This is a genomic window from Aporhodopirellula aestuarii (genome assembly GCF_023701485.1).
Classification (GTDB): Bacteria; Planctomycetota; Planctomycetia; order Pirellulales; family Pirellulaceae; genus Rhodopirellula; species Rhodopirellula aestuarii.
Genome location: NZ_JAMQBK010000049.1, coordinates 1 through 57,671, shown reverse-complemented (window position 1 = coordinate 57,671; position 57,671 = coordinate 1). Strand labels below are relative to the sequence as shown.

Below are 57,671 nucleotides of genomic sequence, written 5' to 3'. Positions count from 1 at the left end.
TCCATCTTTTAGAATGCGTGCCGGCTGCGATCGGGACACCCAAGCGACGGCGACCGCTCGATCATATAACCACTTTCGCGTGTTTCGTGGACGACCGTTTGACTCTCGAGTCGTCCCCCCAAAGTTAGTAAAGCGACCGAACATCTGATGAACGTTGATCTGGACGCAATCGCCCAACGCGGGCGTTGCGAGGTTTCGAGTTTACGTTTGGCCCTGCCGTTGATCGAGCAAGGCTACACGCCTCCGTTTCTCGCCCGATACCGGCGCGACGAACTCGGTGGGCTCGACGAATCGAGTCTGTGGGCTCTCTCGCACGCGGTGCGGACGCAGCAACGGCTCGATGAATACCGCGAGCAATTGCATGCCGCGTGGGAGTCGACCCAGCTCGCCGATCCCGCGATCGGTAGAGCCATTTCCGGAGCGAAATCGCGTCGCTTGCTCGATCGCCTCAGTCGCCGGGTGAAAACAGAGTCGGGTGAATCAGGCAATTTGACGCAGCGGCTCGCCGTCCGAATCATGAGCCCTGTGAAGGGCGACGGTTCCGATCTCGAAGCTCTCGCCGGTACGTTGATGCAGTCCGCCGCGGTCGCCACCCCCGCGGAACCGGCGCCCGTAGAACCGGCGCCCGTAGAACCGGCGCCCGTAGAACCGGCCACGCCCGAGAATGCGGAAGCCACCGGGGAAACACCAGACACAGAAACCCCTGCCCCCGAAACCCCCACGCCGGCCACCTCGTCGGTCGAGTCCGCGCTCGCCAAACTGGACGACGCGTTGGCCAAGCGGATGAGTGGTGACCCGCGGATCATGGGTGCCGCGGTGCGATGGTTGTCCCGCCACGCCAAAATTCACATCCTCGAAGTCACCGATCCCCACGGCGGCAGCGACGAGGATGAAGAAGCGTCGGTGAAACCGAGTAAGAAAAAGAAAAAGAAGGGCAAGAAGGCGGCTCCCGCGGTGAGCGAAGACGCGGCCGCAACCGCCGGCGAAGCTGCTCCCGAAGCCGCTGGGGATGTTGTTGCCGCTGCGGCAACCGAAAACGTCCCTGCGACTGAAGGTGCCCCGGTCGCTGAAGGTGCCCCGTCGGCTGATGGGACTCCCGCGACCGAGAACGCGGAAGCCGCGTCAGAATCGGCGGTGGCGAAGACGCTGGCCGCTGAAACGCCCGCCCCCGAAACCGCTCCGTCGGATACCCCTGCCGCTGAATCCCCCGTTGCTGAATCCCCCGTTGCTGAAGCCCCTGCGGCAGAAGCTCCCGCAGACGAAGCTGCACCCGCGGTGGAGACTGTTGCGTCAGAACAATCGACTGAAACTCCTGTCGCCGTGGATGCTGCGGCCGAACCTTCCGCAACCGCCGAAACCAAAGACCCGTCTGCCGCTGACGTGACCGCGCCTGCGGAAGCCACCGCGGAGTCCACTCCCGCTGCTGCCGAAGCCAAGCCTGAGATCGCGTTCGAGCCCGTCGCTGCCGAGTCGGTCGAGAAGAAAGCGGCCCCGGCCAAGCCGGCGAAGAAGAAAAAGGTTTCGCCACGTCAACGCCGCCGTCGCTGGTTGGTCAGCACGCTCAAGCCGCTTGCGGGGAAACGCATGCCGGCGAACAAGCTGAGTGCTTTCCAAGTCGTGATGTTGAGCCGCGCTCTGCGGAGTCAAGTCGCCACGTGTGCTTTCGATTACGACGCGGCACAGCTCGTCGCCGAAGTCCAGAAAGCAGCCGCGAACCTCAACCGACATTTCAGCGACCGCCTCGCCGCCATCGTTTTGGCCAACGAAGCGGCTCTTCGCGATGCCGCCGAGAGTGCTTGGTGGGACGAGATTCAAGAGCAAGCGTCTGCACGTTTGGTCGCGATCGCCGCTGATAACCTGCATCGCCAAATCAACCGTGGTGGCGTGGAAGCCAAAGTCGTGATGTCGATCGACGCCATCGGCCCACGCACCGCAGCGACTTCGATCGTCGCCGCCGACGGTCGCGTGTTGCACAACGAAGACATCCCTTGCCAATTGTCAGCCGCGATGCGAACCCTCGCGGTGACCAAGATGGGCGAGCTGATTCATCAGTATCACGTCGACCTGATCGTGATCAGTAACGGACCGGCACGTCGTGCTTGCATGATCGCGGTCGGTGAATTGATCAAACAGTCGGCTGACCAATCGGTTCGCTGGACGTTGGCTGATCGCAGTGGTGCCGACGCGTACGCGGGCAGTTCGGCGGGCGACCAAGAAATGCGATCAACGCCGCGACGTTTTCGTTCGGCGGCATGGATCGCGTTCTCAACCCTGCAACCTTCCCAAGCGATGGTGAAGGTTGATCCGCTGAAGCTTCGCTTGGGATCGTTCCAACGTGAGCTTTCCGACCAAGCCGTCTTGGACGCTCTCGAAGACGTGCTCGTCAGTGGTGCCGCTCGCGGTGGCGTCGATGTCAACTCAACGACCGCATCGTGGTTGGAGCGTTTGCCCGGCATGACCGCCCAAACGGCCGCTAAGATCGATACCGAACGACGCGAAAAACTGATCAGCTCCCGCAACGATTTGCTCGAGCGGGCTGAGTGGGCATCGCCGATTCACACCCGTCAAGCGTTGCCATTCTTGCGAGTCTTCGGCAGCGAAGAGACCCTCGATGGAACGTTGATCCACCCCGACGATTACGCGTTAGCGAAACGGTTGGCGAAAGCACTCGAGATCGAACTGCCGCCTGCGTCGCCTCCTGGCTACGAGTTCCCGGACTACAGCGAACCGAAACCGACCGTCACCGATCCGATCGAAGAAGCCAAAGCGACCGCGGATCCGAGCGACACCGAAAGCTCCGGTGAGGATGGTTCCGCGTTCGGACCCGCGGACGCGGCCGCAACCGGCGAATCCGATGCGACCGAACAATCGGCAGCACTCGCAGCGACGCCCGCACCCACGGACGAGGCTGCGACCGAAGAGGTCACCGCGGAAGCCGCCACCGAAGAACCCGTTGCCACGGAAGAGCCAGTCGCCAGCGAAGAAGCTGCTGAAGCCGCAGCCGAGTCTCCGACGGCATCTGACGAAACCGAAACGCCTGCAGGCGAGGCGACTGATGCCCCCGGCGAAGAAGCAGCCGCGGCACAACCCGCCGCCCAGGGACCAACGGTACCGGAGCCATTCCGCCAGCCGAAACCAGAGCGTGCCAAGGTCGATAAACTGATCAAAGAATGGCAAGTCGGTGTGCGTCGCTCGCAGCAGATCGTCAATTGGTTGTGCGAACCGTTTGGTGAAGGCACCGTCGACGGACCCGCTCCAGCGGTGATGACGACCATGCCGGCGTTGAGCGAACTGAAAGAAGGCGATCAAGTGATCGGCGTCGTGGTCGGCGTGATGCCGTTCGGCGTCTTCGTCGAACTGACTCCCGAGTGCAGCGGCCTGATTCACGTCAGCCGAATTTCGGACGGCTTCATCGAAGACCTTCACGAAGCCGTTCAGGTCGGCGACGTCGTGACCGCTTGGGTGACCGGCATCGACAGCAAGCGTCGACGCGTCGGGCTCAGTGCGATTTCACCGCAACGCGAAGCCGAGTTGCAAGCTCATCGCAATGAATCACGCGGCCCACGCGGTGCAAACCGCGGCGGCGCTCCTCGCGGACGCGGCGGTGCTGCGGCGCCTGCTGGCCGTGAGGCCGGTGGAGCTCCCAGAGGTCGTGGCGGAAATGCCGGCGGCGCACCTGCGGCGGCCGGAAAAGGCCAGGGCGATCGATCGCGATCCGGTGGTGGCGGGCAACGTCGCGACAACCGAGGCGGTGGCGGTCGTGACGGCGGACGCGGCCGATCCGGCGGTGGTCGCGATCAACAACGCGGACGCGGCCCACGACGTCCCGAAGTCTACGAAGTCGTCGGTAAGGAACCCGATTCGGCACCGCTTTCCGATGCGATGCAAGAAGGCAAAGAACCGCTGCGATCGTTCGGCGATCTGATGCAGTTGTTCAACAAGGACAAAGCCAAGCCTGCCGAGAAGAAGCCCGCGGAAAAGAAGCCAGAGGCACCCAAAGCCGAAGCCGCACCCGTGGCGGAATCGCAACCCGAATCGAAGCCAGAGCCGGTTCAGTCGCCTTCGGATGACAAGCCAGCCCAACCGGTCGCCGAGTCCGCGGTTGTTTCAGGAGACGCCGGACCATCGACCGAGGAGAATGCGTGATGAGTGACGATTTCGACTCGCGGTTGGAATCAGCGATCGAACGCGGTCGTCGCCGGGCGGAGTATCAAGCATCCGAAGAGCGTCGTAAGGAACTCAGCGAAGAGGATCTCAAGCGACTGCACGCTTCGTATCGTTTGTCGTTGTCAGAGAAGATCGAAAAGGCCGTGCATCGCGTGGCCGATCACTTCCCCGGCTTCCGCACTGAGTCGTTGTTCGGCGAAGACGGCTGGGGCGAAGCTTGCTATCGAGACGACTTGCGGCTCGATGCCGGTAGGCGCAGCAACCTGTACAGCCGACTCGAAATCGCGATCCGCCCCTACAGCGATCTACGTGTCCTGGATCTCAAAGGCAAAGGCACGGTGCTCAACCGAGAGATCTTTAATCGATCGTTCTACGCCAAAATCGCCGACGTCGACCCAGACGAATTCGCGCAACTGATCGATACCTGGGCGATCGAGTACGCCGAGCTCTACGCGGCGAAAAGCAGCATCTAATCAAGCTGCTTCGCCGCACCAAGAGGCCCAGCCCACTTCGGGCCCAAGATGCTCGCCGCCGGCATCACGCTCGTGCCGTATGACGTTTCGCCAGACCCGCGTACAGCAAGTCCGTATCATCGCCAGAGGGTGGGTTTTTACGTTGCGGTAGCCGCCGTCGCCAGACGGTGGACTCGGTCTCGGGGACATGAATTGTTTTTGTGCTGTTATTAGCGGAACGGCGCAAGCCGTCCGGTCCCGCGGTACCAGATGCCCTGCGCCGTTCCGCGGCATTTGAAATCCCGCAGTATTTCAATCAATGTCCCGAGAGACCGAGCTACGTGAAAGGTGGTGCTATTCGTCTAGCCATTCGCGACGCGGTCGGGTTCGGTGTTCGCCTGCGGTCCTCCGGTGCAAGAACTGGTTGTCGTACGGTTGTGTGCCTCGCCCGGCCAGCGAGGTGCATCCTCCATCAGTGACGAACATCGGATGTTGATCAGTTGCCATCGCGGACGGTGGCACCGTTTTTTGGTAAGCTTTGGCGTGCTTCTTTTCTCCCGGCATCTCGCAATCGATTGCAATATAATTGTGACTGCGACGCTCTTCCCTCAACTCCGTTTCCCGAAGCATCTGTCCGGGTGCCTGGCTTTGCTGTAACCAATGCTTGAAACAGTCGTTCCGATCTTGCTCGCGGTGTCCGCCATTGTCACGTACTTTTTGCAGCTCTGGACCGGCTTTGCAGTTGCTGGGATTTCCGGTGAAAATGCGTTAGTCGATCGCCGCAAACAACCTGGACCTTACTGGTTTCTCATGGCGTTTCAGACGCTGTGTCTCATCGGGATTCCAATCTTGATCGCGTTATCAAACTGAAAACCATTCATCGGCTAGCTTGGAGCAGCGAGGTCGTTGCGTTCTTCCGCGGGTAGTCAAAGGCAAAAAACGGGGACAGCAGTGGTTGTAGTGCGGTTTTCGCCGCACGGCTTGCGCCGTTTCGCCATATTTGAAATCCCGCAGTAATTGAATCGACCACCCAAGTGACGGCATGCCATCGCCACGGCCGTGAGTCCGTGGTTGGGAAAAGAAAGCGCAGCAAGTCGCAACACGACGACCGGAAATACGTGCGCGCGAATGCAGCCACCGGCAACAGCAGCTGTCGTCGTAATCGCGACTAAGAAGCGGAGCAGATCTTGCGAGGCCTTCAATTACACGACTTAACAAAGCATCAGCAGTCGAGGCTGACGGCTAATCGGATGCTGCCCAGTGACTCCTGCCTACCTGCTTGAATCTGGAGTCGATTCTCCTGGATCACGCCTCCAATGGTTATTTTTTTTACCTGCCAGCACTGTTCGGGGGTTCACTGCCACCGCGTTTTCCGCATGGAATGTTGTTGTACGCCACATTCCCTGACGCCTGCGGCAGCGTGGCGCACCGTAAAAATGTGGTTGTGCGCATATTTGTACATCGGCAACCTATATGACCAATCGTCTTTCTGTCAGAACTTTTAGACTTGTCCGGTGTTGTTGAAAGCCGGCTCATGTCCCCCCCACGCCAGACGCCGGGTAACCCTTTCGCAACGCTCTCGTTTTGATCATCAACAGCCATCGGCTTTGGTGACTCGTCTATCTTTACTTATCGAAAGGGAATGCAATGAAGAAATTGCAGAAGCGTGTTGGGTTCACACTGGTAGAACTACTAGTTGTGATTGCCATTATTGGAGTACTTGTGGGACTCCTATTGCCGGCCGTGCAAGCGGCCCGTGAAGCGGCTCGTCGGATGAGCTGCAGCAATAATTTCAAGCAGATTGGACTGTCGATTCACAATTACCATTCCACCTACAGACAACTTCCCACTCATGGTGGCGGCACGAAGGGCACCCACGCTGGTCGCCACGAGAGCGGCAGGAGGGGGAACAACCGTCTTGAGCGGTCAGCTCTTGTTGCACTCACCCCGTTCTTTGAACAACAGGCGTTATGGGAACAGATCAGCAATCCGTACCAAACGACCGATGATTCCGGTGGCGTTCGAACTTACAACGCGATGGGGCCGTGGCCCGGCATGCCGCTTTCAGCGCACCTGAACTGGGGTTATTACGATCCCTGGTTGACGAACATCCCCACACTGCGATGCCCCAGTGATCCTGGTGTTGGTCTCCCGGCACCTGGTCGTACGAACTATGCGATGTGCACCGGCGACTCGTGTGACACCGGATTTGGTGGCGCGCTGAATCGTCTGACGGGTATCCCACAGAGCGGTGGTTCGCCACCGATGACCGAGCGAGTGCGAGCCTCTCAGCGCGGGGCCTTCGCAGTCCAATTGGACTCGAAATTTCGCGATGTTCTCGATGGCCTGTCGAACACCATCTTCGCAGGTGAAATTGCGACGGATCTGGGTGATCATGATAAACGGACGCACCTGGCCGACAATAAAGTCAACAACATCCTCAACAAGGGTGGCAATTTGGCGTGCCGGGTCAGCTTGGATCCAGAGCGTCCTCTGTTTTGGTCCGACACCCCTGCCCCCAACGCCCTGAGGGGCAGCGGCGATCAACAACGCGGGATGAAGTGGGCTTCATTGCTTCCCATTTTCACCCAGATGCTAACGATCCTCCCACCCAACGCTGAGCTCTGCGGTAACAATTTCTATTACTCGATCGTGGTTGCCCCACCGAGCAGTCGCCACCAAGGCGGAGTGCATGTGCTGATGGGTGATGGTGCAGTCAAGTTTGTCACCGATTCGATCGAAGCCGGCGATGGAGGACGCGGTCAGGTAGGTGTTCACGCTGCTCACGACGATCCTTTGTCGGTACCGGGTTCCCAGAGCCCGTACGGCCTCTGGGGGGCTCTCGGAACTCGTGCCTCAAGCGAAGTCATTTCGGACTTTTAGTGATATCGCTTGTGTGTTTGACGTACTGCCAATTGACTTTCTTTTCTCTCATCCGGTTCAATCTTATGCGAAGTTCTATTTCTCTCATCGTGGTTTTTGTCGTTCTCTCGGTCACCGGTTGCGGGTCGGAGGAGCCGACCGTCCCGGTCGAACGCGACGAAATGAAAGCCTATCTTGAAGAGCATCCTGAGATGGTTATCTCGGATGAAGAACTGAATGCACAGGCAGTGGGCCGTGCCGACGAGATGGATGAGTAGTCGATCGCGTCTCTCTATCGAACGCATTGGTATCATCCGTGACGTGAATTTTCAGCCTGCCCACGGTCGTGGGTGGGCGAGATCCTAGCGTTGCGTCTTTTCTTCAAGGGACGATCGCGTGAGTTGATTCGCGCGTGATCGCCCTCTGGGTTAGGGCGGCATGGGGTGGGATTGCTTGTTTTGCGACAAATGAAGTTCCTTTCCGATCGCCAGTCCTACGTGGCCCACACTGTGGGCTTTCTAGCGTTTCCTCTTGACCAGAATGGGGAGACAGCCCGCAGCCGACGTCGTGCACTCGTTGTCGGCGATTCATCGCGCAGAGCGAAACACGCCGCGGCTTCTTGGATATTCGCCGGGCCCGAATAAGTGTTCACCAATCGTCCTGCCAAAGTACGGTTGCGGTGCGGTCTGTCATTGGGACGCCCTGACGTTTATTAGCGGGTGGCGTCGTGCGGTCGTCAGGTGCGGTTCAAACGGATGCCACAGGATCCGCTCGTTCGGGAGGTCGAACGGGATGTCGAAAAGGTGGGCGGACTCAATTCTTGTGCGGCGAACCGGTTGGGCCAAGGCAGCAACGCAGCAGGCGAGAGGAAGCGGGAGTTGCCACTGGAGCGAGCGGCCCCGCCAGCCAAGAACAGGGTTCCCTGCCAGGATGCGAAGTGTTTCCCGCCAGGATGCGTAGTCTCTTCGTTTTCACCCTTTGTGGGGCGTGCCCGATTCTGCAGATCGGCGAAGTGATTATCCTGTCCTCCCAGTCTCAATCTGATCTAATACAGCGAGGTCGATGTGTCGCATCCCCCACTGGGTATATGGCACGTTAGAATGGATACGCATTACTGTGTATCGGTACCAGTTTAACGCTCGTTGAATCCCACCCTGCTTCCCTGCTTTCCCCTTACCGTTTTGAGGTTTCCCGTGACTGTGTTCCAACGTCCTTCTCGTCGAAGATTTCTTCAGGCCACTGCCAGCATCGGTGCCGCCGGTTTTGCTTTTCCGCTCTCGCAGGCTTCGTTCGGCGATACCTCCCCCAACGAACGTCCGGTCTTTGCCACGATCGGCCTTAGAAACCAAGGTTGGACGATCACGAGTAAGTCCTTTCAGTTCGCCGACTTCGCCGCGTTTGCTGACGTGGACGCCAAGGTGCTGGGACAAAACATCGAACGAGCGACCAAAACTCAAGGGAAAGCACCTGAGGGGTATTCCGACTACCGCAAAATCCTTGATCGCAAAGACATTGATGCGGTCATGATCGCCACTCCCGATCACTGGCATACCAAGATCGCGGTGGAAGCGATGCTGGCGGGTAAGGACGTCTACTGTGAAAAACCACTGACGTTGACGATCGGCGAAGGAAAGCTGATCGAAAAAATCGTCAAACAAACGGGACGCGTGTTCCAAGTCGGTACGATGCAGCGATCCGAGTACAAGGGTAGGTTCCTGCAAGCAGTCGCAATGGTTCGAGAAGGACGTATCGGCGACATTCAAAAAGTCACCTGTGGGATCGGCGGTTCCGATAGTTCAGATGTAATCCCGGCGGTTGACGTCCCCGAAGGTCTGGATTGGGATTTCTGGCTCGGGCCGGCTCCCAAAGCACCTTATCGTGCACTTCCGGAGATCAGAAAGGGCTACGGGGGAGGCGTGCCGCGTTATACCAACTGTCACTATGCGTGGCGAAACTGGTTTGAGTATTCCGGCGGACAGATGAACGACTGGGGAGCCCACCATGTGGACATTGCGACATGGGCGTTGGGTGCGGACAAAACCGGACCAAATAAGATCACACCTGTCAGTTATTCTCTGCCCGTCGAATACAAGGATGGCTATCCGACTGTCGATGATCGGTACAACGTGCCAACCAAGTTCGAAATCCTGTGCAACATGCCTGGCGACATTCCGTTGGTGATCACGAGCGAGGGTGACAACGGAATCATGTTCGAAGGCACGAAAGGCCGCTTCTTCGTCAATCGCGGCAAAATCGTCGGCAAGCCGGTCGAAGACCTCGCGTCGAATCCGCTTCCCGAGGGAGCGATCGAAGAGGTTTACGGTGGTCCGGTTGCCAAAAACCACACGGACAACTTCATCCAAGCGATGCGGGATCGCACGCAGCCGATTTCCGATGTCTGGTCTCACAACCGCATGCTGGAAACCTGTCACCTAGCAAACATTTCGATTCGCCTGGGCCGCGAACTGAACTGGGATCCAGACAAACGCGAAATCATTGGAGACGAAGAAGCCAGCTCGTTCATCTCACGCGAAAGCCGCGAGGGGTACGAGATCGAAGGCGTCTAAGCAAAGACGTCGTTGCAAAGTCCAAGCGAGGTTGCGAGATTCTCGTTCCTCGCTGAACAGCGTCGTTTTCCAAGTCGCTCGGTCTCTCGGGACGTCGATTGTTTTAGTGCTCTGTTTAGCGGAACGGCGGGAGCCGTCCGGTCCCGCGTTACCGGACGGCTCCTGCCGTTCTGCTACTTTTGAAGTCGTTTAGTAATACAATCGACGTCCCCCGAGACCGAGAATTGCGGACGCTGCCCGCTTTAGGAGTCTCGGAAAGACTCTGCTACGTGAGAGTCGCAACCCGTCCGTTCCCACACCGAGTTGGAATGCTGGCATACGCAGATAGGCTGGAGTTTCTCGGTATATCTGTCATTTGATGCTAACCACGGTTCCTACGTTCAACCAAAGCTATCGCCAGACTGCCAGAAATTCGTTATGGGCAAGACGTTCGGCTATATCTTTTCCGTTTAGCTGGATCCAGGGTTTCGCGAATGGTTAGTCACGATAGTGACGACATGTAAAAGCCACGGACGTGAGTCCGTGGTTTGGGAAAAAAAGCGCAGCAAGTCGCAACGCGACGACACGAAACACGAGTGCGCACGAATGAACCACCGGGAGCGGCATCTGTCATCGCTTCGCGACTTGGCGTATGCGGGTGGTGACGTCGACCCCGGACTCGCGTCCGGGGCTTTTACCTGCCGTCGCTATCGCGACTAGGAATGGAGCCAATACTGGCGCCTTGTATATCCACGTTTTCGCAATGATGTCGCAGTCCAGGCGAACGCCCAAATGGCTCTTTAACTTTTGCCCAATTATTTCTGCCTACCGGCTTGGCACCAATGCTTTCTCTAACCTCAACTTTGGGATTGGCGGAACCGTAGGACGCGCGCATAAAGACATAGCGGAACGGCGCAAGCCGTCCGGTGTCGCCAACCCGTCCGGTGTCGTACTGACTTGGAATGCTGGCAAATCGCTAGTGGACCGGAGCGTTGTGAGATTCGATGGTGACTGCCATCACGATGGGGGCGGAGCTGTCGTCGCCTTTTACCAGTTCGATCGTTTCGAGTTCGTTGGTGGAGTTCGGGATGATCGAGAGGTAGCGAATTTGCTGCTCGCCCAACGCGAACGCGAATTCACTTTGGGGAACATCAACGCGGCGGATGTAGTCCGCGAAATGGACTCCGTTCATCAACTCGTGATCTTCCACCATGCCATCGTGATAGCGGAGGCGGACGATCATCGAAACGGTTTGACGGCGGTTCGCGGGATAGCTCCAGCCGCCGACACCGCTCAAGAGGTGGATTGCTTTGATGGGTGAGTTGCACGGCAACGACACCGACTTTGGCATCTTGGGAGGCAGCGGTCCGTGGGGGCCATGCAGCAAGATAATGTTGGGTTTGGTTTTGCCTTGAGGATCGACCAATTGGAATGGGATGCCGCGATGCATCTTGATCTTCCAGTCGGCGAACACCAGACGATCGGGGCCGTTGTCGGGACCACCGAATAACGGTTGGGTGCTGATCGCGGTGGCGAAGGGACCGAGCGGGATCGGTACGTATTGACCTTTGGCGGTTAGAAATTCCAACAGGTCGGTCATGCCTTGTAGTGGAATGGTATTTTCAAAACCTTCGGGCATGATGGATTGCCGTGACATTACGAGTTCTTCAATGTCCTCGCGTAACACGCCCTGTCGCTTGCCAGCAGTGTCGAATAGTTCGATCGACGTTTTGGATTCCGAGGCCAGCATGCCGTTGATGACGAGTCCGTCGACGGTGAGCACGGTGTAGGCTCGGAAGTTGCCTTCCACACTGCGACTGGGGTCCAAGATATGCGTCAGTAATTCTTTTTTCGGGTGAACGGCCATTCCCGTTAGGTTGGGCCCCACTTCGGTACCGACGCTGCCGTGAACGTGGCACTTCGAGCAGTGTTCGAGGAAGATCGCTTTACCGCGAACGGCGTCGCCAGTCATTTCGGTGCTCACCATGTAGCTGTCGAGGACTCGTTGACGATCAGCGTTGGGGAGTGAGCCACCTTTGGCGAGCAATTCCGCGGCGAGCTCTTTCACCTTCGGGTCGGGGTGGTTGGACAACGCCTGGCGTTGGTCGAGAGCCAGTTCGTTTAGCGAAATCTCGCCTTCCTGTGCGGCTTCGAGCAACGCCATCGTCGATGCGGGGCGTTTCAACAATTGAGACAACGCGGCTTGCTTGAGCGACGGAGTCAATGTTCCCAGACGCGACACGATTTCGCTTCCCACACCGTTCCAGCGGCTTGCCTCGAGTGCACCTAGCAAACCACTGGCGAGCTGCGTCGAAATGCGTGGACTGACTTCGTCGAGCAAGTCCACGGCAGCGTCTTCGTCTTCGGGACGAAACGCAATCAGCTGCTCCGCCGCCTTCACGCGGTCCACATCCGTCGCGTCTTCATCTCGAACCGTCGACAGTAGCTCCGCGCAGAGTTGCTTGGCGTGGCCGTCGAATGTTTCGCTGCCCCAAGCGATCGCGAGTTTGGTTAAGGTTGCGCGGGTGCCTGTATCCGCATGATCGAAAACCTTCTTGAGGTCGGCTTCGATCGCGGACGTCAGCGTGACGGCAGACTTGCCTTTCCAACCGGCCTGCAAACCTTGGATCACCGCTGCAACGACCTTTGGATCGACATTGCCCAGCCCAGCGACGATTTGCGCGAGGTTGTCGTTGTCTTGCCCGCGGGCGTGGTGCTCGGCGACACGTGTGATGATCGGGATGCTGGCGGTGGGCAAGGCTTTGACCGAAGCCAGTGACTCGAGGAAGTAACTGCTGTTGTGGGCCGCCGCACTCGTGATCGCATCGGGAATCCAACGGTCTTGCATGTTGGCGTGATTTGCGAGCATTTCAAGCAATGCTTCGCCGCTCGGCGAACAGGCGGGTAGGTCCGCCAACGCCAAAGTCGCGGCAAGGCGAACGTGTGCGTTTGGGTCGCGATGTAATTTGGCGGACAAAAGTGATTGCACCGAAGCGGTCGTTGGCGGCAGTACCTGTGCCGCGTTGCGGCGGACACCGGCCGACGGGTGCTTCAGTGCGAAGATTGCGGCTTGTGTCGCCCGTTCGTTGCTGCCGTCGAGCAACCCGAGTCCATGTAGCGTCCACAGAGCGTGGATGGCACCCACGTTGAGGCCGATCGCGTCGACGGAATCGTCTTCGATTAAAGAGATCAGTGACGAGAGAACATCCTGGTTGCCGCTCTCGACGAGGAGACGTTGCGCGTGTTTGCGGACCAACATGGTTGGGTCGGTGAGTGCGGCAACGAGTTCGGCAGGGGAGGCCTCTCCAAGATCAGGATACGAGGAGTTTTTGGTATCATCGGCGACCACTCGGTAGATGCGGCCGTGCTTTTTGTCGCGTAGCTTTGATTCGTAGGCTTTGCCTTTGCCGGTTTGAAAGCCTTCCGGTGTTGGGTTGTGTTGGACGATGTAGTTGTACCAATCGATCACCCAAACTTGTCCATCGGGGCCGACTTCCGCCATGATCGGAGCTGACCATTCGTCGTCGCTAGCCAGGAGATTGAACGGGCTGGTCGAATGGAAATCGCTGCCCTTGTCGCTGAGAATGAAGGATCCGACGAGGTGCCCGGTCGGCCCGTTCACGAAAGCAACCCGGTTCCAATATTCTTGAGGATACGCGCGGCCGGTGTAGAGGGCATGACCCGCGGCGGCAGTGTATCCACCATGATGATCGACTTGCCGAACCTTGTCCGTGATCGGATCGAAGTCATTGGTGTCGGCGATGGAGGACAGCGTTAGCGACGTGGCCCAGCCGCGGACGTGTTCGTAGTATCGGTTTGCGATCGGCATGAAGATGCTGGGGTTCCCGTTGGCGGTGGAGCCAAAAATCAAGCCTTCTTCGCTGATTCCCAGTCCCCAGGTGTTGTTGTTGGTCGAACGAATGAATTCGATCTTGCTGCCGTCGGGTTGCATGCGGAAGAAACCCATTCGGAAGCGTTGTTGGCTTTCGCCGTTGGCGACAGGTTGTGAGTCGTTGTAGCCCTGCATCGCCCAAATCCAGTTATCGAGTCCGTACTGGAAATTGCTGACGCCGCCGTGCGTGTCGCCCAGTTGCCAGTTGGAGAAGAGGACGGTTCGCTGGTCGGCCCGGTCATCGCCATCGTTGTCTTTGAGGTAGAGAGTTTCGACCGCGTTTTGGATGATCGCTCCGCCACGGTAAAACGTGATGCTGGTCGGAATGCTTAAATCTTCTGCAAAGACGGTGAACTTGTCAGCCTTGCCGTCTTTGTCGGTGTCTTCACAAATCCGAATGCGGTCACGACCTTTGCCAGGTGGTTGCAGTTCGTTGGGATAGTCAATCGTTTCGGCAACCCAGAGTCGACCGCGTTCGTCCCAGGCCATACAAATCGGTTTTCCACCGAGATCCGGTTCCGACGCGAAAAGTTCGACATGAAATCCTCGGGGAACGACAAAGTGCTTCATCGATTCTTCGGGTTCCAGTGGCTCTTGCATCAAGTTCATTGGCTCGCCCTGCACACCCCAGCGGTCCGATGGGGTGTAGTTTGGAATTTCTCTCCCCACGTCGACGTACTCAAACGGTTTGAGATCCGCAGGAAGGTTGGTCATCTCTGGAACGGGGAACTCGGCGCGTTCTCGGTACGGGCCCGCATTTTGAGGATCGTCACCTGCAGCCCAGCGAATGCCACGTTCGACGAGGTTTTGAAAACCCGGGTTGGCCCACGTTTTGGAGTCATGGCCCCACGCGGTGTAGAAAACGCGGCCTTGGCCTTGCGTTCGGATCCAGGTGTATGGTTCGCGACCTTCTTCGTCGACGCGGTACTCCAGTACGATTCGGTCGGCATCGTTGTGCCGGTGATGCACGTAGGTTTCATCCCAGCTTGAGAAGCCGCTGAAGCCTCTCATGAGCTCATGATTCGGTTCGGCAACTTGACCTCGAAACACACCGGTTCCATGTCGTTGAAACTGGCCGCCCATGAGAGCGATTAGTTTGGGAGAGTTTCGAAAGCAATAGCTGGCACTGTGCAGCGGAACAAAACCACCGCCTGATGAAACGTACTCGAGCAATGCGGCTTCGTTGGACGCCGCTATCTCATCGATATTGGCGAAGAGAAGCAGAGCATCGTACCTTTTGAGGTTTTCCAGCGTGATGTCGGACATCGTGTCCGTATAGGTCAACTCGATGCCGCGATCTTGCAGGATCGGTTGCAATTCATTGAACCGAGCCTTGGGCTGATGATGCCCATTGTCACCGAGGAAGAGAGCGTGGATCTCAGTAGCGTGAGCCAAAGGAATGCAAACGCACAAAATCGCGAGTGCCGCGGTATGAGCGATTAAACGACGTAGTCGATTCATGATGGATAGGGTCAGAGTATCGAACGAGTTTGGGTGTGGGCTGGATGTGGTGGGACGCGACACAAATCTCAATTTTGCCGGTAAGACCTTTCGCAAACCGACGCGTTCGCGAGGGATTCGTGGGCAACGGATGGGGTTGAGAACATTGAGACTTCTGTTGTCGCCACCGTCGCCAGACGATGGACCACGTTCTGGCGAACGTAGCTACGTATTGAGAGTATTGGAGTTTTCGCCGCTCACGTAGCTGAGTTTCTCACAGAATCTGCAAACGGGTGACACCCGCCATTCTCGGTCTCGGAGAGCGTCGAATTGACTACTGAAACGTTACAGATGGAAACGTACGATGGACGTATTATCCGTGGGTTTTGGACGAATTCACTATAGACGGACAAGGATATCCATCGTACGGACCGGACTGATTGTGCCGTTGGCTATGTGATCGCGCGATTGCTTTCTTGTCACACCGATGCGTATGCGTTTTGATGTGTGAAGTCGGGAAGCCGAACGAGTTCGCCGCCTCGCAGCGCAGACTCATGAGCACAGATGCCCACGCAGGTCCAGTTGGCACTGGTGACGGCATTGGGGGCTGGGTCGCGATCTTCGCAGATGGCCGAGATGAACTCGTGTACTAAGTGTGGATGGGATCCACCGTGACCACCGCCTTGCAGGAATGACAGGTGGTTGGAGTCGTGAATTTCGGCCGGCAACGTGAATCGCTGAATCGGTTCGGGAAGAAGGTGTGCAAAATCCGGGATTTCGATTTTCTCGGCGATTTCGTGTTCCGGTTTCTTCGCGGTGTGGATGACGTGGGGTTCGTTTTCGACCAACGTCCACTCGAAACTTTTTTTGGTGCCGTAGACGTCGAAGCTTTCACGGTATTGCCGTGCAACATCATGCAAGAATCGCCAAATGTGAGCAGTGACATCGCTGTTGTGCAGTTTGATGTGGCAGCTTTCGACAGCGAAGCTGCAGCCTGACTTTCTCGCGATTTCGTCGCTGACGGTACCGGAGCCGAAACAACTGACGGATTCGGCGAGCGCGTCGGTAAGTGCCAGGCAAGGGCTCACGACGTGCGTGGCATAGTGCATTGGGATCATCGACTCCCAATAGCTGGGCCAGCCGTCCATGTCTTGCGGGTGCGAAGCGGCAAGGTACTGAATCTTGCCGAGTTCACCTCGCTCGTACAGATCTTTGATGAACAAGTACTCGCGGCTGTAGACCACTGTTTCCGCCATCATGTATTTCAGACCGGTGTCCTGCACCTTCTCGACGATTTGGCGACATTCATCGATTGTGGTCGCCATCGGGACGGTGCACATGACGTGTTTGCCGGCGTCCAATGCCCGCAGCGACATCCAGGCATGGTCACCGATGGGACTGTTGATGTGGACGCAGTCCACGTTGGGGGCTTCGAGCACTTGTTCGAACTCGGTGTATCGACCGGAGATCCCGAACTGGTCCGCCGTCTTGTTCATCTCGACTTCGTTGCGGCGGCATACCGCGACGACTTCGGCATTCGGGTGTGCTTGGTAGATCGGAATGAATTCGGCGCCGAACCCGAGTCCAATCATCGCCATTCGTACCGGTTGAACGCTCATGTGTATTCTGCCTGCTTGGTAAATTGCTATCAGTTAGGTTGTCGAACGGACATCAACGCTCAGCCCGACGTGTCAGTAAAAAGCTGTCCGTTAGGACGAGCATCGAGGTTGGTAAAACGCTCTCCATTGTGAGGGCGAGCAGTTTGAATGTTGTGAAAGCATCGTGGTGTGCCTTCACGTTTTCGGTTGAGCAGCGGTTCGGGTTGGATTCGACCACTGTTTTTCTTCTCGTTTTGCTCGGCCCTCCGGGTGAGAGGACCGAGTGAAATGCGTTACTTCGGGCGAGCGAGGTCTTGTTTAGCCTTGCGACAAATCCATGTTGCGATGGAACGCTAGGATTTGGGAATCGCTTTGGATCCGCTCGCACGGTCTTTGTACTCCTCTTGCGAAGATTGGCCGTAATTCTCCCAACGATCGATTCGTTCAGGCGTTGCCAAGATCACCGCGTTCTTTTTCTCACTGCATCCGATGAGTGGTGCGACGAGTCCGCAGGCCACCAGCAACAGTGCTAGTCGATTGGTCATGAAATTGTCTCTGGTTTGATTGTAGAAGTGAATTTGGCGTTGTGAGGAGCGAGCCCGTTAGAAGTCAAAGTCGATGACTTCGCGGCTGGCACGTGTTCCGAGAGCACCCCAAATTCCAAACGGGCTGACGGATCCGGGGACTGTCGGGCGATTACCAGTGTGGTCCCAGAAAACCATTCCGTTGTGGGAACCGGTGTCGATCGAATCGGTGATGAACTTCACCGCACCGTCTCCCATCAGGACGTGGGCACCGCCTTGGTGTCGACTGCTCGTGCTACCTGACATCTCGGCACCCGAACCTCCTAGCGAGCAGAGTTCCGTGTTGGGGGCGTTGATCGTCATGACGCTCGTCCAAAGCGGCTCGCCATTGGCCCACATGTAGCCGCGTGCTCGTTCAGGATTATCGAGTTGATTCTTGCCTGGATCGCCACTTGCCACTTGAACGATGCTCTCGCCCCAGAATCGCGGGCGGAGTTGGCTGATCGCCCCTGCACACTCCTTGCGGTTGTCGACGAAGTTCCACCAGTTGCGAGGTGCTCGGAGGGCGATGGTGGTGATGTCATGGTCACCGAGGTCGGTGTTGATCTCGCCAGCAGCGACCGTGTTCGCCAATCCATCCAAGATGTCACGGAATCGCGAGTCCATCATTGGCTTGAAGAAGCCACGGTAGTGTGCACGTGCATCGTTTTGAAGAACCGTGCTCCAACGCAGGTTATTGGTCCAAGGGTCCCAGGGGCCGAAGCTGGTCATCGCATCGTCCCCGATGCAGGCCGCGTAGTTGGTCCGGCCCATGGCAGGAAGACCAAAGCCCGGGTCGCTGGGACAACGGAAGGTAGGAATATCGGTCGCCCATGGGCCGTAAGATGGAATCCAGGGGGCCGGTCCCATCGCGGACCATGGTGGAGTCCGAGCGGTTCCGTCCGCGTTCTTGTTGTTGGGGTTGGAGATTTGTTCCCACAACGCTTGCTGCTCAACGAAGGGAAGGACTCCGACGAGATAGCTCAATAAACGGTTGTTGGTCACGAGGTGAGTGCCACCGCCGGAGGAGAACGTGCCGCCCATGTGCGTCGGCAAACGGTCGTAGGCGGAGTGGTAGTTATGGATTCCCAATCCGATTTGCTTGAAGTTGTTGCTGCAGCTCATTCGTCGAGCCGCCTCGCGAGCAGCTTGCACTGCGGGCAAGAGTAACCCCACAAGCACACCGATAATCGCAATCACGACGAGTAGTTCGACAAGTGTGAATGCGGGTCGAGGTTTCGGGTTTGGCACCCGTGTTTGAGTTTTCGCTGGAACGAATGTTCCCGCTAAAGTCATGGTTCTGTCTTTCATTTCGATCACTCGGCTAGAATTGGAATGGATAAATGAGGCTTTACGGTCCAGGCGGGTGGGCTTGGGAATGCGTATGCGGTTTTGTTTCCCGCACGATTGAATTGTAGGGTTGCGAATTTGCCAGTCTATGCGATATTGCGCATAAGTTGTGTGCGATTTTACCGGGCGGTTGGTGGCAGGTTGCAAGCGGCGCGAGGTGTCAGTGAAGAAACGGAAGTCGGTTGCATTGTTGGTTGAGACGTCTAATGCCTATGCACGGAACCTGCTTAGGGGAGTGCTCGCGTACACCCGCACGCATGAATCTTGGTCGATCTATCTGCCGGAGCAACAACGCGGTGCACTGCCACCGGATTGGTTGAAGGGTTGGAAGGGGGACGGTCTGATCGCGAGAATCGAGACCGAAGAAATTGCGCGCTTTGTCCGCAAACTTGATGTGCCGGTCGTCGATGTGAGTGCCGCTCGGTTTGTTCCCGAGATTCCATTTGTCGAAACGAATGACCGCAGCATCGCACGGATCGCGTTCGAGCATTTTCATGAACGCGGTTTTGAGAACTATGCGTATTGTGGTGAGTCACACTACAAGTGGTCACGGCTGCGCGAAGAAGGTTATTTCCAAGCGGTTCGTGACGCGGGGCATGAGTGTCGCGTGTTCTCTTCACATTCGGACACGGAGGCCGGTTTTTCGTTGAGTCGCGAGCGGACCCGTTTGGCTCGTTGGCTTCGGTCGCTGCCCAAACCGATTGCATTGTTTGCATGTTATGACATCAAGGCGCAACAGATTCTCGATATCTGTTTGCAACATGAGATACGCGTTCCGGAAGAGGTCGCATTGCTTGGCGTCGACAACGATGAGTTATTGTGTGAACTCTGCACTCCACCGTTGTCAAGCGTGATCCCAGCGGCGAGTGGTGCCGGACAAGAGGCGGCGAGGTTATTGGAGTTGATGATGTCCGGTAAAGAGATTGATCGTTTGGAGTACTTGATCGAACCGCTCGGTGTGACGACGAGGCAGTCCACGGACGTGCTCGCTATCGAGGATCCCGACATCGCGGCAGCGGTCCGCTTTATCCGCGACTCGGCTTGCGACGGGATTGACGTTCACGATGTTTTAGAGCGAGTCGCTCTCTCTCGTCGCGCCCTAGAAAAACGGTTTAAGGAAATCGTCGGGCGCACGCCTCATCAAGAGATTGTCCGTCGCCGCGTGGAGGCGATCCGTCGATACTTGATTGATACCGATTTGACGCTTGCCCAAATCGCGCGACGGACAGGGTTTCAAAACGAAGAGTACATGAGCGTGACGTTTCGCCGGGCCACCAACGTTCCGCCGGGACGATACCGAAAAGAACGCGGGTGATTCTAATCGCGAACGTTTTTCTAAATGCTTTCGGTTGATCACGTGTCGGTAACTTGTTTGCGGTTGACGAATAACGGGCTGTGATTGAAGCAAAATCGTAGATGGCATCGGGGATTTTGGTTGCTTCGCAATTTCGCTTGTTCATCACCGCTCAGACCATCAACATGCCATCATGAAGACGTTTGTTTATCTTCTCGTATCGTTGTCCGTTTTCGTGTCGGATGCACCGGCGCAGGACGTGGCGATGGATGGCCCATTCGGAACGCTCAAACAGGAGATGCAGGTGCGATGACCGAAGAAACGTTTGATCCGATTCGTTTTCCAAGGACATCCGGTTCCGTCGGGCGACGCACGCGAGGGGGACTGGTACGTCGATCAAAGTCGTACCCGATGCCGATTCATCGCGAGCTTTGCCACAAGTACACCTGTCGACGATCGATATCGCGATCACGCCGATAGGCGGTGAGACCGCGGTGCGTGGCGAAGGGAGATTTGACAAGGACGTTTGGGCTTAAAAACCCGATGTCGTTTTCATCGATTACTCGCTAAACGATCGTGCGATTGGTCTTGAAAAATCGGCGGCGTGGCGTTCGATGATTGAGAAGTGCCGAGCGGCAGACGCCCCGTCGTGCTTTTCACGCCCATGCCTGATTCGCACGAAGACATCCTCGATGAAACGACTAACCTGGCTCGTCACGCCAAACAGGTTCGCGAATTGGCCGAGGAATATGGCGTGCCGCTTATCCATTTTTAATGCCGCAATCGGAGAACGGGTTCGCAATGGGGACAAGATCGAGACGTATCTTTCGCAGCCCAACCATCCCAAGAAAACAGGCAATCGGATCGTCGCTAAGGGAATGTTCGGAAACAACTTTGGCCCTTCCAATTCTAGTGCAAGGACGCGATCGGTCTGTTGCTTTCGTTGTTTCGCAAATCCTAGTGAGCCGACAGCGCTAGCTGCGGGCCTCCAATGATTGTGTCCTCACCGTTAGGCCCGCGGCTAGCGCCGTTGGCTCGTTCAATCAACAGCCCGCGAGCCCTCCGGCGACACACTGGGCGGCTCGCGTCACACTGCTAACAACGAACCTATTTCCGAATGCGTCCCAAATTGATCGGACGCCTGTTTTTCTAACGGCGAATGTAAGTTCAATCTCAATGCGTCAAGGAATTGGCTGCGATCTCTGTTGCGGTGTTAGCCCTTTGTCCTGCGTCGTTTGGATCCAACCGACAAGCAACGCACGCAATTCGATTAGCGTTTTCTGGTGATCAGGTGACTCGGCAAGGTTATGGATCTCGTGTGGGTCAGCCTCGATGTCGTACAATTCTTCGGTAGGCTTGCGGGTTTTTAGGATCAGTTGTTGCGTTTGCGTCAGACGTCCTTCTGCATCCAAACGTTCAATCACGGGCAGCATGGGGCGATGAGCCCGGACGTAATCGCATTCGCGATATCCGTTTTCTGGTTCGTAGTTGCGGATGTACTTGTATTGCTGCGTGCGCACGCAGCGGATGGGGTCCAACACTTCATCGATCAGATCTCGAGCCGCGAAAATATGGCTACGTGTGTGTGGGTTTGCGGACCACAGCGTTTTGCCATCGAGATAATCAGGCATCTCGGCGCCGGCTAGATCCAAAACGGTCGCGGAAATATCCAGCGTGCTGACGAGGTCATCGATGACGGTGCCAGCCTTGCCGGGTTTTTCACTGTCCGGACGCGGGTCGCGAATGATCAACGGTACAAGCAGCCCGGGATCATAACACCAGCACTTGCCGCGCAAGTGACAGCGGCCGTTATCACCCATGAAGATCACGATCGTGTTGTCTTCGATTCCTTCATTGCGAAGTCGGTCGAGAATTTGACCGAGCTGGAGGTCATTGCGTTGAATCGAATCGAGGTACAGTGCCCAGTCTTTCCGGCAATCGGGGTGGTCAGGAAAATAGGGCGGCAGTTCGACCGCGTCGGGATCGACCGGGTGTTTCGACAGAGTGCGAATTTTTTCCCAGACGCCTTTGGGCTGGCGATGAGAGTGATAAAGCGTGATTTGTGCAAAGAACGGTTGTCCCTTTTCTCGTTTACTCCAATCGTTCCCGTCGAACAGTTTTGGGGCGGGGAACATCACGTCGGTCTTGCCCGAATACCCACACGCCAGGGCCGTGTAATAACCCGCCTCGCGCAGCAGGTGCGTAATCGGCTGGATGCCGTCGGGCAAACGGTCGATCTTCGTGCGTTGATTTTGAGTGCTCGTGCGGGTTTGGTACACGCCGGTGATCATCGCATTGCGTGAAGGCGTGCAGGACGGGGCGGTGCAAAACGCATGCGTGTAACGGACTCCTTGGGCGGCGAGACGATCCGCGTTGGGTGTTTGGACCGCGGGATGCCCGTAGCACGATAACTCCGTACTGATGTCCTCAGCCATGATCCAAATGATGTTAGGACGCTGATCGGACGACACCTTCGAGGTCAAGCTTTGAATGGCCTTGATGCGTTCGGCACCGAGGGCATTTCGCTCGTTCCAGAAACTGTAGGAGTCATGGTTGTCCCAACCGTGCCAGTGGTAGGTTTCGGTGATGCGTTGGTCCCGAGCGATCGCCTTGGCGAGCGCGTCTTCGATGCCCGCCAACGCGGCGATATCTTTGTCAGGCTGCTCCTCGGGGCGGCGCTGGCGCCGGCGCATTTGTCGCCCAGGATCAAAGCTGGACAGGTCGGCCCCAAATTCGGTGATCACGATTTCGTTCTCGATTCCCTCGAGAGCGTCCAAGAGCAATTTCGAATAGTTCTCAGCGGTTCGCTGCCCGTCTGGCAACCAGTTCGGATAGAAGTGATACGCGACGGCGCCCTCCCATCCTGCATCGACGACCGAGCGGATGTCTTCGGCGTAGCCGATTCCGTCAATGATACAACGGTCCATCGGGATGCCGGCATCGTGAATCACCGAGCGCATCGTCGCGATGTACGTTTCCGCCGATTCGTATCCGAACGGTTCATTGAAAATTTCGAATCGTAGTCCATCGCGATCTTTGAATCGCTGATAGAGGCTTTTCCACGCCTCGGTAAACTTATCGATGTCGTTGATGCGACCATTACCGTGATCCACCTCGCCCGCTTCATTGGTATCCCACATGCAGACAATGCCACGGTTGCCAAGCCTGTCGGTCAGTGCTGCCAACCGGTCGAGTGCGGCAGAGTCGAAGCAGGTTTCGACGTTGACGGGGTAGCGGAAGCGGGTGAAATGAGCCCCCCGGATCCGCTCGATCTCCTGATCCGAGTAGTGATAACCGAAGACGCCCGGCAGAAAGGCGCCCTGGTTCGATGTGCCACGTTTGGGGGCCAAGTTCAGCCCGGCCGCGGAGCAAACTGCGGCGAAGTGAATGGCTGCAAAACCGATGATGCAGACACGCAGCAGCGAAAGGGGTGGGTTCATGGTGTCGAATTCTCAAAGTGCCGATAGGAAGTTTTTAGGCGACGGTTCCGTGCCGTTGGATGTGGCGAAATTGGGTTGCGCCGCTCCTCTGCGAACTCTGGCGAGTCCGGCTACGCCAATTGTTTCTCCTACCAGAACCAAGGGCCGATCAATTCAGCGACGACGCGGTTGCCCGCTTTGTTGGGATGATTGGGTTGGGAGAGGTAGTCGTCAATGTTCTCGCCGTCGTCGACCAGTTTCCGAAATGCCGCGTAGGAGTCGACCAGCGTGAGGTCGTATTCACGTGCGAGTTTTCGAACTTGCTCCGCGTGTTGGGCAAGGATTGTGGTCTCGTCGAGGATGTTTTCGTGCGAATCGGGGGTCGGTGTCAGCAAAACGACGGGAACGCCTGCGGCTTGGCACTTTTCGATCATCGATCGCCACGCGGTTTCCGTCGCCTTCAGTCCCACGGCGCGGTCGTTCAAACTGTAGTCAATGAAGACCACGTCGGGACGCAATGACAATACGTCGGATTCAAATCTTGCGTTACCTCGAACGGCGTTCTCGCCGCCGATTGCGGTGATCGCGAGATCGATCGTCGCGTAGTTGTAGGTTTCGCAAAGTTTGCGATGGAACTGCATCGGGTACGAGTCGTACCGCGAAACTTCCCCGGCGCGGCCGTAACCGGCGGGTACCGAATGCCCGTGAAAGACGAATCGAATCAAACGATTCTTCGGCCAATGGATTTGCATTTCCTTCTTGAGTGAAGCAAACGGATCGCTCGGTTGGGTTTCTTCGTCCGCGTCTTGATTGAAGCTCGGGATCAAACCCAATTCGTCGACGCCGACGGTGCCGTCCGCAAAGACCGGGGCGAGTTCCGCGATCGCACTGTTTTGAGCTTGGCTCACTTCCGAGAGTGCCTCAAAACGGATCGACTTGATCGGTTTCGTTTCGTCAAAGCGAATTTTCGACGGAGGTTGTTTGCCTTCGATCACGTTGGACCATCGTTTGCCGTCCTCGCTGACCGAAACTCGGTAGCCGTCAATCTTGCCACGCGTGCTATCTTGGCGAGCGACATAGTTCATGCCCATGACAGACATCGGTTGCGAAAAATCGAACACGATCGAGTAGGGATATTTGTTTGCGGCGCTCCTCCAATCATTATGCCAAATGGTTTTTGAGTCGTTGTCGGAGAGGTTGCTCAGAGGGTAATCCGGATGGCTCGTGCCATGCTCCAGGCGAATTTGATAAGGCCGCGACTGGAACAATTTGGCGACCTGCCCCGGCGTCATTTCCGAACGTGGAGCAAACCGGTCGCTTTGCAGATAGCCGAGTATCGAATGTTTGAGTTGAGCAGCCGCGATGCGGTTTTGCGGGTCACTTTCCAGATCGAGTGTGCACACCATCAGCGAACCATCGCCGACCTGGGTTTCCCACAGGATGGCAGGCAGGCTGTTCCGATTGTATTTGTCGATGAACTGCATGATCGGTTGGAAACCCGGTCCGAGTTCGTCGGCGTTGACCGAGGTCGAGGTCGCCAGTAATTCCCACCACTGCCAATCGGTGTGGGATGCTGTTGGAAACTGATCGAAAACCGGATGGGCGTCATCGATTACCGTTCCGAGCGAACCGGGTTGATTCGGAAAGTGGAGTGGACTCCAGAAAACCGGGATGAACCGACCATCGAGCGGTTCGCGGATCTCTTCGCGGTCGGGCAGGAAGAGAACCTTCTTGCCATCCGCGAGTGCGTCAAACAATCGTTTGCCGTATTGGCGAATCACCACGACGTCGTCGGTAGGAACGGCTTTGCCACTGGGGTAGACCCAAAAATTCCAGTCGTTGAGATAGACCTGAGACGCCGCGTCGTTTGCGGCGGTGTGATCGGGACGGACACGGACGGCGAGATGAAGTTCGGACGGTTTGGACACCGAACCGAGATCGAATTCGACGTTGCCGATTTGGTGTCCGTTGCCCAGCGGAATGTTGACTTTGTCGATCGAGCCTTGGGCTAGCGTTTTCCCCGCCGCGTTATGGATGGTCCAGTCAACAGTTGCGTTGGCTAGCGGTTCATCGCCAAAGTTTGCGACTTCGATCGTCGCTGAAAAACGCTCCTGTCCCCGCCAAGTGCGTTTCGGCATTCGTGTCAACGGCACGATGGGCGAGCAGAAGCGTCGAAACTCGGCCGGAGTCAAAAGTTCCTTGGAGTCCCAGAACGCGTCGAGCAAACCAACCGTCGCGGTGCTTTGACCGGGGAAATCGTGCAGATCGAGAAGTTGGATGCCAGACAGGCCTTCGGTTCGCAATGCACGCTCGATGTCTTCCTTGTAGAGTATCGCTGCGAGTTTGCCGGACCCACGCGTGTACTTCGGCGCATCGTCTAGGCGACCTTTCTTCGTCAAGTCCGCCCGAATCGCCTCAAAGTTGAGTGCTCTGAGATTGCCATCGTATTTTGGAAGCTCTTTCAGGTTGGGGTACACGTTGTACTGACCAACTTCATGCGTAATCAACGGAACGTCGAGACATTCGAGACCCGGTGAATAGTCGCTGTCGGTGGTCGGTTTGGTTTGATTGAGGAAGCCTTGGCCACGAACCCATCCAGTCGCTGTCTTTTGAGAAATGAAATAGTCGTCTTGGGGCCCGGGCACCTCACCACGCTTCGAAAAGGAATACGACGTGCTGGTGTAAAGCACGTGCGGTGCGAACGATCGCAGTTGCGCGATCATCTTATCAAGGTGGGCGTAGTCTCCCGTCAACTCGTTCCCGAGGCTGAAGAAGACGAACGACGGGTGGTGGGCATATTCGCGTAGGATCCGTTCGCCTTCGTCGAGAAGGTACTCGTCGACTTTCGGAAGTTGCCCCATCTTGAACGTCCAGTTTGGCAGTTCAACTTGGAGATAGACACCGTGTCGATCGGCCGACTCAAAGGCTGCCTCGGGAGGACACCACGAATGGAATCGCAGGTGGTTCAAGCCATACTGTTTGAGCGTGCTGAATACCTTGTCCCAACCGTAGGTCGTCGACTCACCGGTTTGCATCGGTGGGTACCCGGTTTTTGGAAAGATGCAGCATTCCAGCGTGCCACGCATGAACGCGGGGTTGCCGTTGACGAGCAATCGACGACCCTTGGTTTGGACGGATCGAAAGCCGGTCGTGAGAGTCGATGTGGTTCGTGTGCCATCCGTGGCGTTTGCGAAGGATGCGGTAACTTCGTAGAGCGCCGGATCGAACTCCGACCACTTCATCAACTTGTCATCCGAAATGCCGACGAGCACATCGCCGGAGTTGCTCACTGATTTCGACCACGTGATTTTTTGCGGACGGTCGTTTGACAAGGACTCTACGGTGACCTCCAAACGTCCCTTTGCGGGAGAAACCACTCGCAGGGGATTGGTTTTGATCGATAGTTGTGTTTTTGGAACGCGATTCAATTCGATCTTGCCGAGGATGCCGTTCCATATGGTTTGCGTCTCGTTGGTGTAGGCGTGCCCGATCGTACCGATGTCGACTTGCAGACGATTGTCGACGCGGACGACCAAGAGGTTGTTTCCTGGTTGAAGGTATGGACCGACCGAATATCGATGAGGCGTCGAAAGCGAGTTCTTCGACCCGACTTCTTTCCCGTTGAGCCAAACGGTTGAATCCCAAAGGACACGTTCAAACAACAGGTTCGCGTCTTTTCCTGACCAACTCTCGTCGATCTCAAAGGTACGCGAGTACCACGCCGCACCGATGTAAGACGCGCGAGGATGAAGGTGGTGAAAGACTTCCTTGGTTAATTTCGGTTCCAGATCCAATGGTTTCCCGATGCCTGCGTCGGCCAACGAACCCGGCAGGCTGATCTCGCTGCCGCCGATTTGATCAAACCAATTTGCTTTCTCACCTTTGTCATCGGGGTCGACACGAACGGCCCAGGTTCCTGACAGGTCGATTGCGAGGGCTGTTTGGGAGCAGAGGCTCATCGAAAGCAGCGCGAGAGCGACGGAGATAAAGCGAGAGTAATTCATGGAAGAGATACTTCGTTGGCACATGCGTTCTAGGTGAACCAGACTGGTTTGCGACTTCGAGCGTTCGTTTCAGCGGCGGAATACGCTCGATCGGCTACTGAAAATGGCGTTAACTCGATTTGGTGAGTTCACGCTCGATCTCTTCGAGCGATTTGTTCTTTGTTTCGGGAACATTGAAGTACAAAACGACGAAACCGATTAAGCAAATGAAGCCGTAAAGCCAAAACGTACCCGAGGCTCCCAATGCGACGTTGATCGGTTTGAACGTGGCGGTTAAGGCAAAGCATGCGATCCAGAGTGCGGACACACAAAGGCTCATCGCGGCGCCACGGACCCGGTTCGGGAAGATTTCCGATAGCAATACCCAGGTGATCGGTGCGAGCGTCATCGCGTAGCAGGCGATCGCAGTTAAGACGACGATCAACACGACAACGCCTTTGACTTCGTAGTAGTAGCAGGCGCCCAGGATCGCGTAAGTCACCATCAGTCCGCCGGAGCCGAGCAGCATCAATGGACGACGCCCCCATCGATCGACGGTATTGATCGCCACGAGTGTGAATAGCAAATTCACGATTCCCGTGATGACGATATTGAACATCATGCCGCTGACGTCGTATCCCGCAGCGGAGAAGATTTCCTGAGCGTAGTTGAAGATGACGTTGATGCCGCACCACTGCTGGAACATGGCAATGAAGACACCGAGGCCGATGATCTTGAGAAGTTTGGGGTGGAGGAGCTCGCGATAGCTCGTCGACTCGGCCGCGGACTGAAGTGTTTGCGCGATGTCCGTCACTTCGAGTGCTGCGTATTCCGACCCGCCGATCTTGGTCAAAATGCCTTCGGCCTCTTCGGCTCGATCTTGCTGCAACAACCAGCGGGGGGATTCCGGGATCACCAACGCGAGCAAAAAGAACAGTCCGGCTGGGACGGTCTCGGCGGCGAACATCCAACGCCATCCGTATTGGCCGCTCCATGAGTTCAGGATCACGTCAGCGGTGGCCTCGCGATCAATCGGCGAGTAGTTGTAGATCATGAGATTCACGACTTGGGCGGCGAGCACACCGATCACGATCGTGAGCTGGTTCATCGAAACGAACTTGCCCCGCATCGAGGTCGGCGACACTTCGGCGATGTAGATCGGTGAGACGTTGGACGCCAAACCGATCCCGATCCCGCCGAGGATGCGAGCCACGATGAAGGTATTAAAGCTATGTGAAAGTGCCGTCCAGATTGCTGAGGCTGTAAAAAGCATCGCTGCAATAATCAGCATCTTTTTACGCCCGAGCGAATCGGTGAGAGCGCCTGAGATTAACGCCCCGGCGAGGCAGCCAGCCAAGGCGGAACTCATTGCCCAACCTGACAACCAAGCTTTGTCGGGGCCGACTAAATCGAAGTACGGCTCATAGAACGGTTTCGCACCACCGATGACGACCCAGTCGTAGCCAAACAACAGCCCGCCGAGCGCAGCGACCAGCGATATTCGAAAGATGTAACCGAGATTGAAGGACCTATCGTTTCCCAATGAATCGCCTTGTGTGCAGAGGTGGGGATCGCGTTGTTGTCGTTCGTCGGATGCGGCAATCAGGTGTGCGTCGCGACGGACGGTCGCACTTTGCTCGAACGTTCGCTTGCGCGCTGTCGATGCAAGGCGACTCCGATGTGGGTTGGATCCCATTCGAGTATCGCATCGAAATGCTCATTGGCTTCCTCCACCCGTTCCAAACCAAGGGCCCCGAGTGCCATCATGTAGCGACAGTGGATCTGGTTGTTCTGTTTGAGGTCGGCGTCAAATACCAAAAACAACGGTAATGATACGGCAAAGTAGTCGATCGTCACTTCATCGTTGAAGTGCCGTTTTCCGTAGTCGACAAGACGTTGGAATCGATCGACGGCTTCGTCGTGGTTGTTCAGTTTGGTTTGGGCAAGCCCCTGGTAGTAGATCGTTTCCGGCGGCTGGTCGTTGTAGTACATCGCTGACGTCGGTTCGCCGAGCCCTTCGCTGGCTGCTTCGAAATATCGCACGGCGTTGGCCGTGTCACCGAGCGATTCGTAGACGCAGCCGAGGTGATAGTGGATCTCGTTTTCTTGGGCTCCAGCCAGTTTGCCTTCACCGAGATTGAGCGGCCAGTTCAGTGCACACTCGAGGTGTTCGATCGCCTCGGACGCGTTGCCTTTCTTGAACGCGTGCAGAGCCAACTGAACACGAGCGACCACGTATTGAGCAGGCACTTTGCCTTCGCCGCCTTCCCAAGGTCGGAAGTTTCGCGCCATGAGCAGCTCAAGAGCAATCGAATATTCACCCCTCAGGTTATGAAGCGTGCAGAGTTGCAAATAGAGATCGTCGCGTGCGTCTACGAGAGGACGATTTTCCTGCAATCGCTTCAGACGCTGCTGCGGATCCAATCCAAGTCGCAGCGAGAGCTGGTCGAGCTCAAAGAGGACGCGTGGGTCATTGCGATCCAAGTCAAACGCCTTCTCCATCGATGCCAAGGCGCGTTCGCTGTCATGTCGTTGGTTGAAATACGCCAACGACAAATTGCGGTAAACAGTGGGGAAGCGGGTGTTTAACTCGCCAGAGCGTTCCCAGCACGCGATCGCTTCGTCGTATTGTCGGCGGTCGTACCACAAGTTACCCAGTTGGTAGGCGGCAACATAATCGCCCTCGGGACAATCAATCGCGGACTTTAAGACCGCGATGTCTTCGAGTTTGTTGGCGAAATAGAGATCCTTCTCACCGGAGGCCTGTGCCAGTTGTCGTTGCGACGCCGCGTCGGCGGTTCGACCGAGTTTCTGCAAGTAGTAGGCGAGGTGATAGCGAACCATCGCCGGAACTTGCTTCATTTTGTCGATCAATCGAGACAGCACCGCCGCCGCGGTCTCAAAATCACCGAATGCGGCGTAGTCGATTGCGGTTTCGATGATGGTGTTGGGTTCGTCGCGAGTGGCCACTTCATACGGGGAGTAATCATCGCGAACGATCGCTTGTTCGAAAAGTACGCCGAAATTGAACGGGTTTCTCGCCAATTCGCGATCGATCAGCTCGGATTGCGCGGCGGTTCCTCGCTGCAGGCAAACGAGCAGATGGGATGCTTGGCTGTGGTTGGCGTTGTTGTCCAGGCAGCGTTTGCAGAACTGAATCGCTTCGCTGCGTTTTCCGCGAATCGCCGCCAACCGTGCGAGTTCGAAGAACGAAGGGGACGCCCATGCCGCATTCCATGTCGCTTTGTAGAAAGCGTTGTAGGCGTCATCATGCTCGGCAAGCATCGTCTTGGCCAAGCCAAGATTGTAGAGCGGTTCGCCATCGTATGGATTCGGGTTGTGACGCGTCATTCGCTCGACAGCTCGCTCAAAATAGCGGACCGATTTTCCGAACTGACCTTGGCGATAGAGGAGTTTACCCTTCGCGTTGTTGATACGAATGTCGCCATCGTCTCGCCGCAAACCTTCGTCGTAGTACTGCATCGCGCGACGTGTGGCGTGGCGGTACTGTTCGATGTGTTGTCCGGCGAGGAGCAATGACTCGAGCGAATCGATTTCGGCGGGAGGCGCAATCGCGGTTGCCGCGTCGGGAACCTCATGCACGGTTCCGGCGGGCGGAGTCCATGAAACCAGCTCGCGACCCTTACTGTCTTGTACCGTCACGGTCAGATCGCTCGCGGTGAACTTCCCTGATAGTTCGAACGAAGTCTCAAAGTGAGCGTGTGGAGAGGCGTCAAAGCTGGTTTCGCCGAGGATTGAGTTGCCCGTCGACAGTGTCATTTTGACGCTCTCGTGACGGCTCGTTGTGTAGATCCGGATTTCAGCGTGACGTTCGGTGACGTCCATCCCAACCGCCGCATCAACGGTTGCATTTCCGATCATGCCGACGCCTTTGTACGGCATGAAATACTGTTGAAACGACTTTTCTTCGCCCGGCATCAGCCAGGTGAAGTCCGGTTGATTGTCTGTGTAGACGCCGCACATCAATTCGATGTAGGGGCCGTCTTCATCGGTGAGTTGTCGGTCCCATGCTTGGCCGAACTCTCCGTTGCCCCACGTCCATTGTTTTTTGCCGGGGCTGACGTTGTGGTCGCAAACGTGGAGCAGGCCGGCACGCCGTCCGTGATCGTACGTGCCTACAAAGTCATAGTCGCTCTTGTAGGCCATGTAGGAGGTCGGAACGGGAATGTTACGGTAGCGAGAGATGTCGGTTCCCCGTTGATCGCCGATTTGATCGTCGCCAGTCGAGTAGTCGACTTTGTAGTACGTGCCCGTCGCGATCGGAAACGTCGACACGTCGCGTTTCCCATGATCGAGAACCGCGTTGACATCAGGTGGGAATACCGATTGATGGTTCTCGTCGACCGAAACCGCTGGGTTGGCCCACCACAAGAACGTTTGTGGTAGCGACGTGCGGTTGGCCACGTGGGCTTTGATTTCAATGAACGCGCGGTCGGCGTGCAGGCAGATCCCGTATCGGCACTCCGTGCGATGCATCCGGTCGATTTCGTGACACCAGACGGTCGCGGATCCGTCGTCGTCGGATTCCAATTGAAAGTCAACGGGACCGTAGGTATTAGGCCGGTGGTGTTGTGGCCAGTTGAACTCGATGCCACCGCTGATCCAAGGTCCGGCCAAGCCGACCAAGGCTGGCTTGATGACCCGGTTATAATAGACAAAGTGATAGTCGTTCGTCTTATCGAACGCCATTTGAATGCGACCGCCCAATTCCGGCAGCACCATCACCTTCAGGTACTCGTTCTCGAGGAACACGGCTTGCCATTCTTTGTCGTGCTTCTCATTTTCGATTCGATCGATCACGGCGAACGGGTAGACGGCGCCGCTGCTACCTTGATAGACCCGCTTGTCGAGAAACATCGGATTGGGATCCGGATCCCCGACTTCGTATGTCGGGATCGTGATGGTTTCGAGCCAGATTCGGGCAGTGTTCTTCGTGTTCATCGCTTTCTACTTTGATGGGGTTGAAGCGCCGGCCGTTTTCGATCGTTCATGGACTGGGGTGGTCTCAATCGATTGGATGGGTGGCTTATGCGAGGAGGGGTTTCGAGATGAAACGTGGGTTGGTCAAAACTGCGGCCTGTCTTACTTACTTCAGTTGGTGACGTGTTTCTTCCGTTTTTGTCGTGCGCAAGTGCGACTCGGGGATTGTTGGGAAATCAAATTCGGTATTTGCTCGCGAATGGGAGGACGCAAGCCCTCCCGAGACGCACCGGGCGGCTTGTGACGCTCCGCTGTTTCCCTTCGTCAGTCGTTCGTCGCACATCGTTCAGTCGTTCGTGACCATGCTACCCCACCAAGTCGCGTTGGGCTTCCAATTTGGATCGAGCATGGCGGCGTGTGAATGTTCGAGCCATTCTTTGAATTTCGTCTGGTAGCGAACGGCTCTCGCCTCGGCTTTGGCCGGATCGAACGTGGGGTCCGCCGCTGGCAAGCCGGCGTTCACGCTTTTGAGCCAACTTTTGAGTTCGCCGGCAAGACGCTGCGTCGTGATCGGCATTTGCAAGGCGAGGTCGTTCGTCTCGCCTGGATCGGTGTCGAGGTTGTAGAGTTCATCGTGACCATCTTCGTAGTAGTGGATGAGCTTCCAATCACCCTTGCGAATGATGGAACTCGGTTCGCCACCTTGATTGCCGTAGTGAGGGTAGTGCCAAAACAAGGCACGCTCTGGGACGGGTTCGCCTTTGATTGCGGAAACCAAACTGACTCCGTCGACATGTTGTTCAGGTTGAGGCGCAAGTCCACAAAGGTCGAGAATGGTCGGATAGAAATCAGCGCCCGTAGCGGGGTAATCGCAAATCGTTTTCGGTTCGATTTGTTCGGGGTATCGGATGTAGTACGGTTCGCGAATCCCACCCTCCCATTGTCGTCCCTTGCCGCCACGCAGCGGCAGGTTGCTGGTTGAGAATCCGTCGCCGGACGATACACCACCGTTGTCGCCCGTGAAAATGACGATCGTTGACCGATCGAGATTGCATTCACGAAGTGTCTTGAGCACATTCCCGACGGCGGTGTCCATCGATTCCATCATCCCGGCGTAAACGGGGTGATCTTGTACTTGGCGAACCGGCATGGTGCGGTCGACTTTGAACCGTGAAGCGGGAGGTGATTGCTCAGAGGCGATCGCACGGTACTTTTCCCAAAGCGGTTTGCTCGTTTGAATCGGTCCGTGCACCGAATAGAAGGACAGCATCGCGAAGAAGGGTTTGGTCTGATGTTCGCGAATGAACTGAGACGTTTCACTCGCTAGACGCAGGGGGAGAGACTCGCCATCAGGGCCGTCCTCAAGAAGCGGGTTTTGATAGGGAGAAAAGTAACCGCCCGGCGGTCCGCCCCGATCGAATCCGCCGCGATTGATTTGATAGCCATGGTCGGTAGGCAGCGAACCTTCTCCGCCCAAGTGCCACTTGCCGGCAAAGAACGTCGTGTAACCGGCATCCCGCATGGCTTCGGCAATGGTTGTGTCTGCTAGGGGAAGCGAACGGGCATACTCGGGCGCGAACAGTCGCTCTCCGAGCGACTGGTTCATTCCGGCACGCGCGCCGATCCAGTCAGTGACACCATGCCGGGGTGGATATTTCCCAGTTTGAATGCTCGCCCGCGAAGGGCTGCAGACCTGACAGTTAGCGTAACCGTTGGTGAACCTCGCTCCGCCGTTAGCCAATTCATCGATGTTCGGTGTTTGGTAGAAAGTGCTGCCTTCTACCGAAAGATCATGCAGCCCAAGATCATCGGCAAGGATGAAGAGAACGTTGGGGCGATCAGAAGCCGCGGACTGTTCGTTCAGTCCCTTTGCAGCACGTCCTGTAACGACCGGGACGACGGTAAGCAACAGCAAGAGGAGATGTCGAAGTGCCACTGTAGAGCTTTGGGAAAGAGGGATTTGGAGTCCAAGGCGGAACCATTTGGCCGAAACTGGATTTAGTCGAATGCTGTGAACGGACGATGTGGCTGGAGGAAACAACCGTTTTCGCGATTGCCATTTGCTACGATCGTTCATTGGATGATCATCACCGCAAATGCCTGGGTTGGAGTCGAGACCTCCAGCGTTACAGGCACCGCGTTTTCGAATCAGTCCCTAGTCTTGAATGACGGGCTGCATATCGTCAGCGGCGTTGGCGTTGAATTCTGCGATCTCTTCTGGAGTCATCTCTCGCGCACCTTCAGGTGGGGAAATCACCGAGTTGGATTCACCGCCACATCCTACGAACGCGATGCAAACGAACACGATTGACAAACAGCTACTTCTAACAGACATCGATTTCCTCATAGCAAACATGTAAATGGAAAATGAAAACACTTCAGCGGTGCGATAGCACCACAGCAAAACTAGCTAACGGGCCCTGAAACTCACTTCGAATCACTCTCGTCCTCAGTTTGCGGCTGTCGCGAGCGAAGCCCGGAGGGAGTCGCGTCAATGTCCGCTGCAATTTGCCAACACGGTAACTGACACCACGCCGCATATCGAAATCGGAAATTCATGAGCGCTCTATTCCGACAGGTTCATCGCCGCATCTCGGCGATGAACCTGTCGATGCGATCGCATCGTTCGCGGAGACGTAATCAAAACTCTTCGCTGATTACCTCGCGAGAGGCCCGGGTCCCTAGGGCTCCCCACAATCCATAAGGACTCTTCACTCCCTGAACATTAGCGGCACGAACGTTGGGAGCCTGTTGATCACCCGCCTCAATGGAATCAGTGATGAACTTGACTGCACCATCTCCCATCAGGACATGGGCGCCTCCTTGGTGATTGCTACTTGCTCCAAAGACCCCGGCTTGCCGAGCATTCCCTGCACAGGTGAGCGAGTTTGGCGGCTTGATGGTAACGAAACCCGTTTGCATCATATTTGCGACAGCCCATTGATATCCGCGAGCTTCCGCAGACCGAGTGGTAACGACATCGACAGGTACCGATGCCTCCCAGAATTGAGGACGGGCTGGATCTGGGTCGTTGTCGCAGTTGGTGACAGCGACGTGAGAGTTTGCTCGGTTCGCTGCGCTCGTGCGGACATCGCGGTCGCCCAGGTAGGTTGCAATCTCACCCATGGCGATCGTGTTGGACAAGCCATCTAGAACATCTCGAAACCGTCCTTGACGGTGCTTTCCAAACATTCCTCGCTGAGCCGCCCTCGCGTTGGTAACCCATCCATCTGGATCCCAGCCCGCATAATGCCCACCATCGAGTTCCAATCCAGCGTTGCGTCCCCCTGACGCCTCGGTCCGCTGTGAATCACCCAGGCAAACGGCGTAGTTAGTACGGCCTTTTGCTGGAAGTCCGGTTCCCGGGTCGCTGGGGCAACGAAGCATCCCTATCTCGGTGAGCCATGGCGTGTATACGACGCCACCAGTCAATGGGTGAGGGCCCATCGCCGGATATTGCTCACCCGCGTCGATCGTTCCGTTGCTATTCGAATCGACCCAAAGTGGGTTTGATACCTGCTCCCAGAGAGCTTGTTGTTCGAAGAACGGGGTCAAGCCTACTAAGGCGCTCAACTGCATTGCGTTGTGATCGTTGAAGACCTGGTACATGTGCCCACCTGAAACAAGAGGCCCATTCAGCGTGCCTGACTTGGTGCCAACGCCATGTGTCGTCAACTGGTTGTACGCAGAATGGTAGTTGTGCATCGCAAGCCCGAGTTGCTTGAAGTTGTTACTACAACTCATTCGACGAGCGGCTTCGCGTGCGGCCTGAACCGCGGGTAACAGCAAACCGACGAGAACGCCGATGATCGCGATCACCACCAGCAACTCGACTAAGGTGAATCCGAAAGACGGACGTTTGTAAACTCTATTCGACATAATCAACTCCAAGACAAAACGGCAGGAAACTGGACAACGTGATGAGAATCATGGGGGATGAAAGTGTTACGAAACCATTGGCCGCTAAACCATTGGCCGCCAAACCATTTGCCGAACGAATGGGGCGCTGGTCGAGCGTGCTCGGTTGTTATGTGGTTTCGTTCCATTGAATGGATTTTAGTTTTGCTTTCTGATAAGGCGTAGCTAGCATTTGCGTCAAAAGGTACCGGGTTTGCTGCAGCGTTTTGCCAACCAGTGCCGAGTGAACCGGCGTGCCTCTGCAACGTGTGTTGTTCGTGGTGAGTTGTGGATTGCGATTTCGATCGTGCAATTGCGGTCGTGCGATTTGGGTTGCGTGACTTGCGCGATGGATTGAGCTGATACGGTCGTCGGGATGTCGGAGCAAGCTGATTCGGGATAAAGGAACAGGCATTCCAATCGAATCCTGAAGCGACGGGAGGATTGGTCTGCGGGTTGGGGTGAGGTGGCTCGTGCGGGGAGTCTCCTGAGAGATTGTCTTGATCGAGCGACTCGTTCTGTGACCGCATCGCGGGAGGGCATTCTCTCAGCCCGTTATCACTGTGGCCTCCATTGCGGTAAATACAATCCCGTTTTTTGTCACAGTGTTTTCGTTTTGCCGCATTCGATGTGGATTGATGGAAATGCGGTGTAAAGTTGAGCTTCCGGTGCAACAGTCACGTTATTTAACGGGTAGAATGGATGTCGACGCCCCGTCGGACGCGTTCTGAGCCGCAACCTCGCGATTGAATTAATGACGCCAGTTTCCAAAAAACCGCAAGTTTTGTTGTTCATCGAATCGTCGCGTGCTTACGGTCGAGGTTGCTTGCAGGGCGTTGCCGGGTACCTCCGAGCACACGGATCCTGGGACGTGATTCACTTGGAACGCGGGTTGAGCGAGGCGGTTCCGAGCGATCTCGTGGGGCGTCGATTTGATGGCGTGATTGCTCGCGCCGAGAACGAGTCCATCGCCACAGGGATTCAGCAACTTGCACGCTGGGTCGTGGACCTGCGTGGCAGTTTCGCACCACAGCGTGGGGCGTTGATCGATACCGATCCGGATGCATGTGCGCGCGTGGCGATCGATCATTTTGTGGAACGTGGTTTTCGCCGCATTGTTTTCTGTGGCTATCATGGGGTCGATTTTTCGGACGCCCGCGGTGACGCGTTCATGCGGTACTGCGCCGAGGAAAACTTGGAGACTGACCGATTTGAAATGACGCTGGGCGAATCGGAAAACAAGGCGATTCCCATTGAAGGGGTCTTGCGGCATGAGGCACATGCCGAAATCCTCGAGACCGTATTGGTGGATTGGTTGCAACAGCAACCGGTGCCAACCGCGGTCTTTGCGTGCAACGATGTTTGCGGTCGCCAAGTTGTGCGGGCTGCGGTCAAGGCCGGGTTGCGAGTTCCCGAGCAGATCGCGGTGTTGGGTGTCGACAACGATGAAGTGATTTGTGATCTCACCAATCCGCCGTTGTCGAGTATCGAACCCGACACGTACCGGATCGGTTTCGAAGGTGCCGCGTTATTGGCGAGCTTGTTTGCAGAAGAACACGATGCGCGTGATGCCTCGCATCCCGGTAGCGACCAAGCACAGGATGCTGTGGTGAACTCGTGTCAAAGGATCGTCATTCCGCCACGACGTGTCGTGACACGGTTTTCAACGGATGTTCTCGCCGTCAACGACCCCGATCTCTCGTCCGCGATTGAGTTCATTCGACTCGAGGCATGTCGCGGTATTGGCGTGGCGGACGTCGCAAAACATGTTGCGATTTCACGCGCGACACTGGAGCGACGTTTTCGTTACGTATTGGATCGCACCCCACGCGAGGAGATCGAACGCGTGCGATTGGAACGCGTGAAAACGCTGTTGTTGCAGACGGACTATGGTCTTGACCGCATTGCCGCCATGACCGCGTACAGCAAAGCGCCTCATTTGATCACGGCGTTCCGGCGGCAAACCGGATTGACGCCGTCGAGTTATCGTAAACGGCATCAACGCCAGTAGGCGGGCACGCGTCTGGGAATCGTGCGTTTGTCGTCCGAACGTGTTGCCGTGACCATTCTTAATTCGACTTATGCACGTTTTGCTTCGGTCGAATCGTTAGAGCATTTTACAAATCATGTCGGTCCGGTTCCCACCGGACGAATTCGAATCGGCCGGTAGGAATCGGCCCTGCATCCCACATCATTCTTCAGAATGCTCTAGGTGTAGCGAACGTTTTGGTGTTCGGGTTCGAAGAACGCAGGTAGTAACGAATCGACTCGCAATAAGCCTTCGCGGGTCAAGCGGATTTCATCGTCGTGGATTTCGACGAGTCCCTGTTCGACATAGCGATCCCAAACTTCACGCCACTGCGTGAGGATGTCAGCGTCGAACTTGTCAAGGAAGTAGGCACGTTCGACGAAGCCGCGTTTGAGCAACAGGATGAGTTCCCGAACCAGTGCTTGATGGGGTGTCGGAACGTAGCCGCGGCCGAGTGGCAGTTTGCCTGATTCGATCGTTTCGAGGTACTCCGGCATGTGCGGCACGTTTTGATAGTGCACGCCGTGAACGTGGCCAAAGCTTGCGATGCCGGTGGCGATCAAGTCGGCACCACGCCACAAATTGTCGCGGTACGAGAAGTTCACTTTGCCCGTATCTTTGACCAACGTGTATCCGCTGCTGACCTTGTAGCCGGCCGCGATCAGTTGATCAAACGCGTAGTCGACCCAATCACGTTTGGTTTGCCACGGTGCGACGGGGCTCTCGGTTTTATTGCCCAGCATGTCTTTGCTGTAGATCGTATTGAACGGCAATTCCATTTGATAGATCGTGACGCTCTCGGGCGACATCTCGATTGTGCGACGGATGTTGTCCCGCCAATTGTCCCACGTTTCACCGACCATGCCGGCGATCAGGTCGATGTTGACGTTGGGGAAGTTCGCCGCTTCGATCCACTCCCACGCCGCGAATACTTGTTTGGATAGGTGAGCACGTCCGTTTTCTTCGAGTAACGCGTCGTTGAAGTTTTCCACACCGAGGCTGAGGCGGGTGACGCCGAGTTTCTCGCGAAGCGTTTTGACTTTCGTTTCGCTAAGCGTGCCCGGTTCACATTCGAAAGTGACTTCTTCGGCGCCGTCCCAGGTGATGTGTTCGTGAAGCCGGTCGGCGAGTTTGGTGAGTTGTTTCGGTGACAAGAAACTGGGCGTGCCGCCACCGAAGTAAACGAATCGGAAGGGACGGTCACCCATCACGGGCAATTTGCTGACCATCGAGATCTCGTCGCACAACGCGTCGACGTATCGTTGGACTTCGCCCGCGTTGACATCCGTGAAGACTTTGAAATAGCAGAACTTGCAGCGTTTGCGACAGAACGGGATGTGCAGGTAAAGCCCGAGGGGATTGTCGTTGGCCGGGGGCGATTGCATCCGCGAGCGAACGTCTTCCAGAGCCTCAGCGTTCCATTGGCTGTACGGCGGGTAGTTCGAAATGAAGACGCTACCGACTTCAGTTTTGTCGTCGCTCGAGGTGCTGGTCATCGCAAGAAGTCTTTAGGAGTGAGGTAGGAGACGGATCGCGTTGGAGGCGTCCGTGAGGGCGGGGCAGGTCGCGTGTATTTCCGTACAACGGATTGATGGTTGTTTATCGAACGCCAAAACATCTGACGACACCGTCGTCGTCGGCGATGAACAGGCGGTCACCGAGGATGGCGGGAGCGGCTATGAATTTGCCGCGTGATTCATACGACCACGTCTCCTCGCCGTCGGCAAGAGACAATCGTAACAGGAGTCCGTCGGTCGATGCGATCCAGACGTCGTCGCCGGCGATCAAAGGCGACGCGTCGGCTCGGCGGCGGAGCGTTTTTCGCCACATCCGTTCACCGGTTTTTCGATTGATGGCGTCGATGTGTTTGTTGTTGCTGGCGACGATCACGCGATCCGGTCCGATCGCGACGCTGCTGCGGTATTCTTGGGCACGCTCGGGGTCTTCGAATTTCCAGCGGACTTCGCCCGTCGAGGGATTGAACGCGAATAGGACGCCATCCATGATCGGCAGGAAGACTTCGTCGCCGATCACGGCGGGGGTACTGCCCGTCGGTCCGCCCAGCGGCATCGATTCACGAGCGGCTTCACCGGTAGCGAGATCCACAACATGCAGGGCACCATCACAGCCACCCAAGAACGTCTTGCCGGATCCGATCGACGCGGCACATCGGATTTGATCGTCGGTTTCGTATTTCCAATCGAGTTGACCGGTGTGAGCGTTGAGGCAATACAGACTCCCGTCTTGGCTGGTCTGCAGTAGACGGATTTCGAAGGCTTTCGATCCATCGTCGGCGGTTTGCGGGACAGCGAAGAATGCCGGCGCCGCGTTGATTTCACCTTCGGTGGTGTATTTCCACAGCGACGCTCCGGTTTCCGGATTCATCGCTTCGACGTTGCCTTCGACATCACCAACGACCAAAAGCGGTTGTTGGAACCGTGGTGGTGAGCCTGATGGTTCGGCCGCGTTGACAGATTGGTCCGGCTGGGCAGCTTTCGCCGATTCGATGATTGGGATCGGTGCGGTATCGATGCCCTCGGTCGGGATCACTGACGAAGGCAGGTACAGACCCGCGGGGGCGACAAATCCGGTTTCAATTTCGCGTCGCCAGATCGATTTGCCGGTTTCGACATCGAGTGCTTCGACGCCACCCATGACATCGGTGACGTACAGCCGGATGCCGTCGCTGACCGGTGTGGTTTCGATCGCTTCGGGGGTTTGGGCTTCCCAGAGAACCTGTAGGCCGCTGGGCAATGTTTGCGAAACAAAGCCGCTGGCGCCGGCGTCTGCCCGCGCCATCGTCCACGTCGGTGTCGGCGGCGATTGGGAATTGGCGGTATCGGTTGCGCCGGAGACGGACGGGACGCTCGCCTGAAGCAGCAAAATCACCGCTAAAGCGACAAACGTTAATCGTGCAATCACTGCGGTCATGGAGAGGTCGTGAGGGTAACGGGTGTGCAGGAGTTGGGGACAGATCGTAGATAGGGCACGGTCCACCGTGAACCGATGTCGGTTGTCCACGGTCTATTCGGTTTCATACGAACTATTATAAACTGTCGGACACCGTTGACCGACCGTATGCGGGAACCTTTCTGTTTGCCTTTCGAGCTTATTTTCAATGATTTGTGTTAGTCTTGGGCGTGCCCGCCACCAAAAAATGATCGCGGAACATCAATTTCTGGTGGAACAGGGGGCGGAACTCGTCGAATTACGCCTCGATTTCATCACGAGGGCGGTCAATTTAAAGCGGCTCGTTCAGGATCGTCCTGGCCCTGTCGTCATTTCGGTCCGTCGTAAGGAAGACGGCGGCCGGTGGGAAGGATCCGAGCAGGATCGGTTGATGTTGTTGCGAAGTGCGATCGCAGCGGGCGTCGAATACATCGATATCGAAGCCGACGTGGCGTCACAAATTCCCCGTTATGGCGCGACCAAGCGAATCATCAGCTATCACGATTTCTCCGGCACGCCTGACGAACTCGACGAATTGCACGCTGCGATGGCGGCCGAGGACGCGGACATCGTCAAGATCGCGACGATGGCCAATACGTTTTCTGACAACGTTCGCATGATCCGATTGGTCGAGAAGGCGACGATCCCGACAATCGGAATCTGCATGGGCGAGTTGGGAATGATGACTCGGATCCTCGCCAATCGTGTCGGATCACCGTTCACCTACGCCACCTTCAGCAGCGACAAAAAGCTCGCGCCGGGGCAGCTGAATTGGAAGGAGATGAACAGCATCTACCACTACGAGTCGATCAATAAAGACACGGCGTTGTTTGGTGTGATCGCCGATCCGGTCGCGCACAGCCACAGTCCGCTGATCCACAACGCCGCGTTTGTGGATGCGGGTTTGAACGCCAGATACCTGCCGTTCCGTTTGCCCAAAGACGACTTGCAGACGTTCATGAACACGGCACAAAGTATCGGGATCGAAGGAATCAGTATCACGATTCCACACAAAGAGGCTTCGTTACCCTATTGCACGCAAGCCGAGGCGAGTGCGACGGGAATCGGGGCGATCAACACGATGATTTTCACCAATGAGGAGCGACTTGGTTACAACACCGATTACCGCGCCGCGATGGATTGCATCGAAGAGATCTTTGGGATCAAACGCGGACAAGAAAATTCGATGCAGGGCAAAGTCGCGATGATTCTTGGTGCCGGTGGTGTTTCGCGTGCGATCGCCTGGGGGCTTCGGCAACGCAAGTGCGATGTTTACATCGCGTCGCGGACGATGGAACGCACCCAAATGTTGGCTGGCGAGTTGGGATGCCATGCCATTGAGTGGGAGCAACGGCATGACACCAAAGCTCACTTGCTGGTCAACGGCACGCCTATCGGAATGCACCCCAACGTGGATAGCAGCCCCTACCCCATGTCGGCGCTCAACGAATACATGGTTGTCTTCGATACGGTTTACAACCCCGAGAATACGCTGTTGGTCAAATACGCCAAACGCAAGGGGGCCCGTGTTGTCACAGGTGTCGACATGTTTGTCCGCCAAGCCGCGTACCAATTCCGCTTGTTCACCGGCAAAGACGCCCCGACGGATCTGATGCGGCAGAAGATCAAACAGGCAACGAACCCGGTGCAGGTTAATTAGCTGTTAGCTCCCAGCTCCCAACTCCCCCCTATTCATCCGCATCGAGTAATTCTTCGACCCTGTCTCGGGGATGGTCGTCGCCTCGGTAGGCGTTGAGGAGGGTGGTCGGGTCGAGCATTCTCCAGCCGGGAATCCCCGCGTACATGGTGGCGACGAACATGCCGCCGCGTAACGCCCAGAGGACGTAGCCGATCGATGCGATGCCGAGCGTGGTGCCGACGCCGCCGACCCAGAATTCATGTTCGTCGTTTTCACTTGCGGCAAACTCGGTGGGGGTCGCTAACGCGTACCATGACATCCACGCGTCTCCGTTTGTGTCCAACAAATTGTCGGCGAGCCCTAGGCGGAAGATCGACGCGACGGAGAGCATCTCGTCGTGCCTTGATCCGGACATAAAGTGGCTCGATCGCAGGATGTGTCTCGAACCGCCAATGATCATCGAGTCCCGTTTCTCGGACGTTCCCGCACCTTCATCGTCGGCATCACCGTTTTGTTGCGATTGATTCCGCTGTGCATTGGAAGGATGGTCCGCGGATTCGTTTTGGGACGATCCACCCGTTTCATTGGCTAGCCCGCCGATGGGTACATCGGCTGGCGGACTACCGTCGCCAGCTGTGCCGCTGCCGGCACCGTCATCACCGCCGCCATCGCCTGATCCGGAACCTGATCCACTGCCACTGCCACTGCCCGATCCGCTTCCACTACCCGATCCGCTTCCGCTTCCCGAGCCACTACCTCCGCCTCCGCCCCCGGCCTGGACGTTGATCGAGACCGTCGCGACGTTGGCGCTGAGCAACATTCCGTCGTCACTGCGATAGGTGAACGCATCGACGCCGAAGAAACCCGAATTGGGTGTGTACGTGATCACACCGTCGATATCGATCGAAAGACTTCCATTGGAAGGTCCCGCCACGAGGACGAGGCCCAAGGCATCGCCATCGACATCGGTGTCGTTGTCCAGTGGATTGGGAGTTGTCAGCGTGACCGATTGACCCGCAAACGTGTTGTAGGAGTCGTTGTTGGCGACCGGAGCTTCGTTGATGTCGCGGATCGCGATGGTGAAGTTCTGGATCACTTCACTGCCGTCGGCCGAAACACTCCGAACCGTCACGTTGTGCGAGCTATCGACTTCGTAGTTCAGTGGTGCCGAACCCGATGTTAAAATCTCGCCGGTCGCAGGATTGATCGTGAATCGGCCCCCGGCATCGTCGATCAGTGAGTGGGTGATCGTGTTGTTCGAACCATCCGCGTCGCTGGCCGATACCGTGATCCCAACGCTCACACCGCCAGGTGTGTTTTCATCGACCTCGTTGGTCGCTCCGTCGATATCGCCGTATCCGACGACACTAAATTCGTTGACATCGTTGACGTAGACGGTGAAGATTTCCAGGTACGTCGCCCCGGCCGCATCGGTCACCTGGATCGTAATGTCGTGCTGCGTGTTGAGTTCGTAGTTGATGTTCGAGGCGTCCAAGACGATGATCTCGCCATCACTGTTGATGTCGAACCGTCCGCTGGCGTCATCGGTCAAAAGGTAGGAAACCGTGTCACCGGCATCGACATCGCTCGTCGAAACAGTCCCAACGACCTGTCCGTTGCTGGGGTTTTCGTCGACGCTCATGCCGACCGCGGTCAGATCATCGGGTGCGTCGTTTGTTCCTTGGATGGTGATCGTGATTTGCTGAGTCGATTGGGCACCGTCTTGGTCGGTAATGGTGTACGTGAAGACGTCATCGAGCGTCTCGGACGAGGTACGCAGTGCTTGGACCGCTGCGTTATCGTTGTCGACGACGTAGGAGTAGCTGCCATCGCTCGCGATCACGATTTCCCCGTAACTTCCGGTGACCTGGGTTCCCACCGACCCCGATGCGGTACCGGCGACACCCGCTGCAACGCCGCTGACGTTGAAGGAATCGGTCACGTCGGCATCGGTGTCGTTAGCGAGCACGTTGCCCGTTGGATCCGTGCCCGCGTTGGCGTTGGCAATTCCACCGGCCTCGACCGCGGTGTTCGAGTCCACGACGGCGACGGGACCGTCGTTGGTTCCGGTGATGGTGACGGTGATCGTTTCGGTGTCGCTCAGCGGGGTGCCGTCATCATCGGTGGCACTGATCGTGTAGGTCAGCACCAACGTCTCGCCGGTGGCGAGGAAATCAAACGCTTCGCTGCCGCTGTCAAAATCCCAACTCAGCGAATTGGTGATTTGAGTTCCATCCAAGATCGCAGTGGGCGAAATCGATAAAAAGCCTTCCAAAACGGTGTTGGTCAGCGTTCCCGGAGCGCTGCTCGCCCCCGTGCCACTGACGGCAACGCTGTCGACCGCCGCGGTGACGTTGTCAGTCACATCGGAATCACCAATCGTGAGCGATCCGCTACCGGTCAATCCGGCATCGGTTTCGGTTAGTCCGAGCGAGGCGGGGCCGCCGGTGATGACGGGGGCATCGTTGGTGCCGTTGATCGTGATCACGACATCTTGGGTGTCCGTCGCTCCCTGGCTGTCGGTGACGGTGATCGTGTAAGTCAGCGTGAGTGATTCGCCCGAGGCCAAGTAATCAAACGATTCGCTGGCGGAATTGAAATCCCAGGTCAGCGTGTCGGTGATCTCGCTGCCGTCGAGCACGTTGGCGGTCGACGTCAACATCGCCAGCAATGCCGTGTTGTCGGACCCCAGTCCCGTGGTGGTTCCGCCCGCGACGACGCTGCTGACGGTCGACGTCACGGTGTCGGACAAGTCGAGATCGTCAACGGTCAGGCTGCCCGTGGAGGTGAGGGTGGTGTCGGTTTCGGTGAGTGTATCCGCGGCGCTGCCACCGCCGATCGTGATGTCAGGCGTGTCGTTGGTACCGCTGATGGTGATCACGACGTCTTGCGTGTCCGTCGCCCCCTGGCTGTCGATGACCGTGATCGTGTAAGTCAATGTCAACGATTCACCATCGGCTAGATAATCAAACGCTTCGCTGGCGGAGTTGAAATTCCAGGTCAGTTGGTCGACGGTTTCGGTTCCGTCGAGCACCGTGGCCGTGGAGGACAGCATCGAAAGCAGCGCCGCGTCGTTGGAGGCCAGTCCGGTGGTTGTTCCGCCGGACACGACGCTGCTGACGGTCGACGTCACGGTGTCGGAGAGGTTGAGGTCGGTGACGGTGAGCGTTCCTGTGGTACTCAGCGTGGTATCGGTTTCGGTCAACGCATCAGCGGCGCTGTCACCGGATTCGACGGTGATCACGGGCAGGTCGTTGGCACCGGTGATCGTGATGATGACGTCTTGGGTATCGGTGGCTCCTTGGCTGTCGGTGACGGTGATCGTGTAGGTCAGAACCAACGCCTCACCGGCGGCGAGGTAATCAAAATGCTCGCTTCCGGAATTGAAATCCCACGTCAACGTGTCGGAAGTTTCCGAGCCGTCGAGGACGGAGGCGGTGGAGCTGAGCATGGCCAGCAAAGCCGTATTGTCCGAGCCCAACCCGGACGTGTCGCCACTGGCGACGACTCCGCTGACGGTGGAGGCAACGGTGTCAGACAGATCCAGATCCGTCGTCGTCAACGTGCCGCTGGTGGTCAGCGTCGTGTTGTTTTCGGCCAGTGTGTCGGCGGCGCTGTCGCCGGTCTCGACGGTAATGTCGGGCGTGTCATTGGTGCCGTTGATCGTGATCACAACATCTTGAGTGTCGGTCGCTCCCTGGCTGTCGGTGACGGTGATCGTGTAAGTCAGCGTCAGCGATTCGCCGATGGCCAAGTAATCAAACGATTCACTGGCGGAGTTGAAGTCCCAGGTCAGCGTGTCGGTGACTTCGGTTCCGTCGAGCACGTTCGCGGTCGAGGTCAACATCGCGAGCAATGCCGTGTTGTCCGACGCCAGTCCCGTGGTGGTTCCACCGGCAACGACGGTGCTGACGGTCGACGTGACGGTGTCAGACATGTCGAGATCGTCAACGGTCAGCGTGCCCGAGGAGGTCAGCGTGGTATCGGTTTCATTGATCGATTCAGCGGCGCTGCCACCGCCGATCGTGATGTCAGGTGTGTCGTTGGTGCCGTTGATGGTGATCACGACATCTTGAGTGTCGGTCGCTCCCTGGCTATCGGTGACGGTGATCGTGTAGGTCAACGTTAGCGATTCGCCCGCGGCCAAGTAGTCAAATGACTCACTGGCGGAATTGAAATTCCAAGTCAGCGTGTCGGTGATTTCGGTTCCGTCGAGCACGTTCGTCGTGGAGGTCAACATGGCGAGCAGGGCGGTGTTGTCCGACGCCAGTCCCGTGGTGGTTCCGCCAGCGACGACGCTGCTAACGGTTGACGAGACGGTGTCGGACAGATCGAGGTCGTCGACGGTCAGCGTGCCCGAGGTCGTCAGCGTGGAATCGGTTTCGGTGAGCGACTCCGCAGTACTGCCACCCCCGATCGTGACGTCAGGCGTGTCGTTGGTTCCATTGATCGTGATCACGACATCTTGGGTGTCGGTCGCTCCCTGGCTGTCGGTGACGGTGATCGTGTAGGTCAGCGTGAGTGATTCACCGGCGGCCAAGTAGTCAAACGATTCACTGGCGGAATTAAAGTCCCAAGTCAGCGTGTCGGTGATTTCGCTGCCGTCGAGCACGTTGGTCGTCGACGTCAACATCGCGAGCAATGCCGTGTTGTCGGAGGCCAGTCCCGTCGTGGTCCCACCCGCGACAACGCTGCTGACGGCCGACGTGACCGTATCAGACAAGTCGAGATCATCGACCGTCAGCGTGCCGGTGGAGGTCAATGTGGTATCGGTTTCGGTGAGCGTTTCCGCTGCACTGCCACCACCGATGGTGATGTCAGGTGTGTCGTTGGTGCCGTTGATGGTGATCACGACATCCTGGGTATCGGTGGCACCTTGGCTGTCGGTGACGGTGATGGTGTAGGTCAGTGTCAGCGATTCGCCGACGGCCAAGTAATCAAACGACTCACTGGCGGAATTGAAATTCCAAGTCAGCGTGTCTGTGATTTCGGTGCCATCGATGATGTTGGCCGTGGAGGTCAACATCGCGAGCAGGGCGGCGTTGTCGGAAGCCAGTCCCGTGGTGGTTCCGCTGGCAACGACGCTGCTGACGCTCGACGTGACGGAGTCCGACAAGTCGAGATCGTCGACGGTCAGGGTGCCCGAGGTCGTGAGCGTGGTATCGGTTTCGGTGAGCGTGTCCGCGGCGCTGCCGCCACCGATGGTGATGTCAGGTGTGTCGTTGGTGCCGTTGATGGTGATCACGACGTCTTGGGTATCGGTCGCTCCCTGGCTGTCGGTGACGGTAATCGTGTAAGTCAGGGTCAGTGATTCGCCGGCGGCCAAATAATCGAACGCTTCGCTGGCGGAATTGAAGTTCCAGGTCAGCGTGTCGGATTGCTCGGTGGCATCCAGAACGTTAGCGGTCGAGGTCAACATGGCGAGCAATGCCGTGTTGTCGGACCCCAGTCCGGTGGTGGTTCCGCTGGCAACGACGCTGCTGACGGTGGAGGTGACCAAATCGGTCAGATCCAGGTCGGTGACGGTCAGTGTGCCGCTGGTGGTGAGCGTGGTGTCGGTTTCGGTGAGCGATTCCGCGGCGCTGTCACCGACTCCGAGAGAGATAACGGGCTCGTCGTTGCTGCCTTGGATGGTGACGGTGATTTGCGTTGTCGAGGTGGCACCGCTGGCGTCGATCGTGGTGTAGGTAAACACATCGTCGAGTGTTTCGCTGCTGTTGCGGAGGGCTTCCACGGCGGCGTTATTGTTGTCGACGGTGTAGGTGTAGTTCCCATTGGAGTCAATGTTAATGCTGCCGTACGCGCCCGTGACGTCTGATGCCACATTGCCGCTGGCGGAACCTGCGACCCCGGCGACAACGCCGTCCACATTCTTGGTGTCGCTCGCATCGACATCGGTATCGTTGGTCAGCACATTGCCTGACGGGTTTGTGCCAGCCGTCCCGTTGGCGACGCCACCGGCTTCGGTCGCGATCGCGGTGTCGAGCGTCGCGACGGGAGCATCATTGGAGCCACGAACGGTGATCGTGAGCTGCGTCGTCGACGACAGACCCGCAGCGTCTTCGGTGGTGTACGAGAACACTTCCGTTAGCGTGTCGCTGGACGTTCGCAACGCCTCGACGTCGGTGTTGGTTTCGTCGATGACATAGGTGTAGTTGCCCGCCGAATCGACAGTCAAGGTTCCGTAAGTTCCCACGACACCGGAGCCAACGCCGCCGGAGGTTGAGGTTTGTACGCCCGTGGCCACGCCGGTTACGGACTGGGTGTCACCGGCGTCGACGGGATCGTCGTTAGCGAGGACGTTGCCGGTCGCATTGCTGCCTGCCGTCGCGTTGGAAACGCCACCCGATTCGTTAGCGATGCCGGTGTCAGCGATCGCCACCGGGGCATCGTTGGCACCTTGAATCGTGATGGTGATTTGAGTGGTCGACGTTGCCCCGGAGAGGTCCTCTGCGCTGTAGGTGAAGATGTCGGTGAGCGTGTCGCCGCTGTCGAGCAAAGCTTCTACGAGCGGATTGCTGTTGTCGACGTTGTAGCTGTAGCTGCCGTCCGAGGCGATGTTAATCGAACCATACAAACCCGCGACGCTCGATCCGACCGAACCGGTTGCCGATCCGGCGATCCCGGCGGTCACCCCGCTGACGACCATGGTATCGCCAGCATCCTCGTCGCTGTCGTTGGCGAGCACGTTGCCGGTCGGGTTGCTGCCTGCGGTACCGTTTGCCGTTCCGCCGGCTTCCACCGCGGTTGCGTTGTCGGCAACCACGTCCGGATTGTCGTTGGCCCCACGCACCGTTACGGTAATTTGCGTGGTGGAACTGAGTCCGTCGGTATCCTCGAAGGTGTAAGTGAAAACATCATCAAGGCTTTCACCACTGGTGCGCAAGTTTTGGACCGCGGCGTTATTATTGTCGACGTTGTAGGTGTAGCTGCCGTCCGAGTTGAGCGTGATGGAGCCATACGAGCCTGTGACCAGCGTCCCCACCGAACCGGTCGCCGAACCCTGGACACCCGCAGCCACGCCCACGACGGTTTTGGTATCGCCGCTGTCGACGTCGGTATCGTTAGACAAAACATTTCCGCTCGGATCGGCACCCGCGGTGCCATTGCCGCTTCCGCCCGCTTCGTAGGCGGTTGCGGTATCGACGACCGCGACGGGAGCGTCGTTGGATCCTTGGATGGTGATCGTGACTTGCGAAGTCGATTCGAGCCCCGCGGTGTCGTGCATCGTGTAGGTGTAGACTTCTTGCAGCGTATCGCTTGCGGTTCGCAGGGCTTGGACGGCGGAGTTGTTTTGATTAATCGTGTAGGTGTAACTTCCGTCGCTATTGATCACGATCTGGCCGTAGTTGCCCGCGACCGATGCCCCAACGGATCCTGATGCGGATCCGACGGTGCCTAATTGAACACCGATCACCGATTTTGTATCGCCCGCGTCGACATCGGTGTCGTTAGCGAGCACATCGCCGCTTGCATCACTCCCCGCCGTAGCGTTGTTAATCCCGCCGGCTTCGGCGGCGATCGCGGTGTCGTCGGTTGTCACGGGAGCATCGTTTTGCCCATCAACGGTGATCGTCAACTCGGTCGACGACACGTTCATGAAGGCGTCTTCCATCGTGTAGGTGAAGATGTCGGTGACATGATCGCCCGAGGTCAGTAGTGCTTCGACCGCCGCGTTGTTGTTGTCCAACGTGTACGTGTAGGTACCGTCGCTGTTGATCACGACCGTTCCGAAGCTACCGGTCACCGAGACACCGACGTTGCCGCTGGCCGATCCCGTGGAACCCGCCGCGACCCCTGTGACGAACTTGCCGTTATTGGATGCGTCGTTGTCGAGCACGTTTCCGGCGGGATTCGAGCCCGGCGTGGCGTTGGCGACTCCGCCCGCTTCTTCGGAGGTGGCGTGGTCGGCTTCGGCAACCGGCAAATCGGTGCGACCATCGATGGTGATGACCAATTGCGTGGTCGACGCCAATCCGGCTGTGTCCTGCATCGTGTAAGAAAACGTTTCCGAAAGCGTATCGCCATCGTTTAACGCTTCCACCGCGGCGTTGTCGTTGTCCAGCGTGTAGGTATAGCTACCGTTGGCATTGATCACCAACGATCCGTACGTGCCGATCACGGTTCCGCCCACATTGCCGGACGTGGAGGCTTGCACGCCCGTGGCGACGCCGGTCACTGTTTTGGTATCGCCGGCATCGACGTCGGTGTCATTGGTCAGCACGTTGCCCGACGGATCGGTTCCCGAAATGTTGTTCAACATTCCGCTGGCTTCGGTGGCGGTCGCCGCATTGGCGACGGCGTCGGGTGCGTCATTGGCGCCGGTGATCGTGACAGTAATTTCCGCCGTGGAATCCGCACCGCTGGCGTCCTGCATCGTGTACGTAAAGACTTCCGACAACGACTGGCCCGACGTTCGCAGTGCTTGTACCGCCGAATTGTTGTTGTCGACGGTGTAAACGTAGGTCCCGCTGGCATCAATTTCGATCGTTCCATACGTGCCGGCGACATTGGCGGCAACCGATCCCGAAGCGGAACTTTGTGATCCCGCGGCAACTCCGACCACGGTCTTGGTATCGCCCGAGTCAATGTCGGTATCGTTGCTGAGCACGTTACCCGTGGGGTCGGTTCCCGGGGTTCCGTTACTGGTTCCGCCCGCCTCGGCCGCGATGATGTTGTCATCGACCGCCACCGGATCATCGTTTTGACCTTGAATCGTCACGGTGACTTGGGTCGTCGAGGTCGCTCCGTCGGTGTCGGTCATCGTGTAGGTGAAGACATCCTGCAGCGTATCGGATGAGGTTCGCAGGGCCTCGACCGCCGAGTTGTTGTTGTCGACGTTGTAGGTGAATGCACCGTTGGCGTTGATCGTGATGCTGCCGTAGCTGCCGGTGACCGACGAAGCCACGTTTCCACTCGCCGAGCCCGCGACGCCCGTGGTGACCCCCGTGACCGTTTTGGTATCGCCTGAATCGACGTCGGTGTCGTTCGTCAGCACGTTCCCGGTCGGGTCGGTGCCCGCGTCAGCGTTACCATCGCCACCTGCTTCCACAGCAATCACGTTGTCGGTCACCGCGGTTGGAGCATCGTTTTGCCCATCAATCGTGACCACGATTTGGGTTGACGACGTGGCTCCACCACTATCGGTGACGGTGTACGTGAACGTGTCGGTAATCGTATCTCCGCTGGTACGCAGCGCTTGCACGATCGAGTTGTTGTTGTCGACGGTGTAGGTGTAGTTCCCATTGACGTCGATGACGATATCACCATAGGTTCCGGTGACGGTCGAGTTGACATTGCCCGATGCCGAGCCGACAGTGCCGGCGGCCACGCCGGTGATGCTGAGCGTATCGCCGGAGTCATATTCCATGTCGTTGCTGAGCACGTTGCCGGTCGGGTTGCTACCGGCGGACGCATTGGCGACGCCACCCGCTTCGGTGGCCGTGTCCGTATCAGCCACGGCGACCACGGCGTCGTTGACGTCGGTGACCACCGTCGAGGCGGTCGCCGTTTCGCTTGAGTAAGCAGTTGTACTGCCCCCGCCGCCTGGGTTGGCGTACGATGGTGAACCGAACGACGAAGCGGATCCTGTGGTGGTATCCCACGCGACAAAGTCAAACGTGGCGGTTTCGCCGTTAAGGGTGTCGGGCTGATAGCGAATTTGCGTCGACGCACTCAGTAGCAGGGCATTGCTGCCGGTGATCCCGCTGAATGAAGTCCAATTGGTTCCGTCGGTCGAATATTGCCAGTCTCCGTTGCTGCTGACCGCGGTGACCGCGATCCCCTTGGCCGCCCCGGTATCGACATCCGCCCAACCTGCCGACGACAGGATTGAGTCGACACTGGTTGGAGTGGAGGGCGTGTCTTCGTTGGTTCCGGGCAAACTGACGGTGGCCGAATCGGTGATCGTTGGCGCGTCGTTGACCGCGGTCACGTTGATCTGGGCGGTGCCGACATCGTCGCTAAATGCGGTCGTTCCACCGGTGGTCGTCGTGTTGACCTTGGTGCCTTGGGTGCCCGCGGTTTGGTCCCAGGCGACAAACGACACGGACGATGTGTCGCTGTTCATCGCATCGGGAACATAGCGGAGGTAGTCGCTCGATCGCAGCAGCAGCGAAGTGCTGGTGGTGACGGTGCCGACGTCGGTCCAAGACGAACCGTCGAGCGAGTATTGCCACGTTCCATTGCCGCCGCTGATCGATCGGATCGCGATCCCTTCGTCCGCGCTGGAGTCGACATCGGTGATGCGGTTGCCCGACAAGCTGGAAATAATCGATGCGACCGTGTGGCCCCCGTTGTTGGTATCGTCTTCGGTGATGTCGCTGAGTGTGAACGTTTCTGAGTTGTCCAGCACCGGTGCGTCATTGTCCGCCGCGATGTCGACGTTGACGTTCCCAAGATCAATGTCGGAACCACCACCGGATCCCGTGTTTCCGTTGTCGTTCACTTTGACGTTGATTAAATCGGCGTTGTCGCCATTCAAGTTCGCGGTCGTGTGCAGGTATTGGATGTTGCTGGCGTTGTCGAGGTAAGTGTTCAGATTGGCCTGCGTTCCGGTCAAGGTCAGCGTGCCGCTACCGCTGCCGCCGATCGTGACTCCGCCACCACTGCTGGCCGTTAACGCTCCTCCCGTCGACGTGGTCAGAGTCAAGGTCAAATTGCCGCCGCCATGATCGACATCATTCAAGTTGATCTGTGACAGATCCACATTGCCGTTGACATCTTCGGTGACTGTGATATCGCTCGGTAAACCGCCTGGATTCGTCGGGTCGTCGTTGGTGGCAGCGATGTTGATCGTTTGGCTTGACGAGTCTTCTTCGCTAGTTCCATCGCCGGTCAGTCCCGGATCACTGCCGGTGTTGCCACCATCGTTGACCGTGAGGGTGATCGTGGTCGACGCGCTCGGGGTGTCACTGTTGTTAAGGTAGGTGATCGTGCCGGTGCTGGCACCCGTTAAGAGGTTGTTGATTTGGCTGAGCGTGCCGGTAATCGAGACGGTTCCGGTGCCGTTGCCCGAGCTGATGGTGATCCCCGAGTCACCCGCGGCAACCGTGATCACTCCTTCGCCCACGTTGATCGTAGCGGTCATCGTGCCGCTAGCCGCATCGACATCGGTGACGGTGAATCCGGTGCCTTCGATTGCCAGTCCGACTTGTTCGGTGGCTGACAACGCGCTGCCGGGCCCGCTGACAACGGGGGTATCGTTGACGGCGGCGATGTTGATCGTCTGGCTCGCCGAACCCTCCTCGCTCGATCCGTCGCCGGTTAGCCCCGGATCGGTGCCGGTGTTACCGCCGTCGTTCACGGTGACAGTGATCACGGTCGACGAACTTGGGGTATCGCTGTTGTTCAAATACGTGATGCTGCCGGTGCTGACGCCCGTCAACAGGTTGTCGAGTTGGCTGAGTGTTCCAGTGATGGTGACCGTGCCAGTCCCATTGCCACCGCTGATGGAAACTCCCGAGTCGCCAGCGGTAACCGTGATCGCTCCTTCGCCGACGTTGATCGTGGCTGTCATCGCACCGCTGGCAGCATCCGCATCGGAAACAGTGAAGCCGGTGCCTTCAATCGCCAGTCCGATTTGTTCGGTCGCGTTGAGTTGGCTACCCGGTGCGCCAACAACGGGTGCGTCGTTGACCCCGCCGACACTGATCGTGCTTGTTGAGAGAGCTGAATCAAGCCCGTCTGCATCCTGAAGCACAAAATCGAAGGTGCGCGTTCCTTCGGCGATGTTGTTGTCTTGGTTTTCGTACTGAATCGATCGAAGCAAAGTCTGCAGGTCCGAGCCTGGCATCGTTCCACCACCATTGCGGGTGATCGTGAAATCCGTGCCGCCGGTAACAATGCTAAATGACGTTGATCCTACCGTCACTACTTTGGAACTGCTTTCTGTCGCTTTAAACTCGACGCCAGCAAAACGCAATCGCTCTTCCGTTCCATTCGCAGCGCCCGTCAAGGTCATTGTCAGCGAATTGAAAGTAGAATTGTCAATGTCGCTGATTGTTGCATCACTATCGGTCACACCGATCAGTGAGTCGCCTTCAGAAAACGTGGTTGAGTAGTTGCTGCCAGCACCGTCGCTACCATTGAGATCGATGATCGATTGGTCGTTGCTTCCGGTGATCGTCACGGTAACGGTTTCGGTGTCACTTAGCGGAGTCCCGGCATCGTCCGTGACGCTGATCGTGTAGGTCAGGATCAACGTTTCGCCATCGGCCAAGAAGTCGAATGCTTCGCTGCCACTGTTGAAGTCCCAGGTCAGCGTGTCGCTGGTTTCAGTGCCATCAAGAATGGCAGTCGGGCTGACCGACATGTAACCTTTCAGTATCGAATTCGTCAAACCCGCTGGCACGCTACCGCTTCCCGTCCCGCTGATTCCAACCGAATCGACGTCCGCGGTGACCGAATCGGGGGTATTCTGATCCGTCACCGTGAAGGTGCCGCTGGTAGTCAGTCCGCTGTCGGTTTCGGTAAGTCCCGCCGTATCCGGACCACCGGTGATTACCGGAGCTTCGTTCAAGTCATTGACGTTGACCGTTAGCGTTTCCTCGTAGACGTTCGACGCCGAATCCGTCACCCGTACGGTGACGCTGTAGGACGACTTCGACTCGAAATCGAGCGTGCCGTCGGTCAGGATCAGTTCGTTGTTTCCGCCGCCGCCTATCGAGAATTTGGCGGCGTCGGTTCCACCGACAATGCTATAGCTAAACGTTTCGCCGGCATCCACATCGGTTGCCGTCAGGGTGCCAACGCTATATCCGCTCGATGTGTCTGTGTTTTCGTCGACCGATAGGCTGTTGGGCGCGATGTCGGTCGGGGTCTGATTGTTTGGAATTGCGGTGAAACCGGAGATCTTTTCGGATCCTCCCGTCAAACCGATGTCCGAGCCATCCAAGATCAACTGGGCTGTCACATTGCCGTTGCCCGATCCAGCAACCAGCGTGGTTTGCGAGACGGTAAGGGCCACCAAATCGTGCTTTTTGATACTCAGGCTGTTGCTGCCAACGTCGCTATCTCTGTCGATGGAAACGAGGATCGTACCGGCGAGAATCGTGTGCCCACCGATGACCGTGTCCGATTCATACAGTTCAACGCCATTGATGTCTTCGTCCAAGCTAACATTGGCGTCCAACCCATCTAGCAACGTTTTTACCGTGCCGCTTGTCGTTCCAGCACCGACATCGGTCGTTTCGTACAAGAGCAGTGAGGTGCCGGTACTCATCAGGAAGTCACCCGCCTGCAGCGTGGTGTCACCGACGACGGTGTTCTTTTCGACCAGCGAAATGCTTCGCAAATCGAGACCGGTGGGGTTTTCCAATAGGACGTAAAAACTTCCCGAGGAATAATCGCCGGCCGTGTCGGCGCGGAAGACGATGATATCGGAGTTCGCAATGGTCAGCGTATTGGTGCTGACCAGTGTCTCTGCGTCTCGGGTGGAAAACAGGATGTCGCCGGCAAGCAGATTGAAGTTGGAACTGCCTACCTGGATATCTGCACTGACGTAGTGCAGGGCATCGATTTTGGTATCGCCGCCAAAGTTATCTAGATTGAAAACCGACGTGGCGGTTGCGGTCGTGATTCCGTCAACCGGTTCCAGCTTCAAGTCTGGGTCGCCCAAGGCGAGAACTTCACCGCTGGTCCATGAGTTTAGGCCTGCGGCACCCTTCGAATTGACATCCCCATCGGTGCTGAACCAGAACGCCGTGTCATTGGCAGCGGCCGTTAAGTAGGCGGGATTCTCGTCCCAAAGAAACAAGAACGGCTGAGTGGTTGTTTCACCGGAGTCTTTTTCAACCTCATTTCGTTCGCTCCAGGATCGTCCGTCCCAAAGCGGGCTGTTGATGTCGCCGCTGTCATCGAGTGCCGTCAGCATGATCTGATTGGTCTCAGGGCGGCTGGACAATGTGATCGTTCGCACTTTGTCTCCCAGGTCCACTCCCGACGATTCTGCTGACCATCCGCTGCCGTTGGCCCAGGTGCGGTAACTGAATCGGTTATCGTTTTCCGTATAGACCGCCAGCAGATCGCCCGACTGTGATTCAAACGCGACCGCGACACTACGAAACGTATTGATGCTCTCAGAGGTAGAGGCCAACAGTTTGTCTCCCCAACTGCTACCGTTCCAGACGGCCAGCCAGGTCTCTTTGTTGGTGGTATGAGCCGAGAAGGCAATCCGGTCACTGGTGGGATCCGATGCGACGCTGGACCAAGTGACTTGTCCGGTGACGCCGGCGGGTGGTGTCAGGTCCTGTTGAGCACCCCATGTCGATCCGTTCCAGATTCGATAGTGCGCGTTTGACGTATTGTCCCCGTAGACAACCATCGCATCACCGCTTTGTTGCTCATAGACAACAGCGACTTCGGTGTTACTGGCACCGGCAATGGTCGATAGGGTTTGGGCGTTGCCCCAATTGTCACCGTCCCATACGATGGCAAAGTCCTGGTTGCTGGCGTTGCTTCCGACCAACACCAACTCATCGGAATCGGGCGCGGTGGCGAGTTGTAATTGTGACGGCTCACCCGTGACGGGGGTCGTGATCGTGTTGGTTGCCGACCATGAGCTTCCGTTCCAGACCTTGTAGGACAGCCCCGAAGTCCCCGTCGTGCCGTTGTTCCAGACGAGGATGGCATCGCCGGATAATGATTCGTA

The 57,671-nt window shown here is 57.1% G+C and carries 24 protein-coding genes; 10 read left to right on the top strand and 14 right to left on the bottom strand.

Going from position 1 to position 57,671, the window contains the following annotated elements:
- Positions 1 to 147: 147 nt before the first annotated feature.
- The 6 genes from NB063_RS18545 to NB063_RS18520 all read left to right on the top strand — a co-directional run bounded on the left by NB063_RS18545 (position 148) and on the right by NB063_RS18520 (position 10,048).
- The gene (locus NB063_RS18545) at positions 148 to 4,146 is read left to right on the top strand and encodes a S1 RNA-binding domain-containing protein (RefSeq protein ID WP_250930250.1); all 3,999 of its coding nucleotides are present in this window, start codon (positions 148 to 150) and stop codon (positions 4,144 to 4,146) included.
- On the top strand, positions 4,146 to 4,640 hold the full coding sequence (locus NB063_RS18540; RefSeq protein ID WP_250930249.1) for a hypothetical protein: 495 nt from the start codon (positions 4,146 to 4,148) through the stop codon (positions 4,638 to 4,640). Before NB063_RS18545 ends, NB063_RS18540 begins: the two co-directional genes overlap by 1 nt.
- 639 nt (positions 4,641 to 5,279) lie before the next feature.
- Entirely contained in the window at positions 5,280 to 5,489 is a 210-nt protein-coding gene (locus NB063_RS18535; protein ID WP_250930248.1) for a hypothetical protein, read from the top strand.
- Between the two features lie 777 nt (positions 5,490 to 6,266).
- Positions 6,267 to 7,502, top strand: coding sequence for a DUF1559 domain-containing protein (locus NB063_RS18530; RefSeq protein ID WP_250930247.1), 1,236 nt, complete (start codon positions 6,267 to 6,269; stop codon positions 7,500 to 7,502).
- A 65-nt stretch (positions 7,503 to 7,567) separates the two neighbouring features.
- Positions 7,568 to 7,759 carry a hypothetical protein gene (locus tag NB063_RS18525; RefSeq protein ID WP_250930246.1) on the top strand — a complete coding sequence of 64 codons (192 nt, stop codon included), beginning with the start codon at positions 7,568 to 7,570 and terminating at the stop codon, positions 7,757 to 7,759.
- A 915-nt stretch (positions 7,760 to 8,674) separates the two neighbouring features.
- Positions 8,675 to 10,048, top strand: a complete 1,374-nt coding sequence (locus NB063_RS18520; RefSeq protein WP_250930245.1) for a Gfo/Idh/MocA family protein — start codon at positions 8,675 to 8,677, stop codon at positions 10,046 to 10,048.
- Between the two features lie 955 nt (positions 10,049 to 11,003).
- On the opposite strand, the gene NB063_RS18515 is transcribed toward NB063_RS18520, so the two are convergent.
- The 4 genes from NB063_RS18515 to NB063_RS18500 form a co-directional block, all read right to left on the bottom strand.
- The gene (locus NB063_RS18515; RefSeq protein WP_250930244.1) at positions 11,004 to 15,380 is read right to left on the bottom strand and encodes a PVC-type heme-binding CxxCH protein; all 4,377 of its coding nucleotides are present in this window, start codon (positions 15,378 to 15,380) and stop codon (positions 11,004 to 11,006) included.
- Positions 15,381 to 15,838: 458 nt separating this feature from the next.
- Positions 15,839 to 16,978 (bottom strand): Gfo/Idh/MocA family protein, encoded by a 1,140-nt coding sequence (locus NB063_RS18510; protein WP_250930243.1) that lies wholly within the window; start codon positions 16,976 to 16,978, stop codon positions 15,839 to 15,841.
- Positions 16,979 to 17,310: 332 nt separating this feature from the next.
- Positions 17,311 to 17,502 carry a hypothetical protein gene (locus NB063_RS18505; protein WP_250930242.1) on the bottom strand — a complete coding sequence of 64 codons (192 nt, stop codon included), beginning with the start codon at positions 17,500 to 17,502 and terminating at the stop codon, positions 17,311 to 17,313.
- Positions 17,503 to 17,559: 57 nt separating this feature from the next.
- Positions 17,560 to 18,831: a DUF1559 domain-containing protein gene (locus NB063_RS18500; protein ID WP_250930241.1), complete on the bottom strand. Its 1,272-nt coding sequence runs from the start codon at positions 18,829 to 18,831 to the stop codon at positions 17,560 to 17,562.
- A gap of 202 nt (positions 18,832 to 19,033) precedes the next feature.
- On the opposite strand from NB063_RS18500, the gene NB063_RS18495 reads away from it, so the two are divergent.
- A complete protein-coding gene (locus NB063_RS18495; protein WP_250930270.1) occupies positions 19,034 to 20,185 on the top strand; it encodes a XylR family transcriptional regulator in 1,152 nt (383 codons plus the stop codon).
- Positions 20,186 to 20,813: 628 nt separating this feature from the next.
- Positions 20,814 to 20,939 (top strand): hypothetical protein, encoded by a 126-nt coding sequence (locus NB063_RS32290; protein ID WP_261367451.1) that lies wholly within the window; start codon positions 20,814 to 20,816, stop codon positions 20,937 to 20,939.
- Between the two features lie 406 nt (positions 20,940 to 21,345).
- Here the strand turns inward: NB063_RS32290 and NB063_RS18490 are convergent, their stop codons facing one another.
- The 7 genes from NB063_RS18490 to NB063_RS18460 all read right to left on the bottom strand — a co-directional run bounded on the left by NB063_RS18490 (position 21,346) and on the right by NB063_RS18460 (position 36,386).
- On the bottom strand, positions 21,346 to 23,604 hold the full coding sequence (locus tag NB063_RS18490) for a sulfatase-like hydrolase/transferase (RefSeq protein ID WP_250930240.1): 2,259 nt from the start codon (positions 23,602 to 23,604) through the stop codon (positions 21,346 to 21,348).
- Positions 23,605 to 23,732: 128 nt separating this feature from the next.
- Positions 23,733 to 27,587, bottom strand: a complete 3,855-nt coding sequence (locus tag NB063_RS18485) for a GDSL-type esterase/lipase family protein (protein WP_250930239.1) — start codon at positions 27,585 to 27,587, stop codon at positions 23,733 to 23,735.
- Between the two features lie 109 nt (positions 27,588 to 27,696).
- Positions 27,697 to 29,109 (bottom strand): sugar porter family MFS transporter, encoded by a 1,413-nt coding sequence (locus tag NB063_RS18480; RefSeq protein WP_250930238.1) that lies wholly within the window; start codon positions 29,107 to 29,109, stop codon positions 27,697 to 27,699.
- Between the two features lie 59 nt (positions 29,110 to 29,168).
- On the bottom strand, positions 29,169 to 32,528 hold the full coding sequence (locus tag NB063_RS18475) for a DUF5107 domain-containing protein (RefSeq protein WP_250930237.1): 3,360 nt from the start codon (positions 32,526 to 32,528) through the stop codon (positions 29,169 to 29,171).
- A 325-nt stretch (positions 32,529 to 32,853) separates the two neighbouring features.
- Positions 32,854 to 34,443, bottom strand: a complete 1,590-nt coding sequence (locus NB063_RS18470) for a sulfatase (protein ID WP_407652662.1) — start codon at positions 34,441 to 34,443, stop codon at positions 32,854 to 32,856.
- Positions 34,444 to 34,662: 219 nt separating this feature from the next.
- On the bottom strand, positions 34,663 to 34,842 hold the full coding sequence (locus NB063_RS18465) for a hypothetical protein (RefSeq protein ID WP_250930236.1): 180 nt from the start codon (positions 34,840 to 34,842) through the stop codon (positions 34,663 to 34,665).
- A 305-nt stretch (positions 34,843 to 35,147) separates the two neighbouring features.
- Positions 35,148 to 36,386, bottom strand: a complete 1,239-nt coding sequence (locus NB063_RS18460; RefSeq protein ID WP_250930235.1) for a DUF1559 domain-containing protein — start codon at positions 36,384 to 36,386, stop codon at positions 35,148 to 35,150.
- Positions 36,387 to 37,158: 772 nt separating this feature from the next.
- Here NB063_RS18460 and NB063_RS18455 point away from each other — a divergent pair.
- The gene (locus tag NB063_RS18455; protein WP_250930234.1) at positions 37,159 to 38,415 is read left to right on the top strand and encodes an AraC family transcriptional regulator; all 1,257 of its coding nucleotides are present in this window, start codon (positions 37,159 to 37,161) and stop codon (positions 38,413 to 38,415) included.
- A gap of 197 nt (positions 38,416 to 38,612) precedes the next feature.
- Here NB063_RS18455 and NB063_RS18450 read toward each other — a convergent pair whose 3' ends face one another.
- Positions 38,613 to 39,929 (bottom strand): coproporphyrinogen-III oxidase family protein, encoded by a 1,317-nt coding sequence (locus NB063_RS18450; RefSeq protein WP_250930233.1) that lies wholly within the window; start codon positions 39,927 to 39,929, stop codon positions 38,613 to 38,615.
- A 103-nt stretch (positions 39,930 to 40,032) separates the two neighbouring features.
- A complete protein-coding gene (locus NB063_RS18445) occupies positions 40,033 to 41,364 on the bottom strand; it encodes an outer membrane protein assembly factor BamB family protein (protein WP_250930232.1) in 1,332 nt (443 codons plus the stop codon).
- Between the two features lie 187 nt (positions 41,365 to 41,551).
- Between NB063_RS18445 and aroE the strand changes: the two genes are divergently transcribed.
- The gene (gene aroE / locus NB063_RS18440) at positions 41,552 to 43,042 is read left to right on the top strand and encodes a shikimate dehydrogenase (protein ID WP_250930231.1); all 1,491 of its coding nucleotides are present in this window, start codon (positions 41,552 to 41,554) and stop codon (positions 43,040 to 43,042) included.
- Between the two features lie 28 nt (positions 43,043 to 43,070).
- Here aroE and NB063_RS18435 read toward each other — a convergent pair whose 3' ends face one another.
- Positions 43,071 to 57,491, bottom strand: coding sequence for a VCBS domain-containing protein (locus NB063_RS18435; RefSeq protein WP_250930230.1), 14,421 nt, complete (start codon positions 57,489 to 57,491; stop codon positions 43,071 to 43,073).
- Positions 57,492 to 57,671: the final 180 nt, after the last annotated feature.

Excerpts from the sequence above, each read along its gene's own strand:
- NB063_RS18545 (WP_250930250.1), top strand. The coding sequence starts at position 148 with ATGAACGTTGATCTGGACGCAATCGCCCAACGCGGGCGTTGCGAGGTT.
- NB063_RS18540 (WP_250930249.1), top strand. The coding sequence starts at position 4,146 with ATGAGTGACGATTTCGACTCGCGGTTGGAATCAGCGATCGAACGCGGT.
- NB063_RS18535 (WP_250930248.1), top strand. The coding sequence starts at position 5,280 with ATGCTTGAAACAGTCGTTCCGATCTTGCTCGCGGTGTCCGCCATTGTC.
- NB063_RS18530 (WP_250930247.1), top strand. The coding sequence starts at position 6,267 with ATGAAGAAATTGCAGAAGCGTGTTGGGTTCACACTGGTAGAACTACTA.
- NB063_RS18525 (WP_250930246.1), top strand. The coding sequence starts at position 7,568 with ATGCGAAGTTCTATTTCTCTCATCGTGGTTTTTGTCGTTCTCTCGGTC.
- NB063_RS18515 (WP_250930244.1), bottom strand. The coding sequence starts at position 15,380 with ATGAATCGACTACGTCGTTTAATCGCTCATACCGCGGCACTCGCGATT.
- NB063_RS18510 (WP_250930243.1), bottom strand. The coding sequence starts at position 16,978 with ATGAGCGTTCAACCGGTACGAATGGCGATGATTGGACTCGGGTTCGGC.
- NB063_RS18505 (WP_250930242.1), bottom strand. The coding sequence starts at position 17,502 with ATGACCAATCGACTAGCACTGTTGCTGGTGGCCTGCGGACTCGTCGCA.
- NB063_RS18500 (WP_250930241.1), bottom strand. The coding sequence starts at position 18,831 with ATGAAAGACAGAACCATGACTTTAGCGGGAACATTCGTTCCAGCGAAA.
- NB063_RS18490 (WP_250930240.1), bottom strand. The coding sequence starts at position 23,604 with ATGAACCCACCCCTTTCGCTGCTGCGTGTCTGCATCATCGGTTTTGCA.
- NB063_RS18485 (WP_250930239.1), bottom strand. The coding sequence starts at position 27,587 with ATGAATTACTCTCGCTTTATCTCCGTCGCTCTCGCGCTGCTTTCGATG.
- NB063_RS18475 (WP_250930237.1), bottom strand. The coding sequence starts at position 32,528 with ATGAACACGAAGAACACTGCCCGAATCTGGCTCGAAACCATCACGATC.
- NB063_RS18465 (WP_250930236.1), bottom strand. The coding sequence starts at position 34,842 with ATGTCTGTTAGAAGTAGCTGTTTGTCAATCGTGTTCGTTTGCATCGCG.
- NB063_RS18460 (WP_250930235.1), bottom strand. The coding sequence starts at position 36,386 with ATGTCGAATAGAGTTTACAAACGTCCGTCTTTCGGATTCACCTTAGTC.
- NB063_RS18455 (WP_250930234.1), top strand. The coding sequence starts at position 37,159 with ATGACGCCAGTTTCCAAAAAACCGCAAGTTTTGTTGTTCATCGAATCG.
- NB063_RS18450 (WP_250930233.1), bottom strand. The coding sequence starts at position 39,929 with ATGACCAGCACCTCGAGCGACGACAAAACTGAAGTCGGTAGCGTCTTC.
- NB063_RS18445 (WP_250930232.1), bottom strand. The coding sequence starts at position 41,364 with ATGACCGCAGTGATTGCACGATTAACGTTTGTCGCTTTAGCGGTGATT.
- aroE (WP_250930231.1), top strand. The coding sequence starts at position 41,552 with ATGATTTGTGTTAGTCTTGGGCGTGCCCGCCACCAAAAAATGATCGCG.